Below are 47,484 nucleotides of genomic sequence, written 5' to 3'. Positions count from 1 at the left end.
CCAGCGCGCTATTTTGCGGCGTTCATCCAGATCAATATGCGAATAGGTGCGGTCCATGACAGGTTCCTTGCATTCGATAACTCATTGTTATCATTTGCAAGTCGCACTTCAAACTAGAACCCACCCCGGCTACATAGGATAATCGCATAAGATAGGTTATGGAACTTAATTTGAGATTTTGGATCTACCTTAAGACAGCCACTGCTGATTATTGAACCATTCATCAAGCTGCAGTCGAGCATGCTCTTCCTTCAGGCCATAACGATCCTGAATTTTTACATTCAATGCGTCGCGGTCGCCACCAGCCTGCTCCAAGTCATCTTCTGTCAAATGGCCCCACCGCTCTTGAACTTTAAATTTCATACGATGCCAATCATCCTCAATATGTTTCCAGTCCATTCAAGACTCTCCAGATTAAATCGAGGTGGTGGTTAGTTGCGACTAGGATACTATTGTATGAATATACTATTGGACATCAGACGTGCCGAACAGCTTAAGCCGCGACCAAACGCCTGACTGCAAGTTCGGACTCATGCTCACGCGCTTTCGCCAATTCATAGCGTGCCTGCATGCGCATCAACGTTTCTGCTTTCACACCAAAGGCATTTTGGAAGCGAATAGCCATGTCTGCAGTTAAAGCATAGCGTCCGTTCAGAAGGCCACTAATAGCCTGCCTGCTAACACCAAAGGCTTCCGCTAGATCACCTATCTTAATTCCGTGACCTTCTACGATTTCAGATTTAAGCCATTCACCAGCATGAATTGCAAAAGAAGAATGAATTTTTATAGCCATCAGTGATAATCCTCCAGGTCCAAACCGATTCATTTCTCTTATGTCAGGCAAGCCCCTCTTTCGCAAAGCGGTCGTCGTGACATTTGATGAGACACGTTCTGTTATTGCGCTCTTTCTTTCGCAACTTTGTACACATCACCTTTATCGCGCTTACCAACCGCGATCACCAAAACCGTAACTTTCTCGTCATCCACTCTATAAACCAAGCGATATCCAAGCTGGCGAAGCTTAATTTTGTAGTGATCTTTCATGCCATGAAGGGCCGCACTTGGCATGCGCGGAGAGATAAGGCGTTCACGAAGCTTTTTCTTGAACTGTTCCTTGATGCTGGATCCGAGCTTATCCCACTCTTTGCGTGCCGATGGTATGATCTCGAGCTTAAAGGTCATCGAGATTTACCGGCGCACCTTTTTCCGTTACGCGCTGGATAACAATTTCTGAAAGGTACAAGTCGTCTAATCTCTCGAGCATTTCCTCGTAGATTTCTGCCGGGACCATATATGCCATGATCCGGTTATGGTTTAGCACAGCTACAGTCTCGCCCTGCGCCTGCTCCATCACGGCCGAGGGGCTTTTTTTGAGATCAGATACGCTTACAGCGACGTTCGCTTCCACACGCTGCATAATTAACTCCAGTGAAATAAATAACACTATTTTCAGTACCATATTCGATACGTAAATAATTTGCAATTATCAAAATATCGGTTGAACTTATCGTAAGGTCCCGCTGAAGACATAAGCCTTCAATCCAGGTTTCAACATATGGCAAAACCCCACTTTTTCCATATATTTTGATTGAATTGGCATAACGGAAATAATTTCGTCCGTCGTCAAGGTTATTGCGGTATTTGATGTCTATGAATGAGCAGGCCACGTCGTATAGAAATCACCGCTTTTCAATCTCAATCGTAGCGCGTGCAATCTGGCTATATTTTCACTTCAATCTCAGCCTGCGTGAAGTTGAAAAAATGATGCTTAAGCGCGGCGTTGATCAAGATGGATATGAACGCGATGAGATAGTTCAAGCCCGCCGCAACGCCAAGGCAGCCAAGCGTTTACTGGTTCGGTTTTTGAAGAAACAAGGTTGTGCACCTAAACGTATCGTCATCGATAAGCTGCGATTCTATAGCGCAGCCAGACGCCAAGTAATTCCTCAATTCGATCATCGCTCAAACAAAGGACTGAATCTAAGAAGTCTTTGTTCTGACTGGTGTATAGCCTCTCTTGAGTTTTTGACGATGCTATCGATCAAGAATTATATATGCATCTAGTGCGTTATCGAATGACTGGTACTTTGATTGCCCAACACTTCCAATTCGCCCCCAATTGCGTGATAGAATCCAGATACCAAAAAAATCGACCTGAATAGACAAGCCATAGAAACGAGCCATATTTTGAGATGGATAGCGGCGTTGCAGATCAATCTGCCATGAGTTTAGTGTGTTCATACGAAGGAATGTGATTCATCCCCTCGCTAATATCCAATGAATGTTTTGAATCAATTGAGCAAGATTGATTCAAATTAGTGGTGTATTTGGAGTTCCAACATGAGAAAATAATCTGATGATAAGAACACCAAATTCAACACACTCGCAATAACAGCTTGGTCTGATTGGCATCAATAAACGTCGCGCAGATAGCGCTTTTCACGACGCAGGCCAGCGACATAATCGGTGGCTTTATCTGCACTCATATTGCCATGTGTCGCGATGATTTCCGTCAGTGCCGTATCAACATCACGCGCCATACGGCTTGCATCACCACAGACATAGAAAGACGCCCCCTCCTCCAGCCATGAGAACAGCGCCTTGCCATTCTCTTTCATGCGGGTCTGGACATAGATTTTCGCGTCCTGATCGCGTGAAAAAGCCAGATCAAGCCGGGTCAGCAGACCGTCGCTGCTCATATCGCTCAGCTCATCCTCATAGATGAAATCATTGGCCCTGTGCTGATCGCCAAAGAATAGCCAGCTGCGGCCCTTTGCATCACGCGCGCGCCGCTCCTGCAAAAAGGCACGGAACGGCGCAATGCCGGTGCCCGGTCCAACCATAATCATCGGCGCGTCATTGTTCGATGGCACACGAAACGCCTTATTCTGTGACACGAAAACGCCAGCCGTGGCATCGCTTGCCATGCGATCGGCAAGATAGGTTGAGCAAACACCACCGCGATCGCGGCCATCGGCATGATAGCGCACGCTTGCCACCGTCAGATGCACATGCGTGCCTGCTGCATGCGGACTGGATGAAATGGAATAGGCACGGTGCTGCAATGGCTTCATCAAAGCGACAAGCTCGGCGGGCGATATTGCCACCCCCTGATTGAGCATCAGCAGATCGTAAATATCCTTGCCCCATAGATAGGCGTCGAGCGCCTCCTTATCGCCATTGCGCAGAACAAAGCTCAGCTCGTCATTGCCCGCACGGCGTTCAATTTCAGCAATGAGATCACGAGACGGCGTTGAAATTTCGAAGCTGCTCAACAAAGCCGCGCCAAGGGTCGTGTCGCCCAGCGGCGTCTCCGCATCGGCACCAAGACGTTTGATCAGCAGATCGACCAGCGCCGGATCATTGACCGGAACAACGCCCAGCGCGTCACCCGCTTCATAATTGAGCCCGCTATCTGCCAGATCAAATTCATAATGTCGGATTTCTTTCGACGAGGCAGAACCCGACAGAACCCGGTTGACCACAAGCCGCGAAGCATAAGGGTTCTTGCGGTTCCAGGTTGAAGCTGCACCGGGAGTGGCTGCCTCTGTTGCCGCTTGTGGTGCGGCTTGTGCTTGCTCGCCCGTTGAGGCCAGCGGCAGCGTTTCATTGAGCCAGCTTGCAGCTGCATCTTCAAAATCGATGTCGCAATCAAGCCGTGCGGCAAGACGCGTTGCACCAAGCTGCTCGAGACGCATATCGATCAGCTTGCCCGCCTGGCAGAACCCATCATAGCTGGTGTCGCCCAAGGCAAGCACGGCGAAATTGAGGTTCTCTAGACGCGGCGCATCTGACGATGACAAAGCATCCCAGAAAAGCTGCGCATTGTCCGGCATTTCACCCTCGCCATAAGTCGAGGTGATGATGACCGCACGTTTCACATCGGCAAGCTTCGCCATGTCCATATCATCAAGGCCGAGCACTTCAGGCGCAAAGCCGAGACCACGCGCCGCGGCGGCGGCGTCATTTGCCACCATTTCGGCATTGCCGGTCTGTGTGCCAAACAGGATATGCAGAGGCGTCACAGACTTTGCAGCCGATGATGTAGCAACTGCACTGGTCTCACCGGCAATTGCAAGGCGTGAATGCAGACCAGCCAGAAAGCCGGACAGCCATGCGCGCTGATCGGTGCTGAAGGGAGCATCTTCCGGGATATATGGGAGTTTCATGATCTGCCTCACACCTGCTTCTTTGCGACCGTCAGATTTTCCATCGATTGGCGGGCGAAAAGCTCCTCAAAGCTTGGGATGCGCCCGATCCTCTCGATGTTTTTCTGTGTCTGATGAATGATCCAGCCATAGGTGCCAAGACTATCAATGGAAAGCGTGTTGCGGCCTTGCAGCGCCTCCTTGTAATCGCGCAACCGCTTGGCTGCGACCATGACAGCGAGTGCTTCATCGTCATAATCGGCAACTGCTTCGCGCGAATAACGGCTCAGCCTGTGTAACAGCGAAAAGTCTTCGGTCAGCACCAGATTGCGCACGGCTTTATCGACCGCCGGATCAGATGGTCCGCTGGCATTTGGCACACGCGCCATGGCAACAGCCTGCGCCATGCTCAGCACCGTGTAATTGTTGAGAAGCGTGTACATTTCCTCAGTATCGGTTTCGCCATAACCAGGAACACGTCCGTTCAGAACCGCCTTGCGATTGCGATAGGCAAGCTTGAACTTACGGAGCTGATGCGCTGACAGGGCGGTTGCGAGTTCCTCAACCAGATCCTTGCGGCTCTTTGCTTTAAGGATCGCATCGCTATCCTGATAGAGCAGCAGCGCACGAGGCATGCCATAGACGAAATTGTGCTTCTCGCTTTCCCAGTTCTCAATCAGCCATTGCGCCTTTTGAGAACCTGTGGCTGCGACATGCCATTGCAGCATCTGATAAATGGCATCGGCGTGGAAGGCACATTGCGGATCACCTTCAACATCCAGACGTCCGATCAGGATCGAGTCATGGCTGATCTTAGCGCCCAGTTCGCCATAAGGGTCATATTGATAGGCAAAACCGCCGCTCATCCCGTTACCAAAACCCTTGCCGAAGCCGCCAAGATTAAGCACCGCGCCGTTGGTCATGTATTCGCAGCAGAAATCGCCAACCCCCTCGACCACAGCCAAAGAGCCGGAATTACGCACGGCAAAACGATCACCGGCCTGCCCTTCGACAAACAGCCTGCCACCAGTTGCGCCAAACAGCGCGAAGTTGCCAATCAGGACATTTCCCTCGGGCCCTTCCGAACCGCCACCCGGCGAACGAACAGCGATGGTGCCGCCGCCCGCACTCTTGCCCACGCCATCATTGCAGGTGCCAATATGGGTGAGCGCCATGCCGTCGTTACAGAAGGCACCAAAGGACTGCCCCGCAGAACCGGAGGTGAAAATTTTCACGCTCTCAGCATCAAGATAGCGTCGTCCGCGCTTATCGGTCAGAACCGCGGGCGCTTTGGCTGCCTGCTCGTCACTGATCTCATAATTGAGCATCCGCTCAATATCGACCGCAAGCTGGCCGCCAACACTCTTGTTGCGATTGTTGAGGAAACGATTGCCACCGAGCGTCACAGATGCACGCTCACCATCAATCAACGCATGACGCAGCAGCTCGATAAAGCCATCATCGACCGAGTAGTCCTTTTCCATATAGACCGGATCATCGATGCGAACTTCATGGACCACAGCAAGCATGGCGCGCAAATCAAGCTGGCCTACGCTCGACGGATGATCAAGCAAGTGCAGCAGATCGGACCGGCCACGCGCTTGTGCCAGCGATACCAGGCCAAGCTGCGCCAGAATTTCACGCGTTTCATGGGCGATGTTCATCAGATATTGCGCAAGCGCACGCGGATCGCCGCCAAAGACTTCCTGATTGGTGGTAAGGCCCGCCGGGCATTTGACGTTACAGTTCTTGGCCATGACGCATTTGAGCATCATCAGTGCCGTGGTGCCGAACTCGAAACTGTCACCGCCAAGCAGCGCCGACTTCACCACATCGCTGGCCGTCTGATGTGCGCCCGAGCAACGCAGCTTGACCTTCTGCCGCAGACCATTGGCGCAAAGCGCCTGATGCACTTCTGCAATGCCGATTTCCGCCGCACGACCGGTATATTTAAGGCTGGTCACGGCCGCAGCACCCGTGCCGCCGGTATTGCCAGCGACATTGATAACATCTGCGCCCGCTTTGGCGACGCCAACTGCGATGGTGCCAATGCCTTCCGATGATACAAGCTTGACGATGACGCGAACGCGCGCTGCCTTACAGTCATGGATCAGCTGCGCAAGATCTTCGATGGAATAAGTATCATGATGTGGGGGTGGCGACACCAGTTCGACGCCCGGAGTGCCGCCACGCGCTGCCGCGATTTCTACCGTCACTTTTTGGGCTGGAAGCTGACCGCCCTCGCCGGGCTTTGCCCCCTGCCCGATCTTGATTTCCAGCTCCTCCAGCATCGGATCGGCAAGATAGCCAGCCCAAATGCCAAAACGGCCCGAAGCAAACTGCTTGATGCGCGAGGCGCGGATCGTGCCATAGCGTGAAATATGTTCCCCGCCCTCGCCCGAATTCGACATGCCACCGACCATATTGGTGCCATGCGCAACCGCTTCATGGGCGTTGGAGACCAAAGCGCCATGGCTCATGGCACCCGATGTCAGAAGTGGCGTTATTTTGCAGGCCGCCTGCACGGCAGCAAGCCCGATGCTGTCGGGGGCTGAACGTATCAGACCAAGATAATCAAGCGCCTGCCCTGCCGCATGAACGATCAGCGCACCGCCTTCAAGCCAGTGACCGAGAATATCAGACTGAAAGCGCATCACCAGTGACTGACCAAGCGCCGCAAGTCGTGCAAGATCACCACCCAGAAGGCCCGTAAGCTTCAGCCGGAATTGATCATCGCCCAGGGTCTCACAGCTTAATCCACGCACCATGAAGCTGTTGTTGCCCTTGCGCGAAAAGCGACCCATTTCTTTTCGGAAATCTTCAGGCGCGGTCAAGAAGGTCACATCTGCCGGGAAGGACAGCACGTCGCGCAAAGCTGCCGGACGGCGTGCACGCTCTTCGCTCATCATGCGGATGAAGGACCGATAACCCGGCGTAATGCTGAAACGGTCAATCGCATCATTCGACAGCCGGTCATAACCACTGGCACGATAAGCCGTATCATTGATGCCGAATGCATCTTCCAGACGGCCGAGCGTAAGTAAGCGCAGGAAAGGATCTTCTTCGGCTACCGCACCATCAAAGCTGATCTTTTCTTCGGTCATATCAACGAAGCCGCGCACCGCCGTGGTACCGAACGAGTGTCCTGCGCCTTCTGCGCGTTCCTTGAAAAGACCAAGCAGTGGGATTTCATTTTCACTGCCGACCGTCAGTGCCTTGGCGTGCCAGTCGGCAACCGCCTGCGCAATGACCTTGAAATTCACGCCACCGACCGAGGTTTTCACATTGGGGAAATAACGGCGCAAAACCGGATCATTGGTATCGAGGAAATTCGGCTCGAAAAATTCGCCGCCAATATAGCTCTCCGCCGTGCACAGCCCGACCTTGCCCATGGTCTTCATCAGAGACTTTTCAGACGCCTTCGCAAAACGCTTGAAAGCCTTGTCGGCTTCCTCGCCGAATTTTTCTTCAGCGCGGAACTGCACGCCGAGCGGATAGACTGCCGCCGCACCAAAGCCCAGCACCGTCGCCACATGATGCGACGAGGCTACCTGGCCGCTTTCAACAATCAAAGACATGCGCAAGCGCAGACCTTCTTCAATCAGTTTCTGATTGATGGCCGACACCACAATAATCATCGGCAAAGCAGCGCGCTCGCGCGATACATGGCGGTCCGTCACCACCGCAATGCCACCCTCGCTGCTCGCAAAATTGGCAATAGCGGAGCAGAGATCGTCAATTGCCTTTTCCAGTGCCTGCGCATTGGCCGCCGCATCGTTGAGATCAGGCGTATAGAGCATTTCAAAACGCTTAAGCGGCGTTTCCTGCTGCTCGCGCAGCCGCAGCATGTCGAGATGCGTGAGGATCGGTGATTGCACGACAATCTGGCGCGCAGTCTTTGTCCCAAGATTTGGCTTTGCACCCAATGCAACACGGAGCGTCATACCATCAGCTTCGCGGATAGAATCGAGCGGAGGATTTGTCACCTGCGCGAAACGCTGTGAGAAATATTTCGCCACGCCGCCTTCCTGATCAGACAGCGCATTGATCGCATTGCCATAGCCCATGGCTGAAATCTTTTCGGCACCCGTGGCCAGCATAGGGTCCATCAGAAACTTGAAGCTTTCCTGATTGAGCGAATAGGCGACATAACGCTGAGACCGTTCAAGATCGCCATTATAGCGGAGCGGTGAGCCCTGTTTTTCAGCGGGAATTTCCGGCAGTTCTTCCAGCGTCACACGCGCATCACGCAGAAGCGCCTGATAGGGCCGCTGGGCGGCGAGCAGTTCCAGCGCTTCATTGGTGCCAAAGGCACGCTTTTCCGCATGATTATAATAAAGCATGCCGCCCGCTTCGATACGTCCGCGCCGAATGACGGTTTCCGGCGGAAAAGCAATCTGGCCCGCTTCCGACATGACGCAAAGATAATCACGCGTTTCGACGCTGCGGAGCGGACGCAGCCCGAGACGATCAAGACGTGCGCCTATAATGTCGCCATCGCCAAAGATCAGCGCTGCCGGGCCATCATTCTTCTCTTCCTGAAGCGAAAAGAATTCGAGCATCGCCAACACGCCTGCCGACAAGGTTTCGTCATTTTCCCATGCGGGCGGCATCATCGAAACAACAGCCGTGACCAGATCAAGCCCGTCTTCAACGACGCGCATCTGCAAGGTCTGGTCGAGACGGCAGCTGTCGGACTGGCCCTTCGGGCGAATGATGGATGCGTTCTTTGCCAGCGCAATCGCTGCTTCAGACAAGCGGTTCTTGCGGTCGGTGTTTAATTCGCCATTATGCGCCATAAAGCGGAACGGCTGTGCCATCGATGGATGGGGATCGGTATTGGTCGAAAACCGCGTATGGAAATAGATCGTGTGGATCGTGTGATCACTATCGACCAGATCACAGAAATAAGGAATGACCTCGTCAGAGTTAAGCCGTCCTTTGAACACTTGAGTGCGCGCACTCAGCGACAGCGGATAAAAGCCGGTAAACTCCGGGCGCGTATAAGCCTGCGCCTCAATGGTCAGCAGCGCTTTGTGAATGCGAAGTTCAAATTCAGCCTCGCTTGCCATCTCGTCATGGATAGAGAACACCCATTGGCGAATTGGAAGCTGATACTGCACTGCTTTCGGGCGGATGACATCATTGTTGACCGGCACATTACGCTTAAGAAAAAGCGTAATGCCCTGCTCAGTGAGAGCGGCTTCAATGATTGCTTCTGCCTCCGGATGCAGAGACGTATCTGCTGGCAGGAAGAAGTTGCCCACACCATAGCGGCGGTGCGCCAGATCATCCTTGCCTGTGAGCTTGCGAAAAAAGCCAAGCGACAGATCGACAGAAACACCCGCGCCATCACCAACGCCTTCCGACGACATACCACCGCGATGCGGTACTGCGCACAGCGCTTCATGGGCTTTGAGCAGCACATCATGCGTCTGCACGCTGTCTTTTCGCGTAATGAAACCTACACCACAACTGCTCCGGTCTTCGGACAGATCATAAAGGCTGAGATGCGGTTCCAACTGGTTCACAATGCTTTCTCCTGAAATTGGTCAGCATTGTTGTCCTAATTTAACATGATGCTTAGTGTCAAGTTTCAAAACGCAAGATTGTTATGATTTGTGCATTTATTTCGTTTGATAATGTTCAAACGATCCCATCTTTCAAAAGAAAATTATAAGCCTACGTTCCCGCCAATGCACCGCGGAGGCTTTTTGTTGAACAACAGGCCAGCCAGGACACGTACGCTTACATTCTATCAAATTGGCAGTAGATGTAGAAAATTTGGTCCAGCACAGAGCAATCAATTTCGATTGTCTGAGTTCGCGACGCAGATTGGGACCCACAAAAGAAAAGACTACCGCCCTCCCCCCAATTTATATCGAAACTGATCATTGGCGAGGCAGCGTTAAAGGAGACCTCGAAAACTAATCGAGGCCATATCTGGAGGAAAAGAAGCCCAACCCAATTGGGGTCATCGGCTCAATTTTTTAAAATGCTGTTTTATCGGACTAACCTTCATTACTGCCTTTTAGCTTCTCACTAAGCAGCAGCTTTAACCGCTTATTCTCAGCTTCAAGCGCATCGAGTTCCTGATCGGTAACAAGTGCATCGGCTACATTTTGCTTGGGCAAACGACTGGGCTTTTGAGTTGATGCGAGAGCGGGGGGAGCAACCACATTTTTTGTGGTTCGTTGCTTAACCGCCTGCTTCTTCGATTTGGTCTCTGGCGTTTGACTGGATTCTTGCTTGTTGACGGCCCTGAGAACCGCTTCGTCGTCTCCGACAGCTAAAGCTGCGTGCGTGTTCTCACGCGACACATCCAATTCTTCTGTCGTGTTTTGAGCGGAAGTCTCATCGCTGTTTGCGAGGACCTGGCGAACAGCGGTATCATCGTTGAGCAATTTGCGCGCACCGGATTTGGCTTTAGACTTACTTGCTACCACACTCTCAACGTTTGGAGGGACATCAAAACTATCGTCAGACTTCTTCGGTGAAACGGGTTTTGTAGCTATCGCGTCAATGCTTTCCGACGCGGGCTCAATCGGTTGGTCTCGCTTATTGTCTTTGCCAGGCGATGTAGGATCTTCATTCACGGCATGTTCAACGCTTACGGCGTCTTCAACCTCAGTGTCGTTATTGCGCAGTCTCCAGCTTTTCAACTTTGCAACGAGACGCTCACTTAAAGACTTCATGGTCAGATATCCTCGCTTTTAATAAGAGCGACCTTGAGTAAGGCTGACAGAGCTAAATCAAATTACGGCAACACCAACACTAAAGCGCATTTACGTTCGGATGGAACCCGCATTGATCTCCACCATGCCTGCGAAAAATAAATCAATCGACTCATTCTAAATCTTGCGCCTGGTCCGTATTTCCAGCCTTTTAAACATCGTCAAAAGGGCCTGATTTTCTTTTCGCAGCTTCGTACTCAATTCACGCTTGAGGTCAGTATTTTCCATCTCAAGATGAGACAACTCAGCGCGAATTTCGTCGTCGCTTGAGACGCGTTCGATAACTCGCTCGTTGGGTTGAGCTGCTTTCTTGTTGCGCGCTTGCGATGGTTTCTTTTCAACGACACCACGCGCTTCGGCTTTTTCAGAAGCGATCTGCACTGGTGGCGTTGGAACTGGAGTGGCTGTTATGGCGACAGTATCTACAACTGATATGTCATCTCTAATCGCAGCCTCTGCGATGTCTTCTTTAACGGATAGAATACGCGGTGGAGTTTTCGCTAGTTTGGACGTGGTCTCAACGTCATTTTTTTTCGATGACGGTTGCACTGCGTCACTCTCAGCAGGCGATGTGACAATAAGTGCATCTACCTCTTCTGCAATCGACTTCAAGTCAAGGTTGCCCCAAAGGGATGCGCTGTCCTTGCGACTACGCCTGTTCTTATATTCAACAACAACATTGCGGTTTGGAGTTTTCATCCGTAAACTGTTTTCCTAATGAAAAATTAGAGTAAGATAGGAGGAGCATTTTTAGGTGCTCTTTGTTAACTTGTATCAGATATTAATCCTATAATACAGGCTTTGATTGAAACTTAATATCAGCATTTGTTAGACCAATATAAATCATGATATCCTCTTCATATATTCAGATTCAAGACCGATAATCATCGAAAGCTAAATCAGGAGACACCTATCGTGGCAGATGAAAATACCTCAAATACAAATTCTACCGTAACAGAGACACCTGCAACTGTTAAGTCTGCTAAGCCGCGCAAAACGGCAGCGAAAGCAGCCCCTGTTGTAGAAGAAAAAACAACAGCTAAGCGTAAGAAATATACGCCAGAACAACGCGCCTCTATCATGTCGTCCATTGAAGCTGCGACAAAAAATGGCAAGCAGACACTTAAAGCTGCATTGCAGCAAGCTGAAGTGAGCGAGCAGACATACTATAATTGGAAAAATGCCGCTGAAAAAGTAGCTCCAACGTCTGCTCCAAAGTCCACTCCAAAGTCGGCTCCGAAGCCAGCTTCAAAGGCGGTGAAAACTGCATCGGGCGATGATCTCGCATCATTGGTCTCATTGGAAGCGGAAAACAACAAGTTGCGCAAAGAACTGGCTACCAAGCTCCGCGAAGAAAACGCCGAACTGCGGCGTCGTCTTGGCAAGCTCTGAGGCTGACGTTCTTAAGCGCAGTTTATAGACACTATATCTGATCTATCAAGCACCTTGCCTGTGTCTTCCTTTAAGACCCATGCGAGGTGTTTGAATATGGGGCTGAAAAAGCGATGATAGGCGCGAACATTTTAGCGCCGGGCGCTGTGCTCCTGAAACCTCTCCATACATTACAAGTATGCAACTGCATGCTCTTTTAGTTTGCACCCTGAAAATTTATCGTTCTTGAAGTATGGCTTATGCGCTGCAGAACGTCATTGAAATAGCAACAAAGAGATACACGACATAATAGATTGTCACGAAGCTCGGTCGGGTTGACGTGTTGAATGCGCGGGCAAGATCGATTGCTCAAACTGACCCTTTTGATAGGTGCTGCGGAAGCAATCTTACTGGTGGCGGTCCGGATACCGCGGATTGAAGGGCGATTGGGTTATGCGGCTGAAGCAACTGCGCGTAGCAAATGCCTGGCTTAGGGGGACTGTTTCTGACCTCACAATAGCAAGACGTTCCATGCGAAGGCCGCCACGGAAAACTTCTAAATCCCGTCCGTTGCCGCGCTCACGTGGTCCATGTGATTGATGAGTTCACGTGCGAGTGTATTGCAGCAGTTGGTGGCGAAATCGACTACATCATGCCGGGCAATCTCTAAGCAAGTGGTCATTGCGAGAGGTTAAATTCGAAACGTCATGACGAGCGGCTCCGGCAGGTCGCGCTGGCAATCCGTGAAGACTATACAATTATATGCATGATCCGCGCGAATGGTGGGTATAATACATTTTATTGTCTTTGAAACATTCGCGGATATGGATGAGTAAAATAAAAGGATTCCAATATCGGCGAATATCAAAAAAATCTCTTTCTTGATTTTACATATTGCAGTATATTTTTATATAAATTTGTATTAATTATTATTAATATTTTAAAATTATCGAAGATTGGTAAATTATTTCAATTTGTTATGAGTAATAATTTTTACGTTTCACCAATAAATTGAATTACAATTTCTGAACTTAATTTATCACTATAAATATGGTCAATCATCTTTCCTTATAAGCAGGGTGATTGCATGACTTCCGAAAATAAGAAATCTTATCTGTCTCGGCGTGCTTTTCTGGGGGCATCCGCAGTTGGTGTTGGTGTGGCAGCCATTGGTGGCTCCGATGGCTTTGTGCGCAAGGCATTCGCACAGAGCACCTCATCTTCTCCGAGAGTGATCAAGCTGGCCTGGGGGCAGACGGCTGTGTGTCAGTCGCCAATTTCGGTCGCGCTCAAGAAAGGTCTGTTTGAGAAATATGGCCTGACTGTCGAGCCGGTTAATTTCTCCGGTCCAACCGATCAGCTGCTACAGGCTATTGCCACTGGCAAGGCAGATGGCGGTATTGGCATGGCACTGCGCTGGCTCAAACCTCTGGAACAAGGGTTTGACGTATCGCTGACGGTCGGAACGCATGGCGGCTGTATGCGCCTTCTGGCAGCGCCAGATACAGGTATCAATTCGATTGCTGATCTGAAGGGCAAGAAGGTCGCTGTCAGCGACCAGGCCAGCCCGATCCGCAACTTCTTCGCCATTCAGGCGGCCAAGCAGGGTATCAACCCGGATACCGAAATCGAATGGCTGCAATATCCGGCTGATCTTTTTGCGGAAGCCTTGAAGAAGGGCGAAGTGCAGGCCGTGGCTGGCGATGATCCGCACGCCTTCCTCCAACGCGAGCGTGATGGCCTCAAGGAAGTCGCGACCAATCTTGATGGGCAGTATGTCAATTCTGCCTGCTGTGTGCTGGGTCTTCGCGGAAGTCTGGTTCGTGATGAGCCGGAAGTGGCGGGCGCCCTGTCGCGTGCAATCGTAGAAGCACAGGCTTGGACTGCAGCGCATCCAGATGAAAGCGCCGAAATCTTTGCGCCTTTCGTTCCGGGCAATGTCTCTGCAACGGACGTGGCGCGTATCCTGCGCAGCCACACGCACGACCATCATTCGACGGGTGATGCCTTACGCAACGATGTCGCTTTGTTCGTGGATGAGCTCAAGATCATCAATGTCATCCGGCCAAATACCAATACGGATGCATTTGCCGAAAAGATCGTCGCCAATGTCATCACCTGACACAGTCTATATCTCGTCCAAGGAGGACGCGCGGGAGGCTCTGCCCTCCGCGCTTCGCCGTTCGCTATGGCCGTTTGTGGCGGTGGTCGCCTGGGCTATCGTTAGTGCGATTTCCGTCTTCCTTCCAAATGTGGTGGTCGGCTTTGCCGAGCCACTTTATGTTCGTGAAACCAATGGCTTGTTCATCGGCTGGACGATCCTTCTGGCAGTCGCTGCAGCATTGGTTGCGGTCTATCCGGCAATTGGCAAAAGGCTTATTTACTGGTCGCCATGGCTGACGGCTTTGGCGATATTTTTTGGTGTTTGGGAATTGCTTACGGCCAAGTTCGCATGGCTCCCTGTGCCGTTTTTTCAACCACCTTCGTCTCTGCTCGAAGTCTATCTTGATGATTGGCCGCGTCTGCTCGACAGCCTCTATAACTCGTTCAAGTTGCTGGCTTCGGGTTTTGTGCTTGGTGCGATTGCGGGCTTTCTGACTGGTGTTTCCATCGGCTGGGTACAGGCAATCGGCTATTGGGTTCATCCGGTTTTGCGGTTTCTCGGGCCAATTCCTTCGACTGCACTGTTACCAATGGCATTCTATTTCTTCCCGTCAGGCTTTTCAGCAGCAGTCTTTCTCATCGCGCTTGCAACATGGTTCCCTCTGACAGTTCTGACATGGTCGGGCGTGGCGAGTGTCGATAAAGCTTACTACGATGTTGCCCGCACTTTGGGCGCCAGTCAGTTGTTCCTGATCCTGCGCGTCGCAATTCCCGCAGCGTTACCGCATGTTTTTGTCGGTCTTTTCATGGGGTTGGGTGCATCTTTCTCGGTGCTGGTCGCCGCCGAAATGATGGGCGTCAAGTCCGGTCTCGGCTGGTATCTGCAATGGGCGCAAGGCTGGGCGGCCTACAACAATCTCTATGGCGCGCTCATCATCATGGCGATTGTATTTTCCGGTCTGATTACGCTGCTCTTTACGGTGCGTGATCGCGTTCTGACCTGGCAGAAGGGGGATGTGAAATGGTGAATGCTGCCCTCAAACAAACGCCTGCCGCCACCGCTGATAAAAGCCGTGGCTTCCATATTCAGGTTGAGAATGTAAGCCATCGCTTTGGCCTTGAAGGCAAGTCGCTGCCGGTTCTCAACCACATTGAGCTTGATGTGCAACCGGGTGAATTTGTTGCCATTCTGGGTCCATCGGGGTGCGGCAAGAGTACGCTTTTGCGGCTCGCTGCCGGGCTGGAGCCGCCAAGTGAAGGGCGAATTCTGGCCGATGGTGAGGAAATCCTCGGTCCTAATCCGTCGCGCGTGGTGGTCTTCCAAGACCCCACACTTTATCCATGGCGCACGGTTCGGGACAATGTGGCTTTGGGGCTTCAGGCGCGTGGCGTGCTTAAAACTCAGGGACACCGCATCGATGAAGCAATTGAGCTGGTGGGATTGTCGGCTTTTGCCAATGCCTATCCGCGCCAGCTTTCGGGCGGCATGGCGCAGCGTGCAGCCTTGGCGCGTGCGCTCGTCAATGACCCTAAATTGCTCATTCTGGACGAGCCATTGGGGAAACTCGATTCCCTGACGCGGCTTGCCATGCAGGCTGAGCTTCTGGATCTCTGGCAACGCAACGGCTTTACCACATTGCTCGTCACGCATGATGTCGAGGAAGCGATTTTCCTTGCGCAGCGAGTCATCATCTTTGGCAACCGTCCGGCAAGCATAGAAGCCGAACTTAAAGTGGATCTAAGCTATCCGCGCCATCGCGGCGATCCGCGATTGGCGGAACTGCGCAGGCAGGCACTTGCGCATCTGGGACTTGATGCCGACTGGTAAAATCAGGAAAGAAAAATGTTCAAAAAAGCAATTCTCACAACGGCCCTTTTATTGGGCTCGATGACGCAACTTTATGCGCATGCGCATCTCGCACAATCCGAGCCAGCCGAGGACGCTGTGCTCAATAAAACGCCTGCCATTGTTTCCATCGAATATACCGAAGCGCTGGAACTCGGCCTTAGCAAACTCGTCCTCAAGGATGAGAGCGGGGCGACTATCGAGGCCAGTAAGCCTGAACATATTGACGGCAATACCAAGACGCTTTCGGTCACACCGCCAGCCTTGAAGCCGGGTACTTATACGGTCGAGTGGGGTGCTGCGTCAGTCGATACGCACCGCACCGAAGGCGCGTTCAAATTCAAGATTGCTAATTAAGGTTGCCGGGCGCAATGACTGGAATTGATATCGTCATTGCGCTCGTGCGATGCCTTAATCTTGCGGGCCTCGCACTGCTCGCAGGCGCGCTATTTTTTCGAATTTTTCTTGTTTCAAGCGAAATAAGTGACGGCAAACCTACGTCTTTTGTGAGAATCTGGTATCAACTTTGCAGCTATTCCGTGGCAATCAGTGCCTTTGGACTGGTTCTATGGGTTCCACTTCAGTTCTCACTGCTGTCTGGTGCGAACAGTTTTTCTGATGCATTGGCTTTTCTCCCAAGCGGACTTTTCGGCACAGCGTTTGGCATTGCATCGTGCTTGCGTGCATTGGCAATCTTGCTTGCTGCATTGCTTCTGCCGCACGCGATAAAGTCTCAAGCCATCCGTATCCTTCTGTTTTTGATCACTGTTTTCGCGCTTGGTCTTCAGATGCGCATGGGGCACGCGGCAGCAGCTGATACAATCTGGTTGCCACTGGCGGTTTTTGCCCATGTGATTGCGGGTGCTCTATGGTTTGGTTCACTGCCTCCACTCTATCTTCTTTTACGTGCTTCGCGGGATGAGGGTTTGCAGGCAGCGCAGCGCTTTTCGCTAAATGGCATTATTTTTGTTACCATTCTTGTTATTGGTGCCGTAATTGCAGGATGGCTTTTGACTGGTGGTCTGCCGGGGCTGGTTGGTACCACTTACGGCAGGATCATGATCGTGAAGATCGCGCTTCTGGTAGCCATGCTGACACTTGCAGCACTTAATCGTTTCTGGCTGAGCCGTGCTGGCCGCAGCGGGCGTGGACTTGGCTATGCGCTCATCTTTGAGGGAACAATTGGTCTTGTAGTGTTTCTCGCGGCATCACTTCTCGCGACACAACCGCCCGGCGTACATGAAAACATCATGTGGCCTTTCGCCTATCGTTTGCGCGACAATATTCTGGCTGATGCGTTTCTCGTCGATGCTGCATGGCGGAGTTTCAAGCCACTTCTGCTGGCATTTCTGATCGGTATTGGGTGCCTTTTTCTGTCTAAATGGCGATGGCAGGCTATTGTTATCGTGGCAATTATCGGGTTCGCGTTGTTTCAGCCACCACGCATCGGATTGTTTGTTCAGGATGCTAATGAAGCAAGCTTTTTGCGCTCGTCCACATCCTACACGTCCATCGCAATTGCGCGGGGTGCTACGGCTTTCGGAGGCAATTGTGCATCCTGTCATGGCAATGACGGGCGCGGGCGCGGTGAACAGGCAACAGGCGATCCGGTATGGCCACCCGATCTGACAGCACCCTTGTTTGCGGATCGCAGTGACGGCGAAATCTTCCGGACGATCATGCATGGCAGAAAGTTGCAAGACGGTCGGCAATCCATGCCCGGTTTTGAAACGGTGTTGGATGCGAAAGCCGCGTGGTCGCTAGTGGATTATATCCGAACGATTGCGTCTGCCCGAACGACCAGTCTGCCCGCGCCTGATGGTGCGGTTTACCCGGCTGCCAGCCCGCGGATTACGATCTATTGCGGGGCTAGTCGGCGTGAGGTCGGTCGACAATCCGACAATTTCTGGCTCTTTCATCTTCAGGGTGAAGAGCTGGAAGCCTTTGCTGTTGATAGCAATGGCATCCCGGCACAATGCGATGTTTCCGACCAGACTGCGGCTGTGGCTATGCAGCTTCTGACACCAACTGCCGATGGGACAAGCTTTCTCGTAGATCAGAATGGCTGGATACGTTTTCGGTGGTCAGGGCATGAGAAGTTGGAACCTTTAATCCTTAAGACAGCAATCAGCAAGGCTCGTGCAAATCCCGTCAGTCTATCGAATAGGGGACATCATTCATGATGCTCCGGGTAGTGTTGCTACGCGAATATAAATGCAAAGAGGCCTCCTGCAGTGGATAGCAAATCTATGTGAGGGGCGAACTAAGTGAATAATTTTCTTAATAAAATTTAGCGGCTGGTGAAAATGAGACGTTGAATTTTGATACCTGTTGGCAAAAGGGAGTGGAACATGGGTAACATACGCAATGGTTTTTCGGAGCTTGTCGGCAATACGCCTCTGGTTGCTTTCTCACGCCTTCAGAAGAGCAATGACGTTTCTGTGCGTCTTCTCGCAAAAATAGAGTATCTCAATCCGGCTGGCAGCATCAAAGACCGTACAGCATGGGGGATTATTCGGGATGCCGAGCGTGCAGGTAAGATTAAGCCAGGGGATCTTCTGGTAGATCTGACGAGCGGAAATACCGGCATTGGTATTGCGGCTGTTGCTGCCGCAAAGGGCTATCGAACGAAGTTTTACCTGCGTGATACAATCAGCGAAGACAAAATCAATATCCTGCGTCAGTTCGGGTCAGAAATCGTGCTGATTGATAATGATGAGTTGCTGGAAATAGGGGCGTTGCAAAAGGTGCTCGATCGTATTCGCAGCGAAAATCCGGGCGCTTATTATACGGGTCAGCGGTCCAATCCTGCAAATCCGGCAATTCATTTTGAAACGACCGGCCCGGAAATCTGGCGCGACACGGATGGCGAGGTCGATATTCTGGTCAGTACCGTAGGCACTGGCGGGACCATCTCAGGGGCGGGAAAATATTTGAAAGAAAAGAAGCCCTCCGTTCGCGTTGTTCTGGTGGAGCCGACGGCAGATTCTGTGCCTTCTGCCGATAATCCGAAAGCCGAAACCATTGAAGGCGTTCATAAAGTCACAGAAGTTGATGAGACGATTTTGCCAGAGAACTACGACAGGGCCATTGTAGATGAAATCGTTGCCGTGACGACAGAGCAGGCTCGACGTTCCGCATTGTCAGTTGCACGCGAAGAGGGGTTTTTGGTCGGAACGTCTTCTGGTGCGGTGATTGCAGCAGCTCTTCAAATTGCAAAACGCCCGGAGAATGCAGGTAAGACCATCGTTGCCGTTCTGCCTGATAGCGGAGAGCGCTACTTGTCATTGTTTCAGGAGCCGGTGATAACCGATTAGTAAAAACATCTACGATTTATAAATTGAATAATTATTGCGATATATACATATGCTAACGTAATATATTTTAACCATAATTGTCAGATTAAAGGTAAATATTACTATAGTATCGTCAATTATATCAATATTGATTATTTTTATATGAAATATTATTTGTCATATATTTTACAATAATTAGATATAATTGCCTTAATCGAATTATCCCTCTGAAATAAAACGATTTTGTCTATTGTTATTGGGGATAATTATGATTCTGAAAAACACAGTCATCGGTTCTGCATTTGTAGTTCTGGGGATGACGAATGCAAATGCAGCGGATGCGGTCGTAGCACCGGAACCGGAAGCTGTAGAATATGTACGCGTTTGCGATGCTTATGGTGCAGGCTATTTCTATATTCCGGGCACCGAAACATGCCTGCGCATTCATGGTTATGTACGTTATGACTTGAGGGCGGGTGATAACGTCTACTATCGTGGTGCAGGTGTTAGCCGCGCTCCTGACGGCAGCGCCTTTAATCTTAGCCCTCGTGGCAAGTCTTATGAGACATGGAACAACAATACGCGTTTCACACTGCGCACATCGACTGCTTCTGAAACGGAACTCGGAACACTTTCGACGTTCACTGAATCGCGTTTTAACTTTGGTAACGGTGCTGATGCCGGGACAACGCTCAACCGCGCTTACATCCAGCTTGGTGGCTTTCGCATTGGCCTTGATGACTCGGCCTTCTATACATTTACCGGATATTTCGGTGATGTGCTGAATGATGACGTTATCAGCGCAGGCGGCTATCGCACCAACCAGATCAGCTACACCTTCAAGGGTGGCAATGGCATTTCAGCTATTCTGTCTCTTGAACAGGGCAACAATTCCGATGTCGATTGGAATGGCGTGATTGATGACTATACACCGCACGTCGTTGGTGGTCTTAAATATGCGCAAAGCTGGGGCTCGATTGCCGGTGTTGCGGCCTATGATGCAGTCAACGAAAAATGGGCCGGAAAGATCCGCGCAGATGTCAATGTAACAGACCAGTTTTCCGTCTGGTTACAGGGTGCATATAAGTCCAACAAAGACCATTATGTGCATTACAACGGCAGCGGTGTTATCGTTCATGATGGAGGCAGCAGCACCTATCGCGGCGTGCGTGTAATCGACAGTTTCTTCGGTACATGGGGCGGCGATTGGGCTGTATGGGGCGGCGCAAAATTTAAGGCTACAAACAAAGCGACCTTCAACGTACAGCTGGCATATGAAGCAGCCGACACATTTGCGGCAAGTGCGAATGTTGCCTATCAGCTCGTTCCGGGCTTCACGATCACGCCACAGGTTTCTTATACCAAGTGGGATGACAGCAAGTCGATTCTCAAAGGTCAGGATGCATGGCAGGGCGTTGTTCGTTTCCAGCGTTCGTTCTGATCAGGAAAGCTTTGGCTCCAGATACGAAACAGAGTGGCAGCCTAGGCTGCCACTTTTGCTTTTGCGGTTGAGCCAGAGGCCGTTTTTCTACCAACTCTGATAATCAAAGCGTCGATATTTCAGACTGTTGCCAAGAAATAGCTTTGATTGCCTCGTTTCGGAGGTGATTAAGAACGTACAATGAGCACATAGCCAATAGATCATAACGCAATTGATAGGAGATGTGATCACGATGCAAAATCAGTCAGATAATCAGCATTCTTTATCAAAGGTCTATGGTAAATGCATGCAGGAGCGCGGAACCATAGCATCGCTATTGGCCGCCGTTGAAGCTGCAAAACAGGCTGCAAATGAAAGTCTGCGCCGCGCGCAATCGGCTCCTCTTCCACATATCGCCGATAATACGACCTTTATCGCATTGTTCGAGCGGCATTTGTATGATCGTGAAACGCTATTTTCCAGCATCCGCCAACTGGATGATGCAAAAGCATCTCTCAGGGCTTGAGCAAAATGCCAAATTCGTTTCATAATCCCCGAGTGGACTGTCGAAGGTGAAGTTGGGTTAAGCGGGAAAAGCGCATTGAGTGATTTTGCATCCAGAATGACACTGACTGAGGAATTGGTCTCACTGAGCATTCGGACTGAAGTGGATCTAGGGCCAGAGCCCAATCGAATTCCCATGACAGATCAGGATGTTGAGGCGCTGTCTGAAAAGCTTTTTCGCGAGAGCGGTGACACGCCCCTATGGGTTTTTGCCTATGGCTCGCTCATCTGGAAGCCGGATTTTAATGCCATTGGCTGGCGTTATGGCGGTGTAAAAGGGTGGCATCGCTCGTTCTGCCTTCGTTTAACCCGCTGGCGCGGTACTCAAAGCCAGCCCGGATTAATGCTCGCGCTAAGGCCGGGTGGCAGCTGTAACGGTATTGTCTTTCGTCTATCGGAAGAGGATCGGCTTGCGCAGATCCAGCGCATGATCCGCCGAGAGATCAGCTCAATGAGTGACGCTTACAGTATTCGCTGGGTTGTGGTCGATACGCCGGAAGGTCCGGTTCGTGCCTTGACGTTCTGGGCGGGGCCACGTGGAGACCGCGTATTGAACGGCTTATCGCTGGAGTCTGTGGCGCATGTTTTGGCACGCGCTTGTGGTCATATTGGATCATGCGCCGAGTATCTTTATCACACAGTCAGGCACCTTGAAGAAAAAGGCATTCGCGACCGCAATCTTTGGAAGCTGCAAGAGCTTGTTGCTGCTGAGATCGCAGCGCTTCATCAGGACATTCCCACTATCACGTACAATAGAAGCGTACTATAAATAAACACATATCATATGTGGGTGTTGGTTGCTGTTTCAGACAAATATGCCGGACATATATGCCCGGCATATTTTAGAGCGTATCTCGATCTGATTGAAACAAAATGCACCAATCACGTTAGAGCATTAATAGGAAATGTCGTGCGGTCATGTTGCGTTAGGCGGAAATCCGCGCTCTTTGGCAAGAGAAGCTATAGCGTAGGCCAACAATAACAACATCAACACCGACCATGATAGCCATGCAACATCTGCATGTTGAAGTAACAATCCACCGATAAGCCCGCCGCCAGCGATTGCAAGATTCCAGGCGGTGACGATCATAGACTGTGCGAGATCCGATGCTTCATATGCCGTGTTTGCTGCAGCTGTTTGGAACAGCGTTGCAGCTCCGCCGAAAGCCAGCCCCCACATAACTGTCGCCAACCAGAATAGACTTTGCACATCACCCCATATGCTCAGCATCAATGCTGCGGCACTGAAAAGCAGAATGCTTGCTAAGACCAACTCTCGAAGCCATCGGCCGATGAAATAGCCAATAATGCAGATTCCAACAATTGCCGTTACCCCAAAGACGAGCAAAACAAGATCGAGCTTAGAGGACAATCCGGAAGGCTCAACAAGTGGGCCAATGTATGTGTAAAGAATGTTATGAGCGAGCACGAATAAAAGGGTGACAAGTAACACTGACTTGATGCCACCGATCGCCAACGTCCCTCCTATAGACGCCTTATCACGAAGGGTCGTTCCGGGATAATTGGGCACCTTTATCAGGACCAGGATAACCAAAGCCAGGGTGAGAGCCGTCATCAACAAAAATGTCGTTCTCCAGCCAATGAAGGAACCGATCATCGTGCCCGCAGGAATGCCCAATGACAAGGCAAGGGGAGTTCCAACCATAGCAACAGCAATCGCACGGCCTCGCAATTGTTCCGAAACCATACGAGCTGCATATCCCGCCAGCATCGCCCAAAGAAGCCCCGCACAAATTCCGGCGAATAACCGCGCCAGCAGCATAATGCTATAACTTGCTGTGATCGCGGTCACGCTATTGGCTACGGCAAATCCGGCAATTGCACAAAGCAGCACCGGTTTCCGTGCAAAATGCTGTGTAAGCTTTGTTAGCGGAATAGCCGCGATAAGGGAGCCTACAGCATATATTGTGATGAGCTGACCAATCGCGGAAGGACTGGCGCTGAGGTCCTTGCTCATCAAAGGAAGAAGACCAGCAGGCAATGCTTCCGTCAGGATTGTGATGAAACCTGCCATAGCCAGGGTTAGCAAAGCGGCCATCGGCAATCTGGTTTCATCAGTCAGTTGAACGCAATCGTGATTTTCTGAGATACTACTGGGCATCACTATTAGCCCTCAAGCCCAAGCTTTGGCAAAACCAGATCGTCCACTTGATACGTATGGAACTCACTTGTTGAGACGGTATCTAACTTCCGAAACTTTTCAACGAACACGGGATCAGAGAAGAACTCGTCCACGTTGCCTGCACCTTGAATAGCTTCGATATTAACGACCGTTAGCCCATCCGTACTCCTGGCAAGATTGCTCCACAGAAAACCGGGCTTTCTCTCCGCGACATAGTGAACGACGTCCTGAATGATTTGAAACGCCTCATCCTGCTTGCCGGGAAAGGCATGAATTACATTGACGATGAATGTGGTTGGAACTGGCGAAGACGTAAATCCGGCTGAAGGCTTCATATCCATTGTGTATTCCCTTTAAAAGACAGCTCACTAATCTTGAGACACACTGGATATCGCTTTCCAAATAAGCGATAAATAATCTCCTATTCTGATAAGACAGGAATTAATTTCCGTAATAGAGAGCGCTATGGATAAGCTGGCAACCTTGAAGATATTCGTTCAAACCGCTGAAAGTGGTAGCTTTGTCGCCGCATCCCAACGCATGGGGCTCACCAGTTCAGCTGTCGGCAAAGCAGTGGCGCGCCTTGAGCATGAGGTTGGCGTCTCTCTGTTTCATCGCTCTACCCGCAGCATGACGCTTACGGAAGAAGGGAGTTTCTTCCTCGATACTTGTAAAAGGATATTATCGGAACTGGATGCCGCAGAAGCGCAACTCTCGCGATCACATAGCACGCCAAGTGGCCTGTTACGTGTGAGCTTTCCGCTTACCGGAATGCTGCTCATGCCGACCATTTCTGAATTTATGAAGGCCTATTCTGCAATTGATCTCGAATTGGATTTCACCGATCGGCTGGTTGATGTGATTGAGGAAGGTTTTGACGCCGTTGTGCGCACCGGCGAAGTTCGCGATACACGGCTGATGAGCCGTAAACTGGGAACCTTCAAGCATCGGATTGTCGCATCACCCGACTACCTGCTACGACAGGGTACGCCACGTTTACCAGTGGATTTACTGCATCATAGGTGTATGCATCACCGCTATGCCAATTCGGGAAAGCTTGAGCCGTGGCCACTCATTGCAGACCAAACTGAGACACGTATTATATTGCCAATGACCACTGTTGCCAGCACTTTGGAGCCGCTTATCCACCTCGCAGAAAACGGCTTTGGCATCACGTGTTTACCTAACTTCGCAGTCAAGCAGCAGATTGCAGAAGGCAAGCTGGTTGCGATACTTGATGAATACCTGGCAGAAATTGGTATCTTCCGGGTCTTATGGCCGACAAACAGATATTTATCGCCCAAAATTAGAGTATTTGTCGACTTCATGGCCAATAATCTGTTTGTAACTCCAAAGAGAGGTAGCTAAAGCAGAATGCGTACTACCCCTCCTCTATCCTAATGTAAGCTGCGTCGAGCCAATGCTTCATTGATATCCGGCACTGCACTGATCAGCATTTTTGTATAGTCGTGGGTTGGGTTTTCGAAAATATCTTCAACCTGCCCCTGCTCCACGAGAATGCCTTGACGCAATATGCCAACACGATCAGCCATCTGTCGCACCACTGCAAGATTATGGCTTATGAGCAGATAAGTCAGATTAAATTCTGCTTGTAATGACGTCATCAAATCCAGAACCTGAGCCTGGACCGAAACGTCGAGAGCGGATGTGGGTTCATCGCAAATGATAAAACGTGGACGGCTGGCGAGTGCTCTTGCGATTGCAATGCGTTGTCTTTGTCCGCCAGAAAACTCGTGCGGATAACGTCGCACAGAATCTTGTGGCAATCTCACCTTTTCCAGCAAGTCACTTACGCGAGCCTTTACAACAGATGGGTCACGCTCAAGCTTCAAACGGCGGATAGGTTCAGCAATGATATGGCCGACACGCCAGTGTGGGTTGAGGCTCGCATAGGGGTCCTGAAATATCATCTGCACCGCGCCATTATGATCAACAGACGCGCCATCAGAACGGCCAACACCATTAACCCTGATCAGTCCTTCGCCGAGCGGCAAAAGTCCGGCAACTATGCGCGCAATTGTCGATTTACCGGAACCGGATTCGCCCACAAGCGCATAGGTTTCGCCCTCCCGAATATGAAACGAAACGTCATTGATGGCACGAAGCATGTTCTGCCTCTCCCCACGTTTCCAGAAGGAAAAGCTACGGCTCCCTATACGAAAATCATGCGCAAGATTGTCCACCCGCAATATTTCTTCGGCTGATGACTTTGACGTTTTACGGATATTTTTTTGATGAATTGACGGAGTGGCGGCGATCAGCTTGCGGGTGTAACCCTCACGCGGTGTCTGTATCACGTCACGGACGGAACCTGCCTCCACAACGCGTCCATGATGAAGCACCACAACACGGTCAGCAATTTCTGCAATGACCCCCATGTCATGCGTAATTAGCAACACAGCTAAGCCACGCTCAACGCAAAGCTTTTTCAGAAGCGCAACAATCTGCGCCTGAACTGAGACATCAAGAGCCGAGGTTGGCTCATCGGCAATAAGCAGTTCCGGGTCGGCAGCAATTGCCAGAGCAATCACAACACGCTGACGCATACCTCCAGAAAACTCGTGCGGATAAGCATCAAGCCGTCTCTCGGCATCCAGGATTCCAACCTCAGTGAGAAGCTCTATTGCACGCTTTCGTGCTGCCGATTGAGAAAGGGAGAGATGGCGCTGTATTGTCTCGATTAATTGACGGCCAACCGTATAGAGCGGGTTGAGACTGGACAGCGGATCCTGAAAGACAGTTCCAATTTTTTTGCCACGTAAGGCTGCTAATTCTTTGTCTGGCAAATTATCAATGCGTTGTTCTTTGAGATAAATTTCGCCGCCTGAGACATATCCAGGAGCATCAAGAAGACGCGTAATCGCCGATCCGGTCATCGACTTCCCTGCGCCGGACTCTCCAATCATTCCAAGCACTTCACCGGCATGGATATCGAAAGACACGCGATTAACGGCGTGAAAGACATGGCCATCCGCAGGGAAGTCGACCTGCAGATTGCGCATGGTTAGAACCGGCACGGGCTCTTTTATTGATGTTTCACGCATTAGGATTGCCCTTGCTTCTTCGGATTGAGAAACTCTCGCAACCGGTCACCCAGCAGATTGATGGATAAAGCAAGCAGCACCAATGTGACCGCAGGGAAGAGCAGTATCCACCACTCTCCTGAAAACAAAAACTGCTGGCCATTGCGAATGAGTGTGCCCAATGATGGACGCGTGGGTGGAACCCCTACCCCAAGATAAGACAAAGTGGCTTCTTCGAGAATTGCGAGAGCCAGCCCCAATGTTGCAACGACGAGAGTTGGTCCAAGTAAATTTGGCAAAATATGGGTAATCAACAAACGAGCAGGACGAACACCAATTAGTTTTGCAGCGGCCACATAATCCTTTCGTCGTTCGACCAGCACTGCGCCCCGAACTATCCGCGCGAATTGTGGCCAGTTTGAAAGACCAATAGCAAAAATAAGCAGCCACACAGCAGCAGCCTCCTGCTGCGCAGGAGGGAAAAGACCTTGCGCGAGACCGAAGATTAAAAGTGCAATAAGAATTGTAGGAAAGGTCAATTGCGTATCGGCTATACGCATGATTATCGTATCGAGCAGTCCACCTGCATATCCGCTGATAAGCCCGGCACTAACACCTATGAACAACGACACAACGGTTGCAGACAAAGCCACTAACAATGAAACGCGGCTACCATAAAGAATGGAAGAAAATATATCCCGCCCCTGATGATCCGTTCCCATCAGAAAGGTATTGCCTGTGAAAGCACTTGGCTGCAAAGGCGCACTCAAACCATCCATCAGGTTCAAGGTTGACGGATCAAAAGGTGAATATGGTGCGATCAGAGGTGCAAATACTGCACCCAATACCAGTATTGCAGCAAGCACCCCAGCTATCGTTGCAACCACTGGCAACCGTTTAAAGCGCGGAATTTTAGCTCTCACTGAGTGGCGATTATGTGCGGCTTCTAAAGAAAAAGGCGTATTAGTCACGTTTCGCTCCCGTCTTGATACGGTCGAAACGAAGACGTGGATCGACAGCAAAATAGAGAATATCAACCACGAGATTGATGCTCACAAAAAGCAATGAGATAAAGACCAGATATGCAGCCATAACCGGTACATCGACGGCCTGTACGGAGTTGATAAAGAGTGAACCCACACCCGGCCATTGAAACACCGTCTCGGTCACAATAGCAAAGGCGATGACTGATCCCAGTTGCAATCCGACCACCGTAATCACCGGAACAAGGGTATTTTTCAACGCGTGTCCGAAATAGATACTGCGGCTGGAAAGACCGCGCGCTTTTGCAAAACGGATATAATCCTGCCGCAAAACATCGAGCATTTCCGACCGGATAAGCCGCATTAAAAGCGTTGTCTGAAACAGAGACAAGGTGATTGCTGGCAGTATCAATGAACGCAGCCCTGATGTCGTCAGAAAGCCCGTCGTCCACCAGTTACCGATCTCAATAACCTGCCCTCGCCCAAAAGATGGCAACCAGCCCAGCTCGACAGAAAACAAGTAGATCAGCCCCACCCCGATCAGGAATGTTGGCAGTGATACGCCGATCAACGACGATGTCATGATGAAAGCAGTCAGACGCGTTTTGGGGCGTAATGCAGCATAGACACCCAAAATGCCACCCCCGATAAGCGCAATCAGTGACGAGGTAATTGCAAGTTCAATCGTCGCGGGCAGTTTCTCTATAATCATCCGGCTGACGGGTTCCTGCTGTTTGTATGAGAGGCCAAAGTCGCCCACCAGACCACGCTGTATGAAAGACAAGAATTGCAGATAAACCGGCTTATTCAATCCAAGGCGTTCTTTCAGTTCCTGTCGTTCTTCCAGCCGTGTTTCCTGACTGACAATGGATTCCAGCGGGTCGCCAACAAAGCGAATGACAGTAAATGCCATCAAGGCCACGGTCAGCATGACGCCTGCAGATTGGAAAATACGCCTGATGATGAAACTGGTCATATATTCAGCCCGAGCTCTACCGCCACCGTGTGGCTGTTATTCATGATGATGCTTCGCCCCCGCATGCGAGGGCGAAAGCTTTGAGTGCTTAATTATTGATCGTTGCCTGTCCGATCTTGGGCGAATTATCTGGCTGATGTTCAAGGTTAAACTTGTCACGCACTGCCCACGCTCCCACCTGATTGTGAAGCGGCAGATATAAATGTTCTGCTTTCACCAGCCTCCATAACTCGTCGATCGTAGCATCGCGCTTCGCTGGATCTATTTCAGCGCCGAGTGACTCAATTTTCTGATCAACCTCTGCATTTGAGTAGCCGGTTGCATTATAGGCGCCATAACGTCCCTGTCTTGTATGCACCAAATCGTTAAAGTTATAAGCGCTGTCGAATGTGGGCACACCCCAACCAAAGAGATAGAAGTCTGTCTTCTGATCAACAATTAACGGCGAGTGTTGCGCATAGGGACGCGATGCCAAATTTACCTTAACACCTATGCGTCCGAGAAACCCGACAACTGCCTGTGCGATTGCCTCATCATTGACGTAACGATTGTTGGGAGTGTCGAGAGTAATCGTAAAGCCTTGCGGATAACCCGCTTCACTCAAGAGCGCTTTTGCTTTCTCAACATCGGGCTTGGAATAGGCATCAAGTTCCTGCGTCCAGCCATGAACAAACGGTGGCACGATGATGCCGGTTGGCACAGAATTACCACGAAGAACAACCGTCTTAATTGCATCGCGGTCTATTGCGAGATCAAAAGCCTCGCGCACCCGCACATCGCTCAGTGGATTTTTATCCTTGACGTCAGATGACGCCAGCGGTGCATCATCAACCCGGTAGCCAAGGAAAATGGACCGGTTTTCTGGACCAACGGAGACTTTAATACCCAGCGTATTTCTTAGCCGTTCGATGTCTTGTACTGGCACTTCATGCAGAAAATCCACTTCGCCCGAAAGAAGAGCTGCAACACGTGTCGCATTGTCGGCGATAGGCGTGTAGACGATCTCTGTAATTTCCGGCTTCTTCTCCGCCCAATATGCCGGATTTGCATCAAGCACAGTTCGGACGCCGACTTCACGGGATTTTAACGTATATGGACCCGTGCCGTTGGTGTTTCTAACCGCGTAATTGTCCTTCCCTGCCGCGATATCCTGAACATCTGTCACGTCATGCTTTTCCGCCCATCCCTTATCCAGAATGTAAGTTCCGGTCAGATTATTGGGATAAATCGCATTGGGAGCGCGCAGCTTAACCTCAACCGTGTTGTCATCTACAGCCGTCACCTTTTCCACATCTGCATGAAGCTGACGGAGATTGGATTTATCTGAGCGCGCCCGATCCAGCGTAAAAACAACGTCTTCGGCGGTAAAATCTGCACCGTCGTGGAACTTAACATCCTTGCGTAGTTTAAAGACCCACGTGGTGGGGTCACCCTCTTTCAAACTCCATTCAGTCGCCAGACGTGGTACAAGTTTGCCTTCGGCATCACGCCATATCAGGCTTTCGTAAATGTGGTTGAGAACCGCATGCGTAACGCCATCATTTTGTGCATGAGGGTCCAGCGTGAGTGCATCAGCAGCTCTTGTCCAGCGCAATGTCTCAGCATTACTCAACTGTGTTGAGGAAGCAATAATCAATGTCGCTGCTACGAGGCTTAGTATGTTTGATCGCAATTGGGGACCCTCTCACCAATGAAAAACTGATTAGAGTTTTTCACATCAAAGGGACCTGAAGCACGCATCAATTAACTAAAATTTTTGGTGCTAAAAAAATATTCTTCTTAAAATTACAATGGCTTTTTCGGTAAATTATTTCAACTGGAGTGTGAATAACAACCCCGGACAATTTCAGAACAGACAAATTTAAACAATGCTAAGCAATGAATATGCAGCAGTTAAATAGGATGGTACTCCGATAATTTCTGCTCATTTTCTGGAACGGCTTGACGGAGGTTTCGGTGTAGCTACATACAGTTAGACTGTTTTAATCCGCACATTTTTTTGGCGGGAACGCTGCAAACCAAGTAGCTACCTCTCTCATATTCGTTTGATCAGATTATAGATAAATTCCAGTATTACACAGTTGCCTGACAGGATGATCAACACTCTTGGCTACGCTTTCTCTGTCGATACGCACGAGCGCTCGCTTGATCGCCGCATGGAGACATCGAACACCACTGTCTATTTCCAGCGGGCGACTTATCAACGAACATTACATGGCAACGTGGCGAAGCACATTGCTTTATTCGATTGCGATAGGGTCCAGTGAAAACACCAACCGCATCGCGTGCAATGAGGCCCAATATCTCGTCCATTTGAGCTACGTCCGGCGGCTCTGTGTTAAATCCATCGCAGGCGATACGCACAACCGGCATACCTGAGCGCGCATGCGCGTTGATAAGCGCGATATCCGACACCAATATTTCGCTCTGATTAATACGATTATCCGCCACCCTGAATATTGCCTCTCGCAAAGACTTTGTCTTTGCGAGTTCTTCGTCCGTAACAGAACCTGCAAGCGGCGGTAGTTCGGCCTCGCAAAGCCACCTATCGAGCAAGGAGGGCTCTGAGAACCGATCAACGCCTTTTGTCCTATCTTTTGACGCTGCGACGGTCGCAACGAGATTGAGTGCAACACTGTCCGAGCGGAACAGGAAGCGCCAGCTTCCTTTTTTCCGGCGCTCTTTTGGATGCCCGGCTTTTGCGGTGGTTATATCCATCAGCTCACTCTTTGCATGACAAGTCGTCCAGCTTTGAAAGCCGGACGATACTTATGAGATAAGCGCTAGCAAAATCAACTGTTCGCTGAAGGCGTCGCCAACTCAAGATCAACGGCATATCTGCCAACTTCCTGTATTTTTATAGCGACTGGATCATGCAGCGTGTAAATGCGAGCATCACGCCAATAACGATCCAGCCCCTGCTTCAAAGTCGCGGAACGCGCGCCAACGGCTTCAAAAATGCGCGATGTTACTGAGAGCGCTGCTGCGTCCGAAGCAACCTTGGCCTGTGATATGAGATCAGCAATCTCGCCCCGGCGTTCCGGTGTGAGTTGGTTCTCATCGATATCTGCGACCAGTTCGCCAAAAGCCCTGTTGGCGACAGTTGAAAGCGCGAGAGATGCGTTGGCTGTGGTGATAGAGTTACCAATACTGTCGGCAATATAATCTGGCACTGATGTGTTCTGGCCGTTTTTGCGCAAGTGCAATTGCGACAACGCAGTATCAATTGCCCCTAACGCCGTTCCATTAAGAAAATTGACGAACATGATCTGGAAGGCCAGCGAGCCTATCGATTCATTCAGCGGTCGTTTTGTTGGATCGGCTGCCGATGTACTGAAAATCGCATCATCCGGGATAAATACATTTTCAAATACCAGACTGCCTGAGGCTGAGCGACGCGCACCGATACCATCCCAGTCATCCGCATGGACAATGCCCGGCGTTGACGCATCAAGAACGAACGTCAAACGTTTCTCATTACCATCGGGCGCGCGATAGGTTTCACCGACGACCAGACGGTCAGCCGTTTGTGCGGCGGTTGCAAAGCTTTTCCTGCCATTGGCAATATATCCGCCATCAACCCGCTTTAGGTCTGCGCTAGGACCGCCCGGATTGTTGGCACCGCCCCAAAGTGTAGGCGTCCGCAACGTATCTGCTGCGGCTTTTGCGAACACCGGCCCACGCCCGGCAATCTCAATGCGCAGCAGATGCATGTAATTATATCCCAGAAGTGCTGCACTCGATAAATCGATGCGTGAAATCTCCCGGATCGCAAAAAGCGCATGTTGCCAGCGCGCACCTATCGCTTCGCGGCGGCTTTCAGCGTTACGAAACAGCGCCAGATCATCATCAACGGTTAGCGCTGCCAGGCCGGACTGGCGCAAAAGCGACGCTTCCTCAACGGGGGCGGAACCTTTACGGTCCCGCTCTACCACATGCGGCGCAAGCTCAGTTTTCACCTGCTCGACACGCGCCCGGATGTCCGCTTCGATTGGCGGATCAAACCATTGCGTATGCCGGAAGGAGTGCGCATGTGCATTCATGGTTTCACATCCAGAACGGCCTTACCATGCAAACGCCGGTCAAGAAGCGCCGAAACAGCCTGGTCAAACTGGTTCCAGTCACCGCGCCATTTTACCTCTGTCTTGAGCTTACCCTCAGCCAGCCATCGCAGCAGTGCCGTGAGATAAGAGCCCACCCGATACTCGGAAATCAGGAAGCCATGAATGTGACGCCCAACCGGGCCAACTGTGCCGAGATGACCAAACACGGCGTCTTCCCCTGAAGCCCAGCCGAGGCTCTGCACATTGCCATGCCGGTTAAGAAGCTTGAAGGACTGTACGAGCTGCGCCCCGCCGACACTCTCGATCACCAGATCGATACCTTCCTTCACATCATCAAGGCTGGTCACAACAAGGTCCGCGCCAAGTTCGCTCAGACCCGCTGCACTGGCTTCTGATCCCACAGAGGCGATAACGCGCGCACCACCCAGCCGTGCAAGCTGAATTGCAAAGCGGCCTACACCGCCAGAAGCACCGGTGATCAGAACGGTTTTGCCTAAGATTGGCCCACCAAGCTGCAAGGTCGCAAGCGCCGTAACAGCTGCCGTTGGCAGGGTTGCAGCTTCTGCGGGATCGACACCCTCCGGAATGACCGCAATATCTTCCACATGCGCAATGCGCTTTTCAGCCCAGGCTCCAAGTGGAGCGCGTGTGACAACCAATGTTCCAATGGGCGGCGCTTTGGTTTGTGGGCCAACGGCTACAATCACACCGGACGCATCCCATCCAAGAACTGTACCATCAGCCTCAAGACCGCGCGCACCACGTCGGGTTTCACCGAAGTTCAACGAAGTATGTGTGACATCGATAAGAACTTCCCCATAGCCCGGCTCAGGTGTCGCTCGCGTTGCAAAACGCAGACCGCCGGACGTTGCTCTATCTGTCTCAATAACTCGAATGGTCATGCGGTGATCCTTTCCAGACGTCCTGCAATCGACGCGCCGCGGGTAACGACGTTATAAACAAAGCTATTAAGCTCAACACGCTGGCGCAGGTCTTCCAGCTCAGCGTCAGAGGCGGGAGACTGGATTTTCGCGGTGTAGCGAAATTCCAGATCGACGGGCTCGCTTGAGCCTGTTCCGGTTTGTCCCGGTTTGCTAACGGCTTCGGCAACAACTTCCAGCGCATCGATCTCGATATCGAGCAGTGACGCCTGAATAAGAAAGCCATGATTGAGGCAACCAGCAACAGCGCCGATCAGCAATTCACCCGGGGCCGGACCAAGATCAAAGCCACCCCCAGCGGGCGATCCATCGGTGATAATCTGAAAATCACGAATGAAAAGACGTCGGATACCGCTGCGTCCTTCGGCAACAACGCGGGCGGAAAGCTGGCCAGTGCCTGCTGGCTGTCCCTTTTTTGCGTCGTGCAGCTTTCTCTTGTGTCGGATATATTTTGTCAGACCACTGGTCATAGGTATTTCCTGTATTCGGTATGTTGGAAGAAAGGCTTATTCAGCAGGTTTGATTTCGTATGGCAGCGTCCAGTCATCCCGGCGGATGTCCCATACGACTTTGTTGCTGTAGGCATAGGTTTGCGGCAGATCCCAAAGGAAGACAGCGAGTGCTTCGTCAGATGCTACTTCTGTCGCGCGTTTGACCGATGCAAGCTCGGCGTCCTTGGTAAGTGCGCCTTTCGCCTGTTTTACCGCTTCGTCAAAGGCGGCTGGGACGGGTCCAATTGTCTGAAAATGCGTGCTGCCGAGATAGGTCAGTGTTTCGGCCGCAATGCTTGCCGTATCGGCGTAACCAAACCACGTCAGGCCAGCGGCTTTGTCGGATGCCGCGCGCTCGGCATGGGACGAAGCGGGCAGAATATTGAGCTGCGCACGGACACCAACCGCTGCCAGCTGGGCCGCGATAATCTGCGCTGCCTGCTCTCCACCGACATAGGTGCCTTTGCCAAACACCATCTCGACATCAAAGCCATCCGAATAGCCTGCTTCCGCAAGCAGCGCTTTGGCCTTATCGGGATCATACGGCCATGGCTTCAGGTCTGTGTTGTAACCCTCATGAAAGCTGGTGATGATCTGGCTGTTGGCTGGGCTTACCAATCCTTTGAACAGCGCCTTGGTAATTGCTTCCTTATCAATGGCGTAGTTCAAAGCCTGCCGCACACGCGCATCATCAAGCGGCTTGATATTGGTGTTGAAACGGATGATCTGTACGCGCGTACTCGGACGCGCACCTGCCACAAGATTACCATTGCTTTCAAGCTGCGCGAGATCCTGCGGTGCGATAACCGCTGCGGCATCAATCTCGCCGGATTTCAGGCCATTAATCTTGGCTGCGGCGTCGACCACAACGCGGAACTGCGCCTTGGTAAAGGGTGCTGCCTTGCCGAAATAATGTTCATTGGCTTCAAGGTGAACTTCGCCCTCTGGATTATAGCTAACCAGCTTATAGGGGCCGGTGCCAAGAGCCTCAATCGCCGGATTGTGTGACTTGGCCCATTCCGGTTCCAGATAGAAAATGCCTGCCAGCCGCTTGGGAAACTCAATGTCAGGCGCCTTCAGCGTGAAGGCAACCTGATGCGGTGAAAGGGCTTCAACCTTATCAACCGCCTTCATCGACGAGACGATCCAGCTTGGCTTTTCCGACGACAGGATGCGCTCGATGTTCCACTTAACGACGTCAGCATCAAATGGCACATTGTTGGAGAAAACCACGTCGTCGCGCAGATCGAACACCCAACGTGTATCCGATTCCTGCTTCCAGTCTTTAGCCAGAACACCCACCAGTTTGCCTTCACCATCAAGGCGTGTCAGTGGCGAATAGATCGAGGCGATGATGCTCAAATCGCCGCGTAAATTGCCCCCAACGGCTGGATCAAGGGTCAGCAAGGCATAAGGCAGCGCCACCACCAATTCATGGGTCTTGCCATAGTCCGCAGGTGCCTGCGCGTGGGTTACTGATAGCGTTGCTGACATGAGAAGCAGGCTTGCTCCCATCAGTCTCAATGCGTTCAATGATCGTCTTACAATCATGTGTTTCTTCCAGTGTTTGTATTCAGATTCAGGGCTTGGGAGCGACAAGCGTCTTTCGACCGGGAATAGCCGCAAGCAATTGTCGGGTGTAAGGATGAGCCGGAGCCTCAAATATCCGGCGGGTTTCGCCGCGCTCTACGATTTCACCGCCACGCATCACCACGACTTCGCGACAAAGCCGTGCAATGACCGATAGATCGTGAGAAATGAGCAGTTGCGCTGTGCCACGCCGACGCTGCATATCTTCCATCAAGGCAAGCACGCGCTCACGCGATGTGGAGTCGAGTGCCGCAACTGGCTCATCGGCGATGAGAAGTTTGGGGGTGGGCGCAATCGCACGTGCAAAACCCACGCGCTGCCGCTGTCCTCCCGATAGACGCCCCGGCAAGCTATGCCACAAAGACGGATGGATACCAACTTCTTCAAGTAAGCCTTGCGCAACTCTCACGGCCTCAGCGTTGCGAAGCCCTCTGGCAAGCAAGGGTTCCGCCACTGTGTCCACAATGCTTATGCGTGGATCGAGAGACGAATACGGGTCCTGAAACACATATTGCACGTGGTCTGAGCGTGTCCGTGGAGGTCGAACATTGCCGTCAATCAGGATATGGCCGTCATCTGCGCGCTCCAGTCCGGCAATAATCCGCGCCAGCGTGGTTTTACCCGACCCACTCTCGCCAACAATCCCCAGTGTCGTTCCAGCATGCACCGCAATATCGACACCACCAAGCGCGCGCGGACCATTGCGGAATGTCTTTTGAAGAGCTTTGACTTCAAGAAGTGGAGGTTCGGAACCAAGGTCGTCAAATGCGATGCTCGCAGTCGCAAAAGTCAGTTCACTTGCTTTCAGAAGTGATCGCGCCGCGCTACTGGTCGGATTTGCAAAAAGATCGCGCGTAGCGCCAGTTTCAACAATCGCCCCGGCATCCATGACTGCAACACTATCCGCTCGATCCCGGATCACGCCAATGTCGTGGGTAATCAGGAGAATGCCGAACCCATGACGTTTTTGCAGCCGGGCAATGAGATCAAGAATTTGCGCCTGAACCGTTACATCAAGTGCAGTCGTCGGCTCATCCGCGATAAGCAGTTTCGGCTGCCGTGCCAAAGCCATGGCAATGACAACGCGCTGCGCCAGCCCGCCCGAAAGTTCGTGTGGCCACGCGGTCAGTTTCTTTACCGGCTCTTTGATGCCCACCTCTTCCAAAAGGCGCAGGCAGATATTCGCAGCCTTGGCTTTATCGCGGCGCATGGCAGGCGATAGGGCTTCAAACAGCTGAGCGCCAACGCTCAACCGCGGATTAAGCGCTGTTGTCGGGTTCTGAAAAACCACACCAATCTGTGACGTTCTGAAGTCACGGCCTTGGCCAGATATGCCAAATGCGAGTGGTCTTCCATCGAGATAGGCCTGTCCATCAGCATGAAGGCTTTGGGGCAGAAGACCTGCAACAGCCATTGCTGTGAGTGTTTTACCGGAACCGGATTCACCAACAATCCCAAGCGTTTCGCCTTGTTTCAGCGTGAATGACACCGGACCTGCAAGCGCCGTTTCATTTGACCTGACAACCAGTCCTTCAACGTACAGAAGCGTGTTGATGAATGTCATGCCGGCGCTCCTGTTTCACGCGCAGAAAGCCTGCTTGAAAGAGCGTCGCCCAAAAGCTGCACACCAAAAAGAAGACTGAGGAGAGCAAGAGCAGGCATAAGCGACAGCCACCAGGCGGCACCGAGCTGCGATTTTCCCTGAGCGATCATGAGGCCCCAATCGGCAGTTGGCGGCTGAATACCCAAACCAATGAAGCTGAGACCGGCTTCTGTCATGATGATGAAGGCAGCGCTTATTGTTGAAGTTGCAATCAGCAGCGGCAACAGCCCCGGCACGATATGGCGCACAACGGACTTCCACAACGGAACACCTGCAAGCCAAGCGGCTTCCATATAGCCCTGATTACGCGCATTCAGCGTATAGGAACGCGCGACACGGAAATGCAGAGGCCAGCTTTCAAGCGCCAGAATAAGGATTAGGTTCTCAAGCCTTGAACCAAACAAGGCCAGCGCAAGAAGTGCTAAAACCAGACCGGGAATTGTTAGCTGAATTTCAGCGATCCGGGCAATGATCTGATCGAGCAAACGATTGCTCAATCCTGCAACAATACCCAGCAGGCTTCCGATAAAGGCAGAGAGAAGCGTTGCAATGGTTGCAACGAGCAGCACAGGGCGTGCGCCGTAAAACACCCGGCTTAAAATATCTCGACCAAGATCATCGGTGCCGAGCCAATGTCCGCTGTTGAATGACGGCTCTTGCAGAAACGCCATCAGATCACTGGAGTTGGGCTCATAAGGTGCGAGGAGTGGTGCAAAAATGGCAGCCACCACCCAGAGCAGGAGGATCAGCAAGCCGATCTTGCCTCTCAAAGCCAGCTTTGGCGTTGGAGTTTCACGAGAGCCATCAACGAATTCTGGATTGGAAATCTCGATCATTTTGTCACCGCACTTCGTGGATCGACAACAGCGATGGAAAGATCGGCGAGCAGATTGCAGAAACTGACAGTCAGGGCGATCAGAACAATTGCCGCCAGAATGACTGGATAATCTTTCATGCCAACGGCGCTAACCAGAACCGTGCCAACACCCGGCCAGCCAAAGACTGTTTCTGTCAGAACAGCTCCGCCCAACAGTGCCCCCGTTTGCGTGCCCAAGAGGGCAATCACAGGAACGAGGGCATTGATAGCGATGTGCCTGAAACGCAGACGACCGAGCGAAATCTGTTTCGATAAAGCAGTGCGGACATGGTCGGCACCCTGCTGCTGTTTAAGACTGGTGCGAAACAGCCGTGCCACGGGCGGAGCAATTAACAAAGACAAAGTCAAAGCAGGCAAAACGAGATGCCGTAGACTACCACTGCCTCCCGTTGGGAGCCAGCCAAGCGTCAAAGAGAAGAAAAGAACCGCAAGGATGCCCGTCACAAAAACCGGCGTCGACTGCACAACCGTTAAAAGTGCCAACGGTCCTTCACGAAGAAACCGGTTTGATGACGTGGCCGACAGATAACCAGCTAGCAACCCTAATGCCGAACCGATCAAAAGCGCCGTCAAAACCAGCACGAGCGTCAGTGGTATCGCAGGCGCCAGAACATCAACCGCCGGGGTGTCAAAACGCAGGGACTTTGGAAACTCGCCACGCAGGCTATTAAACAGGAACTGCCCATATTGCTCGATCACAGGGCGATCAAACCCATAGCTTGCGTTCAGCGCTGCGACTTCTTCCTTCGTCGCTTGCCCGCCAGCAAGCAAAGTTGCCGGGCTGCCCGTTGCAAAAATCAGGAAGAACACCAGAGACACTGAACCGAGAACAGAAATAGCCGTCGCACCAAGCCTTTGCAGGATAAAAGACGGGCGAATGTCACGCCGACGACGCGGCAGCTTACGCAAAACGTCCCGAGGAGCCTGCTCGCTATGAGCGCCCTCACCGGCTTGCAGCCAGAACTCCTGTTCGCGTTGCGTTATAGTCATAATGCGCTCTCGACAATTAAATCCTATAAAATTTATAGGCTAATTATCGTCAGCTATTAAGAACCTGACGTTTTGTCGTTTCATGTCGCAGAGAAACAAATTGCTAAACAAATAGGACAATTGAGGCTGACATTCGTCAGTGGCTATAGCGCTGACGAAAGCTGGTAGAGCGAAGCGGCGAGCCAGAACAAGGTTCAGAAAGTACCCCTCAAATCCGCAGCAGCATATCATCAGCGTCGAAACAGCTCCGAAACATGGTGTGAAACGACTGAAAACCACGCCGTTGATTGCCAATGAGAGCTGATAACGGTGATGGGCAGATAAACGCCTGGACCGATACATGGCCCAATATCCAGCCTGCACAATATTCGATGTAGATTCCTGGCCACTCGGCGCGCCGATCTTGTACCGTTACCCTTGTTCGTGATCAGGACAAAGCTAACTGTAGCACCCGGCGAAGCCTCCACCATTATGGAGCCGCTCGGCATTTTATGGACTTGCTGGAATTACGAATGGCATTTGAGCTACATACGGCGCAACTGGCAGCACCACGCAGATCATGGGCCCAGGAAGCTGAAATGTGGGAGGCACTAAAACAGTTCGACGGCTCGCAGGATGACGAAGCGGCGTTGGATCAGCATGAAAATGCTGCGGCAGTCAGCATTTTCACGCAATCTCAATCACGCTCTGATCACGCCGGAATACATACAAAACACGGTTATAGAATACCGCGCCATTTGTGAAGCAATCAGCGCACGCGATGCAGAGCAGGCCCGCGCAGCCATGCAGGCCAACCTTACTTGCAGCCATTAGCGCTATCGGTTCACCCCTGAGCAATATTACTGAACCCGAGTCGGCTTTGTGGGTGCGAAGTTAACTCTTCCAAAAAAGTCAAAAACTGTGGTTTGCTCTCTCACTGCGAAGAAGTCCTGAATATTGCCTGGACGCGAATGGCGTTCCGATCAAGATAGGAACTCCAAATAGTCAGGATTAGAGCGATAGTCACTAGAATGGCACCAACCCAAGGTGTCGATCCAAGGCCTAGCGAGGATTCCACAACGAGGCCACCAAGCCAGGCTCCAATGGCAATACCAAGATTAAAAGCAGCGATGTTTAATGCGGAGGCCACATCTACAGCACCTGGGCGGTGTTCCTGAGCAAGCTTAACGACATAAAGTTGGAGTCCCGGCACATTGCCGAACTGAAGAAACCCCAGCAAAGCCAATGTTACAATTGCAGGCAACGGAGATACGGCAGTAAATGTCAACATGATCAACACGAGGGCTTGTAAGGCAAAGAGACCTATCAGGGCTTTCACAGGATTCTTGTTGGCAATCCGCCCACCAGCAATGTTGCCTAAAGCAATTGCGACGCCGTATAGCACCAATACGAGGCTTACACTTTTCTCAGAAAATCCAGTTATCTGCTGGAGGATCGGTGCGAGATAGGTAAAGGCAACAAAGGTTCCGCCATAGCCCAATGCCGTCATTGCGAATACGATGAGCAGCCTTCCTGAGCTCAACACTTTCAATTGATCAAGAATATTAACCGGAGCAGCTTTCCTCAAGTTGTTAGGAAGAAGTGTCAGGATTGCCAAAAAAGCGATAATACCAAGGGCAGCAACAGCCCAGAATGTCGCGCGCCAACCAAACACCTGACCGATGTAAGTGCCAAGAGGAACGCCAGTAACGATTGCTACTGTAAGCCCCATGAACATCATGGCAATCGCAGACCCGCGACGATCTTGCGGTACGAGATCAGCTGCAATGGTTGCACCAACTGAGAAGAAGACACCGTGTGCAAATGCGGCCAATACTCTGGCAACAAGGAGCAACGTGTAGTTTGGTGAAACTGCTGCTACTGCATTTCCGACAATAAAAAGCGCCATCAGCCCGAGCAGTAAGGGCTTTCTCTCGACGCGTCCGGTGAGTGCGGTCAGAACGGGTGCACCAAACGTAACGCCCAGTGCATATACGCTGACGATTAAACCTGCCAATGGCAATGTAATATGCAGATCACTCGCAACAGTGGGTAAGAGGCCAACAATTACAAATTCTGTAGTTCCAATCGCATAGGCTGCGATTGTTAGAGCAAATATAGCTAATGGCATGACCATTCCTTCGTCGATGGCGATTTTGAGATCGCTATCGGCTTATTTATCTGAGGGTTCCAGTTGGCCGGAATATGGTCCTGGAGGACTTGATTGATAATCCGCATTGTTGGATTAATATTTATGAAAAAAATTCACAGGTAGCACCAATGGATAATCGTACCGGGGAAATGGAGGTGTTTGTTGTCGCCTCGGAACTGCAAAGCTTCTCAGCTGCGGGCAGACGGCTGAACATATCCCCCTCTGCGGTGAGCAAAATTGTTACGCGTATTGAGGATCGTCTCGGAGTGCGGTTATTGCATCGATCGACACGAATGATGACATTGACTCCAGAGGGAGAAACTTATCTGGCCCGGGCTCGACAGATATTGTCTGACATTGATGATACGGAGAAGAGCATCGCTAATAGGCGTGATAATACGCCTCGTGGTTTGCTCAGGGTCAGTGCTTCTGTCGGGTTTGGAGAGGTAATATTATTGCCACTCCTGCCGGCCTTCCTTGAACAATATCCAGATGTCCAGATCGATCTATCACTTACAGACGGCATCATTGGCTTGATCGAAGAACGCACGGATGTTGCAATACGTTCTGGATTGATGGCCGATTCCTCATTCAAGGCCAGAAAAATTTTTGAAAGCCGACGTGTTGTCGTCGCATCCCCCGACTATTTAGCATCGAAAGCAGTCCCGCTAACGCCGCAAGACCTTGCTCATCACAATTGCTTCAGTTTTAACTTCGGTCGCACCCTTAATGAATGGCCATTCCGAAATCCGGGATCGTCAGAGGTTTATCGCATACCAATTACGGGCAATGCCCTGGTGAACAGTGGAATGGTCATCCGCAGACTTTGCCTTTCAGGAGCAGGTCTGGGAAGAGTGGGGCAGTTTCATGTGCAAGCCGATATTGAAGCTGGCCGTCTCATTCCAGTGCTTGAGGACTTCAACGCAGAAGATATTGAACAGATACATGCCGTGTTTTTGGGGCACAACTATCTCGCTGCTCGTATCCGCGCTTTCATAGATTTTCTTTCCGAGAATATACACACGAGCGGCTACTTACTTCGCTAAGATAGAGCCGTATTTTCTATAAGGTCAGGGATCCAGGGTTCGGAGAGAGCAACCAGTTTCAGGTTTGGTGTGATGTGATGAAGCTTGCATAGCCGTCACCAATCGCTCTGCTAAGAAAGCCTGAATAATGATCGTAAGCTTTATCTTCTGGCGAAACGCGCCCAAAGATCGGCGTTTCAAAAACCCTCATCGGTATAAGAACCAGCGGCACTGATACAGGCGTTAGCTGCGCTCCCTGCCCCGCCCGCAAGGTCGTTAGAATCCCATACATTTCACCTGAAATACTGGGACGGGATAAAACCGCCATTCGATGCTGACCTGATGTGTTAGTGACCAGGTAAACATGGCCCGAGAGATGGGGAACGGAAACACGTCCATGTTGCGAGAACGACGTATCGATACGTTCCCGCTCTTCAAACTTTAAATGCGTATTTTCAGAATCCCAGCCAATATCAGTGCAGTAAGCAAAGATATCACTGCTCTTACCAAAGGAAGGGCGAAGCGTTAAAAATGTGCCTTCCAGCCAGGAGACCGCAGCACGCGAATATGCCCCTAAATCTTCATGAGCATGTGCCTGAGGGGGGATTATTATTGGCTTTTCCGTCTCTGGCTTATCACGCAGCTTCAGCCCCATAGCCTGCTCAAGCCGGATGATTGTCGCGAGTGTAAATGGACGGTGACCCGACAGAGCTTTTTCGAGCGTCGATAGGCTAATACGCGCCTCGTCTGCCAATTGTTGACGGGAAATTCTGCGACGCGCTATCTCCTCTCGTACACGTTCAGCGACATGGCTGTTCATCTGATCGGGTAAAACAGCGTCTTGCTGAGACATGAAATCTTCCTGAATACGTACTTTCCTTCACAATTCCACACAACGGCGCAAGCGGCAAGGTGGTTTGCGGCAAACGGCGGATAAAACTTGGCAAAGCTTACGCTGGTGCCAAACAAGCGGAACAGTGAAGAATGCCTCCAGTTAAACGATCAATACAGGAGCGCATCATGTTGCCTGCCTACAGACACTTACACGCGAGCGAGAAATCAACGCGTCTGTCGCATTTCTGCAAAGCCATCTGGTTGATGAATATGCTGATATTACCGATTGTGGCGGTTATTCTTTCACTCCTGAATATCGCCTCAGCCCGAGCAGAAAAGCCCGCATATCTGACACCGAATGCGGTACAAAGCGGTAGCCTTCTGCTGCAAAGCAGTAAGGAGGGCCAGTATATTGAAGCACCTCGCCTTACAACAGATTACGACATTGATGTCAGCGGCCCGACAGCTCGCGCCCGTCTGAGCCAGATTTTTGAAAATCCGACTGACGGCTGGGTAGAGGGGCTATATGTTTTTCCGTTGCCCGAAGATAGTGCGGTCTATTCTTTGAAAATGATTGTTGGTGACCGAATTATTGTCGCTGATATCAAGGAAAAGCAGGTAGCACGCGAAATTTACGAAAAAGCAAAGAGTGAAGGCAAAAAGGCAGCACTCATTGAGCAACAACGACCTAACATTTTTACCAATGCGGTTGCTAACCTCGGACCTCACGAGAAAGTCGTTGTACAAATCGAATATCAACAGCCTGTCCGCCTGAATGACGATCAGTTTTCCTTGCGCCTGCCACTTGTGGCTGCACCACGATACAATCCAGAAAACGTTCATCCCATTGAACAAGCCGTCAACATTGATGGCGGCTGGGGAAATACTCAAACACAGCCAATCATTGGTCCTGATAATAGCCCTATCAAAACGTCGCTTATTATGCCGGGTGAAAAGCGCATGAACCTGGTCACAATCGGCATCAACCTTAAACCTGGCTCTGCTACAACTGAGATTAGTAGCCTTTATCATAAGGTTCATATTGATCAGCAGAGCCCGCAGACGTCTAAAATCACTCTGGATGGTGAAACCACAGCGGACCGTGATTTTGTGCTCGAATGGCGAGCCGCGAAGACAGATATGCCAAACGTCGGATTGTTTCGCGAACGCGTTGGCGATGATGACTATGTACTTGCATATGTAACTCCACCGCATGCTGAACACGACACGGTTCAGTCGCGGGAGATCATCTTCGTGATCGATAATTCTGGTTCAATGGGCGGCACATCAATGAGACAGGCCAAGACCAGTCTCCGCTATGCCCTTTCCAGACTTAACCCCGGAGATCGTTTCAACGTAATTCGCTTTGACAACACACTCACCAAGTTCTTCGAGGATTCTGTCGATGCCACAGAGCAAAATATTGATGATGCCCGCCAGTATGTTGCCAGCCTCGAAGCTGTCGGCGGAACAGAAATGTTGCCCGCAATGCACGCGGCTTTTGATGACAGCCACAAAAAAGATGGTTTGCGCCAGATCGTGTTCCTGACGGATGGCGCAATCAGCAATGAACAGCAATTGCTTGATGTTATTGCATCGCGTCGCGACCGCTCACGTCTCTTCATGGTCGGCATCGGATCGGCCCCCAATACATATCTGATGAATAAAGCCTCTGAACTTGGTCGCGGTACGTTCACACATATCGGTTCGCCTGATGAGGTGGAGCAACGTATGCGTGAATTGTTTGATAAGCTGCAGAGCCCGGCTGTAACGAGTGTGACAGCGAAATTTTCACAGGACGGTGCCAGCCAAACCCCTGGTATGCTTCCAGACATCTATCACGGCGAACCCCTCGTTATTGCTGCACGGTTAAAGCATGCAACTGGGTCACTAACGATTGAAGGCAATGTTGGAAGCCGCCCCTGGACGATCACCTTGCCACTTGATGCGGTGGGCAATGCAGACGGTATTTCTAAGATATGGGCTCGGCGAAAAATCGATGATGCAGAAGTTGACATAAAACTGAACCGCGTATCACCGCGCGCAGCTGATGCACGTATCCTTAGTCTCGCATTGGAACATCATCTCGTAACACGGCTTACAAGTCTGGTAGCCGTAGATCAGACGCCAGAACGTCCCTCAAATACCCCGCTTACCCGTGCAGAAATTCCACTCGAACTGCCAGCTGGATGGGACTTTGATTCTCTCTTTGGCATTCGTACTGAACAAAGCCCTGCGGATCACGCTGATGCCAGCGTTGAAAAAACACAGCTTCGCGAAAAAGCTGCCATCAGCGCGCCAAATCTTCCGGCACCAACAATGAGTTTGCCGCAGACTGCCACACCCGCAACCCTCAATATGCTTCAGGGCTTAGGCACGATTTTCATTGGGTTTTTGGCCTTTTGGTTCTCCCTTCGCAGAAAGAACGCACAATGAAGATGATTATAGCTCAGAAACCCAAACCAACGGAGCGCGCTATGTTGCGCGCTTCCATAAAGCTCGTCTCGATTACCATAATTGTCTGCGGCCTCGTACTTTTCAGTCAAGGGCTCTGGATCCATGCAAAGGCCTATGCAGCACAAATTCTTCTGGAACGAGCTTTTTCACAGAGCATCAACTCTGGTGAGAAGGTAAAACCATGGCGTTGGGCTGATACCTGGCCGGTCGCACGTATCGAAGCGCCACGACTGGAAATGTCCGCTATTGCTTTGAGTGATGTGAGTGGACAATCTCTGGCCTTTGGTCCCGGCCATTTACAAAATACCCCGCAGGCCGGGGATAGCGGAACCGCAGTCTATGCGGCGCATCGTGATACGCATTTTGCTTTTCTCAAAGATATTGAAAAAGGAGACCTTATCCGTGTTACGCGCAATGACGGAAAGACATATACTTATCGCACCACCCATATGACAATTACGCGCTGGGACGAGGCCCAGGTTGATATTCATGCATCGGGCTCGCATCTCGTTCTTGCAACGTGTTATCCTTTTGATGCCATCACGCAAGGGTCGTTACGCTATCTCGTCTATGCAGATATTGTTGTAGAAGATATAGAACAGGTTCCGTTTGTCCGACTTTGAGGTAATGTTTGATGCGCCAGTACATAATTGCACTTTTGTTACTCATGCCGGGCGTCGCATTCGCAAATAGCGATGAAGATCGTTATTCCTATATCTGCGACCATGATAATGCCATTGAGATTATTATTGCACAGGATAAGCCAGATAGCTTAATACTCAATGCTTTCAGTAAAGAGCGTATTTTTGAAAGAGTTAGCTCCACCCCCCTCAATTTATTCAAGGGGGAGCAGGGATATGAAATATCTTTTGAAAATATGAACCAGATATTCCTTACAACTCAAGGCGTGCAATACACATGCAATTTGGATGCCGCTGGCTAGGATAGCTTTCGCGTATCTTATTCAAAAAACCGCTTTAAGCACTCGCCCCACTCTGTTAGGTCCAGAAATACCGGACAATATGGAAGAAGACAGGCGCTGAGAAAACAAGGCTGTCGGCACGGTCGAGCATGCCGCCATGACCTTCAATCATATGCCCCCAATCTTTCACCCCGCGGTCACGTTTGATGGCCGATGCGACCAGCCCGCCAAAAAAGCCCATAATGCAGACAGCTGCGGCAAGCGCACCCGCCTGAACGGGCGAAAAAGGTGTAAGCCATGCAAGCCCAGCACCCAGCAGCGAGGCGGCAGCTATCCCACCGACAAACCCTTCCCATGTCTTGGACGGGGAGATATTGGGCGCAATACGATGTTTGCCGAAGAGCTTGCCAAAAATATATTGCAGCACGTCGCTGCCCTGAACAGTCGCAACCAGAAAGGCTATCAGCAGCAGTTCTTTGCCGTCATAGCCCGCAATATCCAGCGTCATCAGCGCAGGCACATGGCTGATGCAATAGACCGAGAGCATGATTCCCCATTGCTGCTCGCTGATGCGTTCGAGAAAGCGCGATGTATCTCCGGAAAGAGCGGTCAGCACCGGCATGGCGAGGAAGCAATAGACCGGGATGAAGATGGAATAGAGGCCATACCAGTCGGTCCAGATCAGATAATACTGTACCGGAATGACCAGCAGAAACATGCCGAGCAAGACACGGTGATCAGCGCGGCGGGTTTGTGTCAGCGTTGCATATTCGCGCAAGGATGCGAAAGAAATGAGTGCAAACAGCACGATCACGCCGCCTTTGCCGAACAGGAAGGCGATGCACATGGCGCCGACCATGATCCACCATGCTTTGATGCGGGCATTGAGGTTAACCAGTGTGGATGAAAGCGGCTTTGGTGCGCGCCACGA

The 47,484-nt window shown here is 51.1% G+C and carries 42 protein-coding genes and 1 pseudogene (1 of these 43 cut by a window edge); 17 read left to right on the top strand and 26 right to left on the bottom strand.

Features of this window, described 5'->3' with window-relative positions; genetic code table 11:
• Nucleotides 1–189: 189 nt before the first annotated feature.
• The 4 genes from ACOZHT_RS22450 to ACOZHT_RS22435 form a co-directional block, all read right to left on the bottom strand.
• Nucleotides 190–399, bottom strand: a complete 210-nt coding sequence (locus tag ACOZHT_RS22450) for a CsbD family protein (protein ID WP_339513972.1) — start codon at nucleotides 397–399, stop codon at nucleotides 190–192.
• A 94-nt stretch (nucleotides 400–493) separates the two neighbouring features.
• Nucleotides 494–793 (bottom strand): HigA family addiction module antitoxin, encoded by a 300-nt coding sequence (locus tag ACOZHT_RS22445; protein ID WP_421566660.1) that lies wholly within the window; start codon nucleotides 791–793, stop codon nucleotides 494–496.
• A 101-nt stretch (nucleotides 794–894) separates the two neighbouring features.
• Nucleotides 895–1,182, bottom strand: a complete 288-nt coding sequence (locus ACOZHT_RS22440) for a type II toxin-antitoxin system RelE/ParE family toxin (RefSeq protein ID WP_339513976.1) — start codon at nucleotides 1,180–1,182, stop codon at nucleotides 895–897.
• Complete coding sequence (locus tag ACOZHT_RS22435; protein WP_339513978.1) at nucleotides 1,172–1,417, bottom strand: type II toxin-antitoxin system Phd/YefM family antitoxin; 246 nt, start codon at nucleotides 1,415–1,417, stop codon at nucleotides 1,172–1,174. The genes ACOZHT_RS22440 and ACOZHT_RS22435 overlap by 11 nt, the downstream gene beginning before the upstream one ends.
• Before the next feature lie 233 nt (nucleotides 1,418–1,650).
• Between ACOZHT_RS22435 and ACOZHT_RS22430 the strand changes: the two are divergent.
• Nucleotides 1,651–1,989: pseudogene (locus ACOZHT_RS22430) on the top strand (DDE-type integrase/transposase/recombinase); the annotation flags it as partial.
• 45 nt (nucleotides 1,990–2,034) lie between these two features.
• Here ACOZHT_RS22430 and ACOZHT_RS22425 read toward each other — a convergent pair.
• The 5 genes from ACOZHT_RS22425 to ACOZHT_RS22405 all read right to left on the bottom strand — a co-directional run bounded on the left by ACOZHT_RS22425 (nucleotide 2,035) and on the right by ACOZHT_RS22405 (nucleotide 11,581).
• Entirely contained in the window at nucleotides 2,035–2,184 is a 150-nt protein-coding gene (locus ACOZHT_RS22425) for a WGR domain-containing protein (protein ID WP_421566665.1), read from the bottom strand.
• A 227-nt stretch (nucleotides 2,185–2,411) separates the two neighbouring features.
• Nucleotides 2,412–4,172 carry a sulfite reductase subunit alpha gene (locus ACOZHT_RS22420; RefSeq protein WP_421566664.1) on the bottom strand — a complete coding sequence of 587 codons (1,761 nt, stop codon included), beginning with the start codon at nucleotides 4,170–4,172 and terminating at the stop codon, nucleotides 2,412–2,414.
• Nucleotides 4,173–4,177: 5 nt separating this feature from the next.
• The gene (locus ACOZHT_RS22415) at nucleotides 4,178–9,679 is read right to left on the bottom strand and encodes a glutamate synthase-related protein (protein ID WP_421566659.1); all 5,502 of its coding nucleotides are present in this window, start codon (nucleotides 9,677–9,679) and stop codon (nucleotides 4,178–4,180) included.
• Between the two features lie 480 nt (nucleotides 9,680–10,159).
• On the bottom strand, nucleotides 10,160–10,843 hold the full coding sequence (locus ACOZHT_RS22410) for a hypothetical protein (RefSeq protein ID WP_421566658.1): 684 nt from the start codon (nucleotides 10,841–10,843) through the stop codon (nucleotides 10,160–10,162).
• 156 nt (nucleotides 10,844–10,999) lie between these two features.
• The gene (locus ACOZHT_RS22405) at nucleotides 11,000–11,581 is read right to left on the bottom strand and encodes a hypothetical protein (RefSeq protein ID WP_421566657.1); all 582 of its coding nucleotides are present in this window, start codon (nucleotides 11,579–11,581) and stop codon (nucleotides 11,000–11,002) included.
• Nucleotides 11,582–11,797: 216 nt separating this feature from the next.
• Here ACOZHT_RS22405 and ACOZHT_RS22400 point away from each other — a divergent pair, with 216 nt between their 5' ends.
• The 10 genes from ACOZHT_RS22400 to ACOZHT_RS22355 all read left to right on the top strand — a co-directional run bounded on the left by ACOZHT_RS22400 (nucleotide 11,798) and on the right by ACOZHT_RS22355 (nucleotide 22,251).
• Nucleotides 11,798–12,274 (top strand): transposase, encoded by a 477-nt coding sequence (locus ACOZHT_RS22400; protein WP_421566656.1) that lies wholly within the window; start codon nucleotides 11,798–11,800, stop codon nucleotides 12,272–12,274.
• 1,066 nt (nucleotides 12,275–13,340) lie between these two features.
• Nucleotides 13,341–14,375, top strand: coding sequence for an ABC transporter substrate-binding protein (locus tag ACOZHT_RS22395; protein WP_421566655.1), 1,035 nt, complete (start codon nucleotides 13,341–13,343; stop codon nucleotides 14,373–14,375).
• The gene (locus tag ACOZHT_RS22390) at nucleotides 14,362–15,384 is read left to right on the top strand and encodes an ABC transporter permease (protein ID WP_421566654.1); all 1,023 of its coding nucleotides are present in this window, start codon (nucleotides 14,362–14,364) and stop codon (nucleotides 15,382–15,384) included. Before ACOZHT_RS22395 ends, ACOZHT_RS22390 begins: the two co-directional genes overlap by 14 nt.
• The gene (locus ACOZHT_RS22385; RefSeq protein WP_421566653.1) at nucleotides 15,378–16,184 is read left to right on the top strand and encodes an ABC transporter ATP-binding protein; all 807 of its coding nucleotides are present in this window, start codon (nucleotides 15,378–15,380) and stop codon (nucleotides 16,182–16,184) included. Before ACOZHT_RS22390 ends, ACOZHT_RS22385 begins: the two co-directional genes overlap by 7 nt.
• A 15-nt stretch (nucleotides 16,185–16,199) precedes the next feature.
• Nucleotides 16,200–16,559: a copper resistance CopC family protein gene (locus ACOZHT_RS22380; protein ID WP_421566652.1), complete on the top strand. Its 360-nt coding sequence runs from the start codon at nucleotides 16,200–16,202 to the stop codon at nucleotides 16,557–16,559.
• A gap of 14 nt (nucleotides 16,560–16,573) precedes the next feature.
• Nucleotides 16,574–18,385 (top strand): CopD family protein, encoded by a 1,812-nt coding sequence (locus ACOZHT_RS22375; protein ID WP_421566651.1) that lies wholly within the window; start codon nucleotides 16,574–16,576, stop codon nucleotides 18,383–18,385.
• A gap of 168 nt (nucleotides 18,386–18,553) precedes the next feature.
• Nucleotides 18,554–19,519, top strand: coding sequence for a PLP-dependent cysteine synthase family protein (locus ACOZHT_RS22370; protein ID WP_421566650.1), 966 nt, complete (start codon nucleotides 18,554–18,556; stop codon nucleotides 19,517–19,519).
• A gap of 247 nt (nucleotides 19,520–19,766) precedes the next feature.
• Nucleotides 19,767–20,939 carry a porin gene (locus tag ACOZHT_RS22365; protein WP_310014230.1) on the top strand — a complete coding sequence of 391 codons (1,173 nt, stop codon included), beginning with the start codon at nucleotides 19,767–19,769 and terminating at the stop codon, nucleotides 20,937–20,939.
• A 232-nt stretch (nucleotides 20,940–21,171) separates the two neighbouring features.
• Nucleotides 21,172–21,444, top strand: coding sequence for a hypothetical protein (locus ACOZHT_RS22360; RefSeq protein ID WP_421566649.1), 273 nt, complete (start codon nucleotides 21,172–21,174; stop codon nucleotides 21,442–21,444).
• Nucleotides 21,445–21,540: 96 nt separating this feature from the next.
• Nucleotides 21,541–22,251: a gamma-glutamylcyclotransferase gene (locus ACOZHT_RS22355; protein WP_421566663.1), complete on the top strand. Its 711-nt coding sequence runs from the start codon at nucleotides 21,541–21,543 to the stop codon at nucleotides 22,249–22,251.
• Between the two features lie 147 nt (nucleotides 22,252–22,398).
• On the opposite strand, the gene ACOZHT_RS22350 is transcribed toward ACOZHT_RS22355, so the two are convergent.
• Nucleotides 22,399–23,604: an MFS transporter gene (locus ACOZHT_RS22350; RefSeq protein WP_421566648.1), complete on the bottom strand. Its 1,206-nt coding sequence runs from the start codon at nucleotides 23,602–23,604 to the stop codon at nucleotides 22,399–22,401.
• 5 nt (nucleotides 23,605–23,609) lie between these two features.
• Entirely contained in the window at nucleotides 23,610–23,966 is a 357-nt protein-coding gene (locus tag ACOZHT_RS22345; protein WP_421566647.1) for an antibiotic biosynthesis monooxygenase, read from the bottom strand.
• Nucleotides 23,967–24,090: 124 nt separating this feature from the next.
• Between ACOZHT_RS22345 and ACOZHT_RS22340 the strand changes: the two genes are divergently transcribed.
• Nucleotides 24,091–24,993 carry a LysR family transcriptional regulator gene (locus tag ACOZHT_RS22340; protein WP_421566646.1) on the top strand — a complete coding sequence of 301 codons (903 nt, stop codon included), beginning with the start codon at nucleotides 24,091–24,093 and terminating at the stop codon, nucleotides 24,991–24,993.
• A 29-nt stretch (nucleotides 24,994–25,022) separates the two neighbouring features.
• Here the strand turns inward: ACOZHT_RS22340 and ACOZHT_RS22335 are convergent, their stop codons facing one another.
• The 12 genes from ACOZHT_RS22335 to ACOZHT_RS22280 form a co-directional block, all read right to left on the bottom strand.
• Nucleotides 25,023–26,690, bottom strand: coding sequence for a dipeptide ABC transporter ATP-binding protein (locus ACOZHT_RS22335; RefSeq protein ID WP_421566645.1), 1,668 nt, complete (start codon nucleotides 26,688–26,690; stop codon nucleotides 25,023–25,025).
• Complete coding sequence (locus ACOZHT_RS22330) at nucleotides 26,690–27,640, bottom strand: ABC transporter permease (protein WP_421566644.1); 951 nt, start codon at nucleotides 27,638–27,640, stop codon at nucleotides 26,690–26,692. Before ACOZHT_RS22330 ends, ACOZHT_RS22335 begins: the two co-directional genes overlap by 1 nt.
• Nucleotides 27,633–28,628 carry an ABC transporter permease gene (locus ACOZHT_RS22325; RefSeq protein ID WP_421566643.1) on the bottom strand — a complete coding sequence of 332 codons (996 nt, stop codon included), beginning with the start codon at nucleotides 28,626–28,628 and terminating at the stop codon, nucleotides 27,633–27,635. The genes ACOZHT_RS22330 and ACOZHT_RS22325 overlap by 8 nt, the downstream gene beginning before the upstream one ends.
• Nucleotides 28,629–28,716: 88 nt before the next feature.
• The gene (locus ACOZHT_RS22320) at nucleotides 28,717–30,300 is read right to left on the bottom strand and encodes an ABC transporter substrate-binding protein (protein ID WP_421566642.1); all 1,584 of its coding nucleotides are present in this window, start codon (nucleotides 30,298–30,300) and stop codon (nucleotides 28,717–28,719) included.
• A gap of 425 nt (nucleotides 30,301–30,725) precedes the next feature.
• Nucleotides 30,726–31,346, bottom strand: coding sequence for a CGNR zinc finger domain-containing protein (locus tag ACOZHT_RS22315; RefSeq protein WP_421566641.1), 621 nt, complete (start codon nucleotides 31,344–31,346; stop codon nucleotides 30,726–30,728).
• A 74-nt stretch (nucleotides 31,347–31,420) separates the two neighbouring features.
• Complete coding sequence (locus ACOZHT_RS22310) at nucleotides 31,421–32,671, bottom strand: acyl-CoA dehydrogenase family protein (RefSeq protein WP_421566640.1); 1,251 nt, start codon at nucleotides 32,669–32,671, stop codon at nucleotides 31,421–31,423.
• Entirely contained in the window at nucleotides 32,668–33,594 is a 927-nt protein-coding gene (locus tag ACOZHT_RS22305; protein ID WP_421566639.1) for a zinc-binding dehydrogenase, read from the bottom strand. The genes ACOZHT_RS22310 and ACOZHT_RS22305 overlap by 4 nt, the downstream gene beginning before the upstream one ends.
• Entirely contained in the window at nucleotides 33,591–34,103 is a 513-nt protein-coding gene (locus ACOZHT_RS22300) for an OsmC family protein (protein ID WP_421566638.1), read from the bottom strand. Before ACOZHT_RS22300 ends, ACOZHT_RS22305 begins: the two co-directional genes overlap by 4 nt.
• 36 nt (nucleotides 34,104–34,139) lie before the next feature.
• Nucleotides 34,140–35,675, bottom strand: a complete 1,536-nt coding sequence (locus ACOZHT_RS22295; RefSeq protein ID WP_421566637.1) for an ABC transporter substrate-binding protein — start codon at nucleotides 35,673–35,675, stop codon at nucleotides 34,140–34,142.
• A 28-nt stretch (nucleotides 35,676–35,703) separates the two neighbouring features.
• Nucleotides 35,704–37,278: an ATP-binding cassette domain-containing protein gene (locus tag ACOZHT_RS22290; protein WP_421566636.1), complete on the bottom strand. Its 1,575-nt coding sequence runs from the start codon at nucleotides 37,276–37,278 to the stop codon at nucleotides 35,704–35,706.
• Nucleotides 37,275–38,153 (bottom strand): ABC transporter permease, encoded by an 879-nt coding sequence (locus tag ACOZHT_RS22285; RefSeq protein WP_421566635.1) that lies wholly within the window; start codon nucleotides 38,151–38,153, stop codon nucleotides 37,275–37,277. The genes ACOZHT_RS22290 and ACOZHT_RS22285 overlap by 4 nt, the downstream gene beginning before the upstream one ends.
• The gene (locus tag ACOZHT_RS22280; protein ID WP_421566634.1) at nucleotides 38,150–39,184 is read right to left on the bottom strand and encodes an ABC transporter permease; all 1,035 of its coding nucleotides are present in this window, start codon (nucleotides 39,182–39,184) and stop codon (nucleotides 38,150–38,152) included. The genes ACOZHT_RS22285 and ACOZHT_RS22280 overlap by 4 nt, the downstream gene beginning before the upstream one ends.
• Before the next feature lie 615 nt (nucleotides 39,185–39,799).
• On the opposite strand from ACOZHT_RS22280, the gene ACOZHT_RS22275 reads away from it, so the two are divergent.
• The gene (locus tag ACOZHT_RS22275; RefSeq protein WP_421566633.1) at nucleotides 39,800–39,997 is read left to right on the top strand and encodes an FCD domain-containing protein; all 198 of its coding nucleotides are present in this window, start codon (nucleotides 39,800–39,802) and stop codon (nucleotides 39,995–39,997) included.
• A 100-nt stretch (nucleotides 39,998–40,097) separates the two neighbouring features.
• Here the strand turns inward: ACOZHT_RS22275 and ACOZHT_RS22270 are convergent, their stop codons facing one another.
• Nucleotides 40,098–41,294 carry an MFS transporter gene (locus tag ACOZHT_RS22270; RefSeq protein ID WP_421566632.1) on the bottom strand — a complete coding sequence of 399 codons (1,197 nt, stop codon included), beginning with the start codon at nucleotides 41,292–41,294 and terminating at the stop codon, nucleotides 40,098–40,100.
• A 149-nt stretch (nucleotides 41,295–41,443) separates the two neighbouring features.
• Between ACOZHT_RS22270 and ACOZHT_RS22265 the strand changes: the two genes are divergently transcribed.
• Nucleotides 41,444–42,361 carry a LysR family transcriptional regulator gene (locus tag ACOZHT_RS22265; RefSeq protein WP_421566631.1) on the top strand — a complete coding sequence of 306 codons (918 nt, stop codon included), beginning with the start codon at nucleotides 41,444–41,446 and terminating at the stop codon, nucleotides 42,359–42,361.
• Nucleotides 42,362–42,419: 58 nt separating this feature from the next.
• On the opposite strand, the gene ACOZHT_RS22260 is transcribed toward ACOZHT_RS22265, so the two are convergent.
• Nucleotides 42,420–43,193, bottom strand: a complete 774-nt coding sequence (locus ACOZHT_RS22260) for a helix-turn-helix transcriptional regulator (protein WP_339512020.1) — start codon at nucleotides 43,191–43,193, stop codon at nucleotides 42,420–42,422.
• A 167-nt stretch (nucleotides 43,194–43,360) separates the two neighbouring features.
• On the opposite strand from ACOZHT_RS22260, the gene ACOZHT_RS22255 reads away from it, so the two are divergent.
• The 3 genes from ACOZHT_RS22255 to ACOZHT_RS22245 are packed head-to-tail and all read left to right on the top strand — an operon-like array spanning nucleotide 43,361 to nucleotide 46,574.
• On the top strand, nucleotides 43,361–45,610 hold the full coding sequence (locus tag ACOZHT_RS22255; protein WP_421566630.1) for a marine proteobacterial sortase target protein: 2,250 nt from the start codon (nucleotides 43,361–43,363) through the stop codon (nucleotides 45,608–45,610).
• Between the two features lie 41 nt (nucleotides 45,611–45,651).
• Complete coding sequence (locus ACOZHT_RS22250; protein WP_421566662.1) at nucleotides 45,652–46,254, top strand: class GN sortase; 603 nt, start codon at nucleotides 45,652–45,654, stop codon at nucleotides 46,252–46,254.
• Nucleotides 46,255–46,265: 11 nt separating this feature from the next.
• A complete protein-coding gene (locus tag ACOZHT_RS22245) occupies nucleotides 46,266–46,574 on the top strand; it encodes a hypothetical protein (RefSeq protein WP_421566629.1) in 309 nt (102 codons plus the stop codon).
• A 55-nt stretch (nucleotides 46,575–46,629) separates the two neighbouring features.
• On the opposite strand, the gene ACOZHT_RS22240 is transcribed toward ACOZHT_RS22245, so the two are convergent.
• On the bottom strand, nucleotides 46,630–47,484 hold the 3' portion of the coding sequence (locus ACOZHT_RS22240) for a phosphatidate cytidylyltransferase (protein ID WP_421566628.1). The gene runs 75 nt beyond the window's last position; the window shows 855 of its 930 coding nt (coding positions 76–930); its start codon lies off the right edge, out of view — the gene reads right to left on this strand; it ends in the stop codon at nucleotides 46,630–46,632.

The sequence above is a fragment of the Ochrobactrum sp. EDr1-4 genome, from assembly GCF_049199085.1.
Taxonomy (GTDB): domain Bacteria; phylum Pseudomonadota; class Alphaproteobacteria; order Rhizobiales; family Rhizobiaceae; genus Brucella.
The sequence above is the reverse complement of the archived record's forward strand: the minus strand, read 5'-3'. Positions and strand labels throughout refer to the sequence as shown.

Bases quoted from the DNA above. Each gene is read 5' to 3' on its own strand.
- ACOZHT_RS22450 (WP_339513972.1), bottom strand. From the start codon at position 399: ATGGACTGGAAACATATTGAGGATGATTGGCATCGTATGAAATTTAAA.
- ACOZHT_RS22445 (WP_421566660.1), bottom strand. From the start codon at position 793: ATGGCTATAAAAATTCATTCTTCTTTTGCAATTCATGCTGGTGAATGG.
- ACOZHT_RS22440 (WP_339513976.1), bottom strand. From the start codon at position 1,182: ATGACCTTTAAGCTCGAGATCATACCATCGGCACGCAAAGAGTGGGAT.
- ACOZHT_RS22435 (WP_339513978.1), bottom strand. From the start codon at position 1,417: ATGCAGCGTGTGGAAGCGAACGTCGCTGTAAGCGTATCTGATCTCAAA.
- ACOZHT_RS22425 (WP_421566665.1), bottom strand. From the start codon at position 2,184: ATGGCTCGTTTCTATGGCTTGTCTATTCAGGTCGATTTTTTTGGTATC.
- ACOZHT_RS22410 (WP_421566658.1), bottom strand. From the start codon at position 10,843: ATGAAGTCTTTAAGTGAGCGTCTCGTTGCAAAGTTGAAAAGCTGGAGA.
- ACOZHT_RS22405 (WP_421566657.1), bottom strand. From the start codon at position 11,581: ATGAAAACTCCAAACCGCAATGTTGTTGTTGAATATAAGAACAGGCGT.
- ACOZHT_RS22395 (WP_421566655.1), top strand. From the start codon at position 13,341: ATGACTTCCGAAAATAAGAAATCTTATCTGTCTCGGCGTGCTTTTCTG.
- ACOZHT_RS22390 (WP_421566654.1), top strand. From the start codon at position 14,362: ATGTCATCACCTGACACAGTCTATATCTCGTCCAAGGAGGACGCGCGG.
- ACOZHT_RS22385 (WP_421566653.1), top strand. From the start codon at position 15,378: ATGGTGAATGCTGCCCTCAAACAAACGCCTGCCGCCACCGCTGATAAA.
- ACOZHT_RS22380 (WP_421566652.1), top strand. From the start codon at position 16,200: ATGTTCAAAAAAGCAATTCTCACAACGGCCCTTTTATTGGGCTCGATG.
- ACOZHT_RS22375 (WP_421566651.1), top strand. From the start codon at position 16,574: ATGACTGGAATTGATATCGTCATTGCGCTCGTGCGATGCCTTAATCTT.
- ACOZHT_RS22370 (WP_421566650.1), top strand. From the start codon at position 18,554: ATGGGTAACATACGCAATGGTTTTTCGGAGCTTGTCGGCAATACGCCT.
- ACOZHT_RS22365 (WP_310014230.1), top strand. From the start codon at position 19,767: ATGATTCTGAAAAACACAGTCATCGGTTCTGCATTTGTAGTTCTGGGG.
- ACOZHT_RS22360 (WP_421566649.1), top strand. From the start codon at position 21,172: ATGCAAAATCAGTCAGATAATCAGCATTCTTTATCAAAGGTCTATGGT.
- ACOZHT_RS22355 (WP_421566663.1), top strand. From the start codon at position 21,541: ATGACACTGACTGAGGAATTGGTCTCACTGAGCATTCGGACTGAAGTG.
- ACOZHT_RS22350 (WP_421566648.1), bottom strand. From the start codon at position 23,604: ATGCCCAGTAGTATCTCAGAAAATCACGATTGCGTTCAACTGACTGAT.
- ACOZHT_RS22345 (WP_421566647.1), bottom strand. From the start codon at position 23,966: ATGGATATGAAGCCTTCAGCCGGATTTACGTCTTCGCCAGTTCCAACC.
- ACOZHT_RS22340 (WP_421566646.1), top strand. From the start codon at position 24,091: ATGGATAAGCTGGCAACCTTGAAGATATTCGTTCAAACCGCTGAAAGT.
- ACOZHT_RS22335 (WP_421566645.1), bottom strand. From the start codon at position 26,690: ATGCGTGAAACATCAATAAAAGAGCCCGTGCCGGTTCTAACCATGCGC.
- ACOZHT_RS22325 (WP_421566643.1), bottom strand. From the start codon at position 28,628: ATGACCAGTTTCATCATCAGGCGTATTTTCCAATCTGCAGGCGTCATG.
- ACOZHT_RS22315 (WP_421566641.1), bottom strand. From the start codon at position 31,346: ATGGATATAACCACCGCAAAAGCCGGGCATCCAAAAGAGCGCCGGAAA.
- ACOZHT_RS22310 (WP_421566640.1), bottom strand. From the start codon at position 32,671: ATGAATGCACATGCGCACTCCTTCCGGCATACGCAATGGTTTGATCCG.
- ACOZHT_RS22305 (WP_421566639.1), bottom strand. From the start codon at position 33,594: ATGACCATTCGAGTTATTGAGACAGATAGAGCAACGTCCGGCGGTCTG.
- ACOZHT_RS22300 (WP_421566638.1), bottom strand. From the start codon at position 34,103: ATGACCAGTGGTCTGACAAAATATATCCGACACAAGAGAAAGCTGCAC.
- ACOZHT_RS22295 (WP_421566637.1), bottom strand. From the start codon at position 35,675: ATGATTGTAAGACGATCATTGAACGCATTGAGACTGATGGGAGCAAGC.
- ACOZHT_RS22290 (WP_421566636.1), bottom strand. From the start codon at position 37,278: ATGACATTCATCAACACGCTTCTGTACGTTGAAGGACTGGTTGTCAGG.
- ACOZHT_RS22285 (WP_421566635.1), bottom strand. From the start codon at position 38,153: ATGATCGAGATTTCCAATCCAGAATTCGTTGATGGCTCTCGTGAAACT.
- ACOZHT_RS22280 (WP_421566634.1), bottom strand. From the start codon at position 39,184: ATGACTATAACGCAACGCGAACAGGAGTTCTGGCTGCAAGCCGGTGAG.
- ACOZHT_RS22275 (WP_421566633.1), top strand. From the start codon at position 39,800: ATGACGAAGCGGCGTTGGATCAGCATGAAAATGCTGCGGCAGTCAGCA.
- ACOZHT_RS22270 (WP_421566632.1), bottom strand. From the start codon at position 41,294: ATGCCATTAGCTATATTTGCTCTAACAATCGCAGCCTATGCGATTGGA.
- ACOZHT_RS22265 (WP_421566631.1), top strand. From the start codon at position 41,444: ATGGATAATCGTACCGGGGAAATGGAGGTGTTTGTTGTCGCCTCGGAA.
- ACOZHT_RS22260 (WP_339512020.1), bottom strand. From the start codon at position 43,193: ATGTCTCAGCAAGACGCTGTTTTACCCGATCAGATGAACAGCCATGTC.
- ACOZHT_RS22255 (WP_421566630.1), top strand. From the start codon at position 43,361: ATGTTGCCTGCCTACAGACACTTACACGCGAGCGAGAAATCAACGCGT.
- ACOZHT_RS22250 (WP_421566662.1), top strand. From the start codon at position 45,652: ATGTTGCGCGCTTCCATAAAGCTCGTCTCGATTACCATAATTGTCTGC.
- ACOZHT_RS22245 (WP_421566629.1), top strand. From the start codon at position 46,266: ATGCGCCAGTACATAATTGCACTTTTGTTACTCATGCCGGGCGTCGCA.